This is a genomic window from Mesorhizobium comanense, from assembly GCF_005503535.1.
GTDB classification, from domain to species: domain Bacteria; phylum Pseudomonadota; class Alphaproteobacteria; order Rhizobiales; family Rhizobiaceae; genus Mesorhizobium; species Mesorhizobium comanense.
The window spans coordinates 1-56089 of record NZ_SCNN01000019.1; the positions used below are offsets into that span (position 1 = coordinate 1).

Below are 56089 nucleotides of genomic sequence, written 5' to 3' on the forward strand. Positions count from 1 at the left end.
TAAGAGACAGGTGGAGGCGACGCTGGAGGCGGCGCGACAGCGGCTGCGGCCGATCCTGATGACGTCGCTGGCCTTCATCCTGGGCGTCACGCCGCTGGCCATCGCCAGCGGGGCGGGCTCGGGCGCGCAGAACTCGGTCGGCATCGGCGTCATGGGCGGCATGATCGCGGCGACGGTGATCGGCGTGTTCCTGGTGCCGCTGCTGTTCGTCACGGTGCGCCGGATCTTCAAGGGCAGGGTGGCCAAACCGGATACGGGTCCAGACACAGGCGAGACGCCGGCGACCGTCAACCAGCAATAAGGAACTTCCCATGACAGGTTTTGAACGTGGCCCGTCGGCCGCGAGGCGGCTGCTTGCGCCTATCGTCAGCGCGACGCTGCTCGCTGGGTGCGTCGTCGGTCCGGACTACCGCACGCCCATATTGCCGATGCCGGCGAACTGGAGCGGCCAGAAACCGGCGCAATCGGCACAGCCGGCGCAGCTTTCGAAATGGTGGCAGCGCCTGCGCGACCCCGAGCTGAACTCGCTTGTCGAGGAGGCGGTTGCCGGAAATCTCGATGTCGCCACCGCAAGGGCCAAGATCCGCGAGGCGCGCGCCAGCTACCGGCAATCGGCCGGCACGCTGTTCCCGTCCGCCGACGGTTCGGCGTCGGCAACGCGCAACAAGACGGCCGCCGCCACTTCGGGCGGCACCGCCAGCGATGTCTACAGCCAGTACCAGTCCGGCTTCGACGCCAGCTGGGAACTCGACCTGTTCGGGGCCAACCGCAGGGGCGTCGAGGCGGCGCGCTACGGCGTGGATGCCTCGCAGGAGAACCTGCGCTCGACGCTGCTGACGCTGGTCGGCGATGTCGGTTCCTACTACGCCCAGGCGCGCGGCTATCAGGCCCGCATCGCGCTTGCCCGGCGCTCGGCCGCCTCGCAGCGGCAGACGGCCGAGCTTACCAGGACGATGGCGCAGGCGGGGACGGCGACTGCGGCCGACGTCGCCAAGGCGATGGGGCAGGCGGCCGGCACCGAGGCCGCCGTACCGACGCTGGAGGCGAGCTATGCCGAGGCGGTGCATCGCCTGTCGGTGCTCACCGGCAAGCCGCCGGCGGCGCTCAACGAGCGGCTGAAGCGCGGCGCGCCCATCCCGACGCCAAAGCTGCCGATCCCGACGGGAATTCCAGCCGACATCCTGCTGTCGCGCCCCGACGTGCGCATGGCCGAGCGCCAATACGCGCAATACACCGCCAAGGTCGGCCAGGCCGAGGCGGCCCGCTATCCCTCGGTCAGCCTCACCGGAAACATCAGCACCACCGCCTACCAGCTCGGCGACCTCGGCAAGAACTCCTCGATCGGCTGGTCGTTCGGACCGACGCTCAGCGTGCCGCTGTTCAATGCCGGGCAGCTGAAGGCGGCCGTCGAGGTCGCCCAGGCTCAGCGCGACCAGTATTTCATCGCCTACCGGGCCTCCGTGTTGACCGCGCTCGAGGATGTCGAGAACGCGCTGGTCTCACTGGCGCAGGAGCGCATCCGCATCGGCAAGCTCGCCTCGTCGGCGAAATCCTACGGCGAGGCGGCGCGTCTGGAAGGCACGCTCTACAAGGCCGGCGAAACCAGCCTGCTCGACGTCCTCGACGCGCAGCGTTCGCTCTATTCGGCCGAGGATTCGCTGCTGCAGAGCCGCGTGCTGCTGGCGACCAACTACATCGCCCTCAACAAGGCGCTTGGCGGCGGCTGGGATGGCGCGGTCGACAGTGCGAAGCCGGAGATCGTCGACGCCAGGACAGGGCCAAGACTGGCGGCGAAGCTCGCGAAGCCGTGAACAAGAAGTGCGATCCATACCGGCGAATGTCCAGCTATACTGTGCATGAGGGCATCAGATGTCGCAGCTCTACGACCTTGCATCCGGCGCGGTCCGGCGTGTCTATGAAAAGCGCATAGACGCGCCGCCGATCCTCGACTGCGCCACGGACTTCCCGAACGCGGCGAAGTTCATCGCCGCCTGGCAGGAGATACGCGACGAGGCGCTTGCCGCTAATCCGGGCAAGGCGCCGCGCTTCCACGACATCATGCCGGAGCAGGCCGAGATTTCGGCCAATGACGGGCTGGACTGGCGCATGCTGGTGCTCAAGGCCTATGACATCGGAGTTGCCGAGAACCTCGCGCGCATGCCGGTTCTCGCCCGGTTGCTCCGCGAGTGCCCCGAAGTCAAATCGGCTGCGGTTTCGTTCCTGGCGCCGCGCAAGCACATTCCCAGCCATCGCGGCCCGTTTCGCGGCATCATGCGCTTCCATCTCGGCCTGGTCATCCCGCGGCAGGCCGAAGGGCGCCCGGCGACCATCATGATGATCAATCACCAGGAAAAGCGGATCACGGACGGGGAGGGCATGCTGTGGGACGACACGTTTTTGCATGAGGTGATGAACAATTCCGACGAGGGCCGGGTGGCGCTGCTGCTCGACGTCTGGCGTCCGCATATGCCGCTGGACATGGAAATTCTGTCGCGGCTGATCGTGCGCGGCGTGCAGGCCGGGATGCGCCACAGGGGCGTGTCGTTTTCGGGCTGAAGGCGGCGGCGCCGGCTTGGGCGCCTGCGCACTGACCCTATCGGCCGCCTCCGCTGCCTCACGACAGCCGGGCCGGTTCGCCCTATCTCCCATGCCGCAAGCCTTTCGCGCATTGCGGCACGGAGCGAGAAACAAGTGACATCGACGACGGTTGTCCATCGCGAGGCGGCGCCCTTGCCGGTCGCGGCGCTGATGGGGGCCATGGTGTCGATCCAGATCGGCGCCACCTTCGCCAAGACGTTGTTCCCGGTGATCGGTGCGCAGGGGACGACGACGCTGAGGCTGGTGATCGGCGCGCTGATGCTGATCGCTGCCCTGCGGCCCTGGCAGATGCGGCCCTCGCGCGCGTCCTTGCCGTGGCTGGTCGCCTATGGCGTGACGCTCTGCGCGCTCAACCTGCTGTTCTACGCCGCCCTTGCCAGGATTCCGCTTGGCGTGGCGGTGGCGCTGGAGTTTTCCGGCCCGCTGCTGGTCGCGACCTTGACCTCGCGGCGGGCGAGCGACTTCGCCTGGATCGCGATCGCCGTCGCCGGCATCGTCTTGTTGTCGCCGTTCATCCATTCGCTGCAGCCGCTCGATCCGGTGGGCGTGATGCTGGCGCTGGCGGCGGGCGGCTTCTGGGCGCTCTACATCGTGCTCGCCCAGAAGGCGGGCGCCGAACTCGGCACGCGCACCACGGCCTACGGCATGGCGATCGCCGCCGTGCTGGTTCTACCCTTCGGCATAGCCCAGGCGGGAACCGGACTGCTCGCGCCATCGATCCTGGTCAGCGCGCTGCTGGTCGGCCTGTTCTCCAGCGCACTGCCGTTCTTCCTGGAGATGGTGGCGCTGACCCGCATGCCGGCCCGCATCTACGGCACGCTGACCTGCCTGGAACCGGGACTGGGCGCACTGGCCGGCTTCCTGTTCCTGCATGAAAAGCTGACCATGCCGCAACTGGCGGGCGTCGCGGCAGTGATTGTCGCCGCCGCCGGCACCGCGCTGACCTCGAAGCCGCCGGTGCCGTCGCCGGAGTAGGGTGGCCGATTTTTCCGATCGGCATGCTTCCCAGATATTCCGACATTGGTACTCGACCGACTCTGCGCCGCTGTCGAAGCTCCGTTGTTGGCCATTTGTGCCGGGCCTTGCTCGGGGAGTCACAACACAGTTTGGCAGCAGTGAGCAGAAGCGAAAGCAAACGTTTAGCTTGCATGAAATTAATTTGCTTTATATCTTATCTTTTGGGAGAGCAATTTCAATAAGATCAGTAATATCAAAACAGCTTTTGGGGGGGATTATGGGGAAAATTGCGTCTACACGTAGCGTATCGGCGGCGAAAACCGCGCTGGTGCGCCAGAAAAAAACAGATAGTGATAACGATTTATTACTTTTCAAGCTTGCTCATTACAAGACGCATTCTTTAAGGCTTGAAAGAATAATTCAGAAAACGATCACTGCTCGAGAAATTTATCGTAGATTGCTGTCTGTTTTGGGTGTTGATTTCATAGACCTTCAGGCTCCACCTTCACAGTATCTGAAGGGCGATGATCCGGTGAAGGTGCTGCGAGCCTTCGCGGGGCAACTCAACCATAGCTCGGAGTTTAAAAACGACCAGCTCGATCTTGCGCCGGGCGATCTTTCAGCGGCGACAAAGATGCAGGATATCGGAGGAGCGATCGTCCGGTGGTACCGAACACATGGCTGGGAGGTTCAGAAGGAGTGATCGCGATGCGGGCGCAGTTCATTCTTCTCGGCTGCACGGCATTGTTTTTCATCTCCATATCGGCCTCCGCGGCCACACGCGATGAATTGATCAACCGCTATCACGTTGATCCTAATGCCAAAAAAATTGGTGGCGAAGTGCTCAAAGTGATACGAGCGCACGACGCGGACCCTGTTCTCAAGAAATATGACTTAAACAACGACGCGATCCTTGAGCCGTCCGAATTGAAAAAAGCCGCGGCTGATTTGAATTCGAAATATTCTCAACCACCGTGGGTGAAAAAGCTCAAACCCGGCGAGGACACAGAGCTATTTGTCCAAGGTGCAGAGGCCGAGCAAGCCGATACCGGCATTCCGATCGAAGCGATTCTAGAGAAGGACAAGCCGAAACCCGTTACGATTTGTGGTGACGACAAACAGCTTTTCATTCGTCGTGACAAGCTTGACAATTACATGTTCGACCTTGCACCCGTTGCCAAAGCTCAAGGCGCATCAATAGGCTATCTGTCCGACGCGCAGAACGACCATTCAACGTTCTCCGTTGATGGGACAGTAAGCTACGCGTGGCGCAAACCATGCCTGTCGCGACCAACAGGCGAGACAGTAGGTCGGTCATACATCTCTGCATACGCCATCGCGCCTTGGATCAGCGCGCATGGCACACGCTCGTCAAACGGAGCGAAAGAGCAGAGCGATATGAGGTTCGGTACGGAGGTGCAAGTCGAGCTATTCGATGGCCCTTTGTTCAACACTCAATACTTCGACGTATCACCGTACTATCAGACGGATTTTCGAGGTGAGGCCAGGGCATATGGTGTCGAGGCCAGTTGGACGCCATATTGGCTTGAGGCCAATCTCGGCGGCAACTCGAAACGGTTCTCTGACATTTTCGATTGGTACTGGCAGTTTGCCGCCGAGGCGGACTATCTTAACGTCCAGGAAGTTGGTCGCACGGCTCTTGAGGCCGATGACTATGCATGGCTTGGATTTACCGCCAAGATTCAGGTTTTTCCGTTTTCGGACACCGATTGGGCGCCGGACTACATCCGTGATCGAATCCACGCAACGGGGACCGCAAAATATTATTGGGATGCTATCTCCGGTAGAGATATCCACGATCTGATAGCAGAAGTCGCTTACAACCTAGATGATACAGGCGCAACTTCATTGGCTGTGAACTACGAGAAGGGAACACGAAAAGAGACCCTTGAGGACATCGACCAGGTCGCACTGAAACTAAACTATAAGTATTAGCGCAACCAGGTGGCGACCCTGATCCCAGGAGCATCGGGTTGGTCTCAGAACAGCTCATCGTCTCGTCGAAACGGTGGGCCGTTCCGACTATTTATTAGCACAATTTTCCACAGCCTGCTAAATCAGCTTCTCCAGCGTGATCGGCAGATCCCGCACCCGCTTTCCCGTCGCATGGAACACCGCATTGGCGATCGCCGGCGCGATGCCGACGATGGCCAGCTCACCCACACCCTTGCCGCCAAGGGCCGAGGAGTGCAGGTCGGGTATCCCCACCGAGATCACCTCGATGTCCGGGATGTCGGCATTGGTCGGCACGAGATAGTCGGCGAGGTTGTCGTTGACGATGCGGCCGTGGCGGCGGTCGACGATGCCTTCTTCCAGCAGCGCCTGGCCGATGCCCATGATGATGCCGCCCTTCCACTGGCTCTCGGCGAGTTTCGGGTTGTAGAGCCGGCCCGAATCCAGCGCCGAGACCACGCGTGAGACGCGCACCGTGCCGAAATCCTCGTCGACGCGCACCTCGACGAAATGCGCGCACCAGGAGTGGCGGGAATAGTCGCCCTCGGTGTGGGGCAGTGACATGGCGATGGTGGTGTAGTTCTTGTAGCGGTCCTCGGCCGTCGAATTGGCCGGCATGGTGTCGCCCGTGGCCTCGATCTGGTCGCGGCCGACGCTCTTGAGCAGTTCGGCGATCGAGACATCGGGGCCTTCGCCGCGCGGCGAGGCGATGCGGCCATTTGCGACGACCAGCGTGTTGGCCTGCAGTGCGTGGAAGGGCGAGCGCGGATCGCTGATGGCCAGACCGACCAGCTGGTCGAGCGCGGAGGTCGCGGCCTTGTAGACGGCGCCCGTCATGACGCCGGCCAGCCGTGAGCCTCCGGTGACGCCGGCGCGGGGGAAGCGGGAATCGCCGAGCTTCACCACCACATCGTCGGCGCTGACGCCGACCGTCTCGGCCGCAGTCTGCGCCAGGATGGTGTAGGTGCCCTGGCCCATGTCGATCGAGGAGCTTTCGACCTCGACCGAGCCGTCGGCCAGGATACGCACCCTGGCCTCGCCATAGGCGCGGCGCACCGGATAGGTGCCGGCCGCCACACCCCAGCCGATGAGATGGTTGCCGTCGCGCATGGAGCGGGGCTGCGGCGTGCGCCTTGCCCAGCCGAAGCGCTCGGCTCCTGCCGCAAAGGCCTCGCGCAACTGCCTGGTCGACCAGGCTTTTTTGGCGTGCGGATCCTGCTCGGCATAGTTCCGGAGCCGGATCTCCAGCGGGTCGATGCCGACCTCGTAGGCGAGTTCGTCGATGGCGCTTTCGATGCCGAAGGCCGAGGGGTTTTCGCCCGGCGCGCGCATGGCGCCCGGCACCACCGAGTTGACGCGCACCACGTTCTGTTTCGAGGAGAAGTTGGGCGTCGCATACATGATCGAGGTGACAGAGCCCAGCGGCTCGACCCACATGCCGTCGATGGATGTTTCATTGACGCCGCGATGCACGATCGACTGGATGACGCCGTCATGGCCGGCGCCGATCGTCACCGTCTGGCGCGTCGCGGCGCGGCCGCCATAGCCGGTGAAGGTCTGCGGCCGGGTCATGACCAGCCGCACCGGCCGTCCCAGCATCCTTGCCGCGCCCGCGGCGACGGCGCCATGGCTGAGCGCCAGCGCCTTGGAGCCGAAGCCACCGCCAATATAGGGCGACACCAGCCGCACATTCTCGAACGGCACTTCGAACCATTCGGCATAGGTGCGCGCCATGCCGTCCAGCCACTGGCTCGGCTCCCACACGGTGAGGTGGTCGCCTTGCCAATGCGCGATCAGGCCATGCGGCTCCATAGGCGCCTGGTATTCGCGCGGCGTGTTGTAGGCGGCGCAGATGCGCACCGGAGCGGAGGCGAAGGCCGAAGCCGCGTCGCCCCATTCCTTGGTCATGGCGTCGATCGGGATGCCGTCGCCGGCCTTGCCATCACTCAGGTCCACGATCGCAGGGGTCTCGTCATAGCTGACCTTGACCAGCGCGGCGGCGGCCACCGCCTGCTCGAAGGTCCCGGCGATGACTGCCGCGACATGCTGGCCCGAGAAGGTGATGTCGCGCGCCAGCGGGCAATAGGGTTTGTCGGGCGGCGGCGTGCCGAACCAGTCGGAGGCGGTCCTCAGACTCATGATGGTATCGGGCGTCAGCACCTTGACCACGCCCGGCGCGGCCTCGGCTTGCGTGACGTCGATGGCACGCACCTTGCCGGCGGCGATGGTGCTTTCCACCAGCGCGCCGTACAGCAGGCCCTCGAGCTGTTGCTCGACGGCATATCTTGCGGCGCCGGTGATCTTGGCGGGGCCATCGACCCGCGACAGGCGGCCGCCGACGGCCTCCGCCAGCACGCCGTCGGAAGCGTCGCCATGTCTTGTGTGAACGGTCATGCCGCGTCTCCCAGTTTGAGGATTGCTCTAGCCACGACGCGCGGCGCGAGCTCGATCTTGTAGTGGTTGGCGCCATGGTCGACGGCGCCTTCGACGGCGAGCAGGCTGGCGGCGCGCACGGCATCCGGCTCCAGCACCTTGCCCTTCAGGGCGTCTTCGACGGCGCGCGCCCGCCATGGCTTGGTGGCGACGCCGCCGAGCGCCACGCGCAGGTCGCGGATGGTGCGGCCGTCGGCTTCTAGTTCGAGGCCGACGGCAGCGCTGGCGGCGGCGAATTCATAGGACTGCCGGTCGCGGACCTTGAGATAGGTCGAACGGCGGGCAGCGGCGGAAGAGGGGATCTCGATGGCGGTGACCATCTCGCCCGGCTCGATCGCATGTTCCCGGTCGGGCGTTTCGCCGGGCAGCAGGAAGAAGTCGTCGACCAGAAGCCTGCGTTCACCGAGATGGACAATAGCGTCGAAGGCGACCAGGGCGACAGCGAGATCGCCGGGATACATGGCGATGCAGGCCTCGCTGGCGCCGAGCACGGCGTGGCCCCTGGTGACGCCGCCGATCGCCGAGCAGCCGCTGCCGGGTTCTCGCTTGTTGCAGGCGGAGAAGTTCGAGGGATCGCGGAAGTAGGGGCAGCGCGTGCGCTGCATCAGATTGCCGCCGATGGTCGCCATGTTGCGGATCTGCGCCGAAGCCGCTTGCCAGAGCGCCTCCGAAACAGCGGGGAAGCGGCTCTTGATGTCGGCATGGTCGGCGACATGGCCCATCCTGGCCAGCGCGCCGATGGTTGCGCCACGCTCGCCAACCTCGATCCGGTCGAGCCCTTTGAGGTGAGAAATGTCGACCAGCGTGTCGGGCTGGGCGACGCCGCACTTGGCGAGGTCGATCAGCGTGGTGCCGCCGGCAAGCAACATGGCGCCGGGCAGGGCGGCCGCCTGGCGGGCGGCTTCGGCTGACGTGGCGCGAAGATAGGAAAAGTCCCTCATTGGGCTGCCTCCAGTGCCGCCTGGCGCACGGCGGCGACGATGTGGGGATAGGCGCCGCAACGGCAGAGATTGCCGGCCATGTATTCGCGGATCTCCTCGTCGGAGCCGGCATGACCCTCTCGGATGCAGGCCACCGCGGACATGATCTGGCCCGGCGTGCAATAGCCGCACTGGAAGGCATCCTGCTCGAGGAAGGCAGCCTGCACGGGATGCAGTTCGCCCTCCCGTGCAAGCCCCTCTATGGTGGTGATGGCGCGGCCTTCGGCCTGGGCTGCCAGCGTCAGGCAAGCCAGCACCCGCTCGCCGTCGACATGCACGGTGCAGGCGCCGCACTGGCCGTGGTCGCAGCCCTTCTTGGTGCCGGTCAGGCCGAGCCGGTCGCGCAACGCGTCGAGCAGCGTGACGCGAGGTTCGATCTGGAGGTCGTGATGGCGACCGTTGATTTCGAGATGGACGGGGATTTTGGTGTCGGTCATGGGCGTCTGGCTCCAGTTGCTTGACGCGGATGGGAATGAACTGGTGTCGGGGCGGGGTTGGGCAAGGGCGGCGGACGAAAGGTTAGGCGGAGGCGCTGGCTGCAGCCGATCTCCCCCCTTGTGGGGGAGATGCCCGGCAGGGCAGAGGGGGGCGCGAAGGATTGCGAGGTTTGTGGTTTGGTCTTTCAAATGAGAGGCGGTCGAAGGCAGTGACTGCTGTCGTTTGAGAGGTTGGCGGGACAGCGCCCCCCTCTGTCCTGCCGGACATCTCCCCCACGAGGGGGGAGATTGCCAGCTCGGCCGCCTTCGCCAATCTCCAGTGAGTATCTACTTGACCTTGCAAGCTCTCAGCACGTGACATCAGGGGTTCCCTGCCTATATGATGGAAGGACTCCACTTAAGCGGAGGCGCCTCCGTTTATTAGTTGGGGCTTGGCCTGGCCAGGTTCAAGTCCCATATTTGGTCCGTGGAGAAAAAATTGGCCGAAGCCGTCATCGCCGAACAGAAGGCCGCCGAGGCCAAGCCGCTGCGCGCGGACGCCCAGCGCAACCGCGACCGGCTGGTCGAGGTGGCGGCATCCGTCTTCGCCGAGCGAGGCATCGACGCCTCGCTTGAAGAGATCGCGCGCCGGGCAGGGGTCGGCATCGGCACGCTCTACCGGCATTTCCCGACCCGCGAACATCTGGTCGAGGTGGTCTACCGCCGCGAGGTCGAGGGGCTGTGCGCGGCCGCCGGCGAGCTTGCGCAAAAGCATCCGTCCGATGTGGCGCTGGAACAGTGGATGCAGCGCTTCGTCGATTACATCGCCACCAAGCGCGGCCTGGCGACCAGCCTGCGTATCCTGATCACCACCAACTCGACGCTGTTTTCCGACACGTCGGGCCGGGTGTCGCAGGCGATGCGGCAACTGGTGGAGGCGGCGGTGGCCGAGGGTACCATCCGCGCCGATGTCGACGCCTCCGACGTGTTGCACGCGCTCTCCGGCATCTACTCCGCTCCAGACACGCCGGAGTGGCGCGATCGCTCGCGCCGGCTCGTCAAGCTGTTGATGGACGGGTTGCGGTTCGGCGCGGCAAAGGCAACCACGCAAAGCAGCTGAACGCCAACGCGGTGACCGGCTTCCGGGTCATGACACCGCGTGCTCCGCGGCGAGGACGCGGCTGGGGTTGTGATCGCGCCGGCGCAGCCGGTCGAGGGTCAGGTAGATGACGGGCGTGGTGAAGAGTGTCAGGATCTGGCTGACGATCAGACCGCCGACGATGGCGTAGCCGAGCGGCTGGCGGATTTCGGCCCCCGACCCGTGCCCAAGCATGAGCGGGATGCCGCCCAGGATCGCCGCCATCGTGGTCATCAGGATCGGCCGGAAGCGCAGCAAGGCGGCCTCGCGGATGGCCTCCAGGCTGGTGGCGCCGTTCTGCTCGGCCGTTATGGCGAAGTCGACGAGCATGATGCCGTTCTTCTTGACGATGCCGATCAAGAGGATCACGCCGATCATCGCCACGAGGCTGAAATCGAGGCCGGCCAGCATCAGCGCCGCCAGGGCGCCGAGGGCCGCGGACGGCAAGGTCGACAGGATCGTCAGCGGGTGAATGAAGCTTTCGTAGAGCACACCCAGGATGAGGTAGACGACGACCAGGGACGCCGCGATCAGCAACGGAACCGTGGAGAGCGAATCCTGGAAGGCCTGCGCGCTGCCGGCGAAGGCGCCGGTCAAGGTGGTTGGCGGCTGGAGACCCTGAAACGCCTTGGTAACGGCCGCCGTTGCCGTGCCGAGCGAGGCGCCGGGCTTCAGGTTGAAAGAGACCGTCGTGGCTGGAAATTGCCCCTGGTGATTGATCGAGACCGGCGCCACGGTCTCCGTCGTCCAGTGGGCGATGTTGCCCAGCGGCACCAACGTGCCGTCGGCGGCTTTCACCGACAGCCGGTCCAGCGTGTGCAAATCGTGTTGCAGCCTGGGCAGCACTTCGAGCACGACATGAAACGTATCGGTCTGCGTGGTGAATTGCGCCACCTGGCGCTGGCCGAAGGCGTCGTAGAGCGTGTCGTCGATCGTCTGCGGCGCGACGCCGAACAGCGAGGCGGCGGCGCGGTCGATCTTCAGCGAAAGCGTCGGCGCGACCTTCTGCTGGTCGCTGGCGACATCGGTGATCTCGGGAACCTTCTTCAGCGCATCGACGACTTTCGGCGCCCAGGCACCGAGCTCGGCGACGTCGCTGTCCTCCAGCGTGAACTGGTACTGCGTGCGGGCCGGGCGAGCGCCGATGTTGATGTCCTGCGCGGCCTGCATGAAGAGCTGGATGCCCTCCACCTTGGCCAGTTCCGGCTTCAGCCGTGCAATAACCTGCTGGGCCGAAACATCGCGCTCGGCGAGCGGCTTGAGCGTGATGTTGACATGGCCCTGGTTGAGCGCGTTGCCGCCATTGCCGCCGCCAATATCCATGAACACGCTGTAGACGGCGGGATCCTTCATCACCACGGCGCTGATGCGCTCCTGCAACTCGACCATCTTGGGGTATGAGACTTCGGGTGCCGCCTGCGACTGGCCGCCGATGAAGCCGGTATCCTGGTCGGGGAAGAACCCCTTGGGGATTTCGACGAACAGCCAGGCGGTCGCGGCAAACGTCGCGACAAAGACGGCAAGCGTCAGGCCGCTGTGTTTCAAGGCGGCGTCGAGCCCCCTTCCATAGGCGTTCTGCAGGCCTTCGAAGGCGCGCTCGCTCCAGCGAAACAGACGGCTTTGCCTTGCCGGATCGGCCGGCTTGATCATGCGGGCCGCCATCATCGGCGTCAGCGTCAGCGACACGATCGTCGACAGGATGATGCTCAGCGTCAGCGTCATGGCGAATTCGCGGAACAGGCGGCCGACAATGCCGCCCATCAGCAGGATGGGAATGAGCACGGCGATCAGCGACAGGCTGATGGAGATGATGGTGAAGCCGATCTCGCGCGAGCCGCGAAAGGCGGCCGCCAGCGGTTCCTCGCCCGCCTCGATATGCCGGGTGATGTTCTCCAGCATGACGATGGCATCGTCGACGACGAAACCAACCGCCACCACCAGCGCCATCAGCGACAAATTGTCGATGCTGAAGCCGAGCAGATACATGGGGGCTGCCGCACCCAGCAGAGCCACCGGCAGCGTGATCGCCGGGATCAGCGTGGCCCTGAGATTGCGCAGGAAAATGAAGATCACCATGACCACCAGCGCGATGGTGATCATCAGCGTGAACTGCACATCGCGCACCGAGGCGCGGATGGTCGTGGTCCTGTCGGTGACCAGCGTCAGCTTGACCGAGGCCGGCAGGGTGGCCTGCAGATCGGGCAGGGCCTGCTTGACCCGGTTGACCACCTCGATGACGTTCGCGCCGGGTTGCCGGAACACGTCCACGGCGATGCCGCGCTCGCCATTGGTCCAGTGGGCCATCTTGGCGTCCTCGGGACCCATCACCGCCTGGCCGATGTCGCGGATGCGGATTGGACCGCCATCCCGATAGGCAACCACCGTGTCGCTCCACCCGGCGGCATCGGTTATCTGGTCGTTGTCGTAGATCGGAAAGGTGCGGGTGGCGTCGTCTATGTTGCCCTTCGGGCTGCTGACGCTCAGGCCTGAAATAGCCGAGCGGACGTCCTCAAGCGTGACGCCGGCGGCACCGATGCGGCCGGGATCGACGGAGATGCGGATGGCGGGCTTCTGCCGTCCGCCGATGTTGACCTGCGCCACGCCCTGCATCTGGCTGATCTTCTGGGCGACGCGGGTCTCGATCAGCTCATCGACGTCGATCAGCGACAAGGTATCGGAGGTGGCGGAGAGCTGCAGCACGGGCGCATCGGCCGGATTGACCTTGCGAAAGGTGGGCGGCGCCGGCAGGTCCTTGGGAAGCTGGCCGCTGGCGGCGGTGATCGCGGCCTGCACATCGCTGGCCGCCTGGTCGATGTCGCGGTCGAGATTGAACTGGACGGTGATCTCGGTCGAGCCGAGCGAACTCGACGACGTCATCTCGGTGACGCCGCTGACCTTGGCCAACTGTGTTTCGAGCGGCTGCGCCACCGAGGACGCCATGGTGTCGGGCGCCGCGCCGGGAAGGTTGGCGGCGACCTGGATGGTCGGAAAGGCGATTTCGGGCAGGGCCGAGACGGGGAGCAGCGGATAGGCCACCGCGCCCAGGAACAGGATGCCCACCATCAACAGCGTCGTGGCGACGGGATGGGCGATGAAATAGGCCGATACGCCGGAAAGGCGCTCCTGCGTGCCGAGTTTCACGGCCGACGGCTTGCGCGGGGCGGAGGCTGCTTCGGTTTGCGTGCTCATCGAGCGGCCGCCGATCCGGAAGCGGCCACGGCCTGGTCGGCGGGAGGCTGCGTGTTGCCCGGTCCCAATATGTGGACGGTCGACCCGTCGGCGATCTGGCCGAGCCCGTCGAACACGATGGTCTGTCCGTCGGAAAGGCCGGCCGTGACCAGCGCCATGCCGTCGGTCGTGACGGACACCGTGACCTTGTGCCTTGTCGCCTTGTTGTCGGGGCCGATGACATAGGCGGCAAGGCCGTCGACGCCGCGTGCCAGCGCCTTGTCCGGCACCACAACGCCCTTCTCGTTGGCGACGGTGAGACGCGTCGCCACCGGCAGACCGGGCCACAGCGTGCCGGCGCCATTGTCGAAGTTGGCGCGCAACCGGATCGAGCCGTTCGACGCGTTGACGAGATTGTCCATCAGGGTCAGCTTGCCGCGCGCCAGCACGTGGCTGCCATCGGTCGCGATGGCCTCGACATCGGCGATGCCATCCTTGAGCGCGCCGCGTATTTCGCGAAAACGGTCGCCGGGCGCGACGAACACGACGCCGACCGGATCGAGCTGGGTGATGGTCAGCAGCCCATCGGTCGATCCCTGGGAGACGATGCTGCCCACGCTTGCCGTCTTGAAGCCGGTCAGGCCCCCGATCGGCGCCCTTATGGTGGCATAGCTGAGCTGGGTCTCGGCGCTGCTGATCGAGGCCTCGTCGGCGGCGACCGTCGCCTCCAGCTGCCTGACGGCCGACGTCTTCTCATCGAGATCCTGGGACGAGACGACCTTCTTGTCGGCGAGCGCCGCGTAGCGGTTCAGATCGGCGCGGGCATTGCCCAGCAACGCCTCGTCCTGGGCTTTCTTGGCCCGCGTCCCGTCGAGCGTTGCCTGCAGCGAGCGCGGATCGAGGCGGATCAGGACATCGCCCGCCTTGACGATGTCGCCCTCGGCGAAGTTGATTTCCTCGACCTGACCGTCGATGCGCGGCCTGACCGTCACCGACTGAAGCGGCGTGACGACGCCGATGCCGGCGATGATGCGCGGGATGGACCCGGTCTTGGCGATCACTGTCGTGACAGGCACTGCCTCGGCGGCTTGGGTATTCTTCGCCGCCGTCCCGCCATCGCTGCCTGATGCAGCGTGGCCGTTCTCGAACCAGAACCCAGCCAGGGCCGCAACCATAATGATGAGGGCCGTCCACAAGAGCGCAGGCGATCGAAGCGACATTTCAGGAACCCCTCAAGTACCCCTGAAACGGGCTCATGGTCGAAATGTTCCAGGCGAGGATCGCGAGTCGATAGGCGCCTGTTGCAGGCGGATAGCCGGGCTATCGGGCCGGCCGGCCTGAGATCACCCTCAGCCAGGGGGCGAGATGGAAGGCGCTCATCAGGAGATACATGGCGGCCATGCCGGTGAGCGGCGAGGCACCCATGCACATCATGGAGGCATCACTGGCCTGAAGACAGGAAAGCAGCGCCATCAGGGCGAAGGTTGGCGCCGCCGCGAGACAGAGCCAGTCGGCGATGCCGAGGGTCGCGGGGTTTTCCGGGGTCGCGTCACCGGTTCCAGACTGGATATCACTCATGATCTTATCCCTTGATGGTTGCGGCGCGTCAGAATCTGGGTTCCTCGCCCCCGCCAAAGGCGGGGGAGAGGTGTCCGCGAAGCGGACGGAGAGGGGGCCTTCGTAGGGCGCAGCCCCCTCTCCGTCTCGGCTTCGCCGAGCCACCTCTCCCCCACTTTCGTGGGGGCGAGGAACCCAAGCTTGGCGAGGGCCTTCGCCCGCCAGTCCCCGCTATTCGCCCTTGTCGCGGAAGGCGGCTTCGCCGGCGGCCGAAACCTCGGCCCATTTCTTGTCGTGGCCGGCATCGTAATTGTCGTGCCAGTTCCACCAGCTGTAGAGCGGGGTCTGCGGATAGCCTTCGGGCGAATCCTCCCAGATCTCCTGGCGGCCGAGCGGGGTGGCGTCGAGATAGCTCCAGACCGTGCCCATCGCCTCGTCGCCGCGGCTGTTGATGAAATAGGTGCGGAAGACGCGGTCGCCGTCACGGAAGAACACATTGTGGCCGTGCCATTCGTCGACGCCGAAGTCTTTGTCGAAGCTGTCGGTGATGGTGTACCAGGGCATCTCCCAGCCCATGCGCTGCTTCAGCCCGGCGATATCGGGCTGCGGCGCGCGCGAGGCGTAAACCAGCGTGGTGTTGCGGGCGTTGAGGTGGGCGAGGTGGCCGACCTGGTCGGCGCCGAGCGAGCAGCCGCGGCAGGCGTGCTCCGGCCAGCCATAGACGCCGGGCTCGAAGAAGGCGCGGTAGACGATCAACTGGGGGCGGCCTTCGAACAGGTCGAGCAGGCTGGCCTTGCCGTTCGGCCCGTCGAACACATAGGCCTTGTCCACTTCCATCCAGGGCATGCGGCGGCGTTCGGCGGCGAGCGCGTCCTTGGCCCGCAAGGTAGCCTTTTCCTTGACCAGCATCGCTTCGCGCGCGGCTTCCCAATCCTGTCGCGAAACGACCGGCGGTGTCTTCATCTTGGTGTGCGTGTTCACTTGCCTTCTCCTTTACCGGGATTTGTCGCTGCGTGGTGGTCATCCATCGCCATGCCGGGGCGATGGGCCGGCGCCGCGTGCGTTACGAATGCGATGGGGTTTGAATCCTCCGGCCCGGCGCAGCAGGGGTGGCGGGGCGGCGAAGCAGGCTTGAAGTCGTCACTTGCAGACATTTCAATTGTCCCTAACTAGATGCCTGGTTCCTGCATCCGAGGTGTTGCGATTGCCGTTTGCGCGGCAGCCAGGCCGTCGGTGGCGTCAGCCGCATGCCCCCGTATTCTCGAGGCGATGCGGCTTGCTGGCCGGCGGTGGTGGCTTAAAGTTAGGGCGATGAAGTGCGGGGGTGGGAGTTACAAGTGTGACGGGATTTGAATGGACTCGCTGATCACCGCGGCAGGGCTGGCGCTGGCCGCCGGCGATCCGCTCGGCGCGCTCGACCGCGTCGCGCTGCGCGAGGATGCGCCGGCGCTGGCGCTGCGCGGCATCGCCATGGCGCAGCTCGGCGACCTCGAACGCGCCAAGCTGCTGCTGCGCCGCGCGGCGCGCGCCTTCGGCCCGAAGGAGGCTGTGGCGCGCGCCAGATGCGTCGTCGCCGAGGCCGAGATCGCCCTGGTGTCTCGTGACCTCGGCTGGCCGGTCAAGGCGCTCGACGCGGCGCGCGCGACGCTGGAAAAGCATGGCGACAGGCTCAACGCCGCCCATGCCGGCCACCTCAAGGTGCGGCGCCTGCTTTTGATCGGCCGCCTCGACGAGGCCGAGCAGGTGCTGGCCGGGCTCGATCCGGCGCCGCTGCCGCCCGCGGCCAGGGCCGCGCATGAACTCGCCGTCGCCGGCATCGCCATGCGGCGCCTCAGGACACGGCCCGCGCGCGCGGCGCTGGAATGGGCGCGCCATGCTGCCCGCAAGGCCGGCATTCCCGGGCTCATCGCGGAGGTCGAAAGCGCCAGCCGGGCGCTGGTGACGCCGGCGGCGCGGCTGATCGCGCAAGGCACGGAGCGGCCGCTGCTCATCGAGGAGGTCGAGGCGCTGCAGGGGTCGCCTGATCTGGTCGTCGATGCCTTTCGTTATGCAGTACGCCTTCAGGGAAAGGCGGTGTCGCTGGCCAGCCGGCCGGTGCTGTTTTCGCTGGCGCGCGCGCTTGGCGAGGCCTGGCCTGCGGATGTATCGCGCGAGGAGCTCGTGGCGCGGGCCTTCGGCGGCAAGCATGCCGATGAATCGCACCGCGCGCGGCTGCGCGTCGAGATCGGGCGGCTGCGCGCCGAGCTTGGCGGGCTGGCCGACATCAGCGCCACCAGGCGTGGTTTCATGCTGGCGCCGCCCAGGGATCGCGCGGTGATTGTGCTGGCGCGGCCGATCGAGGAACGCCACGCGGCGGTGCTTGCGCTGCTGGCCGATGGTGAGGCCTGGTCGAGCTCGGCGCTTGCGCTTGCGCTCGGCACCGGCCAGCGCAGCGTGCAGAGGGCGCTGGAACCGCTTGCCGAGGCCGGCAAGGTGCAGGCTTTCGGCCATGGCCGGGCGCGCCGCTGGATGACGCCGCCGGTGGCGGGATTCACGACCACCTTGTTACTCCCGGCGCCGCTGCCGAACGGTTAGGAATGGATCATTCCATCATCATTCGAGGAGAGAGACATGAAACATTCCACCGCCGAGGTCCTGCGCGAATACGGCCCCTTCCCAGGCGTGGAGCGCGTGCATGGCGTGAGCTTCGACGGCGAGAACGTCTGGTTCGCCTCGGGCGACAGGCTGAACGCCTTCGATCCCGAGAGCGGAAAGCCGCTGCGTACCATCGATGTCGCCGCGCATGCCGGCACCGCCTTTGACGGGCAGCATTTCTTCCAGCTCGCCGGCGACCGCATCCAGAAGATCGATCCCGATACCGGCAAGGTCCTGTCCACCATTCCGGCTCCCGGAGGCGGCCGCGATTCCGGCCTGACCTGGGCCGAGGGAACGCTCTGGGTCGGGCAGTACCGGGAGCGCAAGATCCACCAGATCGACCCGGAGACCGGCACGATCTTGCGCAGCGTCGAATCCAGCCGTTTCGTCACCGGCGTCACCTGGGTGGACGGAGAGTTGTGGCACGCCACCTGGGAAGGCGACGAGAGCGATCTGCGCCGCGTCGACCCCAAGACCGGCAAGGTGCTGGAGAGGCTCGACATGCCCGAGGGCATGAGCATATCGGGTCTGGAATCGGATGGCGGCGACCGCCTCTTCTGCGGCAGCACGTCCAGTCCGGTGGTGCGGGCGGTGCGCCGGCCGAAGTGACCATATACGAAGTGCGCGTCGTCATGGCGGGCGGACAAATATCGGCCGCCGACTGGTCGTTGCGCGATGGCGAGCCTAGATAGGCTGGACCATCACCGCAAAGGACCAGATATGACCGACCAGATCAGCTTGAACGACGGCACCGCAATTCCCCAGCTCGGTCTTGGCGTGTGGCAGGTCGACCAGGACATCGCCGCCAAGGTCGTCGGCTGGGGGATCGAGGCCGGCTACCGGCTGATCGACACCGCCGAGGGCTACAACAACGAAGAGGGCGTCGGCGAGGCCATCCGCACCGCCGGCGTGCCGAGGCAAGAGCTCTACATCACCTCCAAGCTGCGCAACGGCGCGCATCAGCGTGATGCGGCCCTTCGCGCCTTCGACGACACGATGAAGAAGCTCGGCATCGAGCAACTCGACCTGTTCCTGATCCACTGGCCGGTGCCCAGCCAGGACAAGTATGTCGAGGCGTGGAAGACGCTGGTGGAGCTGCGCAAGGCGGGCCGCATCAAGTCCATCGGCGTGTCGAACTTCAATCCCGATCATCTCGAGCGCATCATCGGCGAGACCGGCGTGGTTCCCGTCGTGAACCAGGTCGAGCTTCATCCTCGCTTCCAGCAGCGCGCGCTCAGGGAATTCCATGCCAGCCACAAGATCGAAACCGAAAGCTGGAGCCCGCTCGGCAGCGGCAAGCTGCTCAGCGATCCGACCATCGCGGGCATCGCCAGGAAGCATGGAAAATCAGCCGCGCAGACGATGATCCGCTGGCATCTCCAGGAAGGGCTGATCGTCATTCCGAAATCGATCCATCAGGACCGCATCGCGGCCAATTTTGATGTCTTCGATTTCGAACTGGACGCGCAGGACCTCGCGACGATTCGCGGCATGGATTCGGCCAGCGGGAGAGGTGGCCCGAACCCGGCCACGGCCTCGTTTTTGTTTTAAGGTTAGATCCTGAAAGAGCCGGCGGCGAAGCTGCCAATCTCCCCCCTGGTGGGGGAGATGCCCGGCAGGGCAGAGGGGGGCGCCAAGGAACGCGAACCATCGAATTCGTCATCCTAGTGCGAAGCAAGGAGCGAAGCGACGCGGCGCAGACCCTAGGATCCATGCCGTGACGCGAAGGTGTTGCAACAGTTGAGAATTCTGCTCCGCTGCACCCTTCGGCAAAGGTCACGGCATGGATCCTCGGGTCAAGCCCGAGGATGACGAAGCGCTGGCACGGCCGACCCAAGCACCGACACGTCGGCGGGACAGCGCCCCCTCTGTCCTGCCGGACATCTCCCCCACCAGGGGGGAGATTGGCCGTTTCGCCTGCCGCGCTAATGTTATGCAGGCAGTTCCACCATCACCGCGCCGCCCTCCAGACGCGCCGGATAGCTCTTGAGGTTGGTGCAGGGCGGCAGGCGCTTGGCGGCGCCGGTGCGGTAGTCGAAGGACCCGGCATGCTTGGGGCATTCGACCTCGTAGTCCATGACCAGGCCGTCGGCGAGGTGGACGGCCTCGTGGGTGCAGAGCCCGTCGGTGCAGAACACCTCATCGTCGGGCGAGCGGAAGATGGCGTAGGTGCGGCCGCCATGGTCGAAGCGGCGGGCGCCTTCCTGTTCGATGTCGTCGAGGCCGCAGGCCTTGATCCAGCTGGTCATTCTTCCTCGCAAGCTCTCGTGCGGTTTCCGGGACGGCTGGCTTGCCGTCCCGGAGGCTTCAGTCCCGGGATCAATTCTTGCTGAGATACTCGGCCGCGTTGGCCGGCGTCACCAGTTCGAACGGCACGTAGACGACACGGTCGACCTTCTCGCCCTTCGCCAGCGCGAGCGCTGCGTCCACGCCGCCGCCGCCCTGGCCCTTGGCGTTCTGGAACACGGTGACGGCGAGGTCGCCCGCTTTCATCGCCTGCAGGCCGTCCTGCGTGGCGTCGATGCCGCCAACGACGACGTTCTTCATATCGACGCCATTGGCCTTCAGCGCCAGGATGGCGCCGATGGCGGATTCGTCGTTGTTGGCGATCACCGCGTCCGGCGCCGGTCCGGCGGTCAGCCAGTTGGTCATCAGGTTCTGCGCGTTGTCGCGTGCCCATTCCGACGACTGCTTGTCGGTGATCTTGATGAAGTTGCACATGTCGGTGGCGAAGACCTGCTCGACATCCCTGGTGCGCTGGAGTGCCGCCTGATGCACGAGGCTGCCCATGACGATATAGGCGGTGGCGCCGGCCGATTTGCCCTTGGCGCGCAGGAGCTTGCAGACCTCGAACGCCTGGAGCGTTCCGGACTCCGTCTCGTTTGATCCGACATAGACCTGCTTTTCCGGCAGGCTCTTCAAGTCGGACGGTTCGAGGTTGACGAAGACCAGCGGAATGCCGGCCTTGGCGGCTTCCTCGCTGATCGTCTTCGACGCATTGGTGTCGACCAGCGTGACGATGATGGCGTCGACTCCGCTGGCGATGAAATTCTTCACCTGGTCGAGCTGCTTGGCGACATCGTTCTGCGCGTCCTCGACCTGGATGCCGGCGCCCTTTTCCTTGGCGCGGTCCTGCATGCCGTGCATCAGCAGCGTCTGGAAATTGTTGTCGAAGTTGACGATCGAGACGCCGATCTTGGCGGCGAAGGCGTTGCCGGTCATCAAAGCCGCCAATGCCGTCGAAATGAGAAGCTTCTTCACGGTTTTCCTCCCTTGCGGATGGAGTGCCGGCTCACCCCTCTTTGCGTTCCGGCCCTTGCGGGATGGCTGGACGGACGGCTGGCGCTATCCATGTGGCTGTCTTGGTCGGGCTGAGGTCAGCGCGCAGCGTTGGCGCGCGCCTTCTTCTTCTCGTAGCGGGCCTCCATGCGGGCCTCGCCTTCCTTGCTGCCGTCGTGGAACGTGCCGAACCACCGGTCGAACGGGATGAGGCCGTCGCCGTAGTTCACCTCGAAATATTTGTGGTGGAGGTAGTGGATGTAGGCGTGGCTATCGACAGCCTTGTCCTTGCCGATCTCGACCTTGTCGAAGCCGACATGGCCGGGGATGGCGCCGAAGCCGGCGATATGCAGCTGGTAGAGCGCCAGGACCGGATTGGACGGGATGATCAGGTGCCAGAACGCCACGCCGAGATAGCCGAACTGCTCGACGGGGTGCATCGCCAGCGACGACCAGGGCGATGGGTTGACCGAATTGTGGTGCACCGAATGCACCCATTTGTAGAGCGGCGCCCAATGGATCGCCCGGTGCAGCAGGAAGAAATGCGTCTCGTGGATGACCGGCGCGGCGAGCGCCAGCAGGAAGAGGTAGACCGGATGTTCGGCGAAGGTGAGCCACGGCACGTAGCCATTGGCATAGGCATAAAGGATCGCCACCTCGATCGCCGTCCAGATTGGCATGCCGGTGCCGAAGGTGCGCAGCATGTTGTCGATGTTCTGGTTCTCGAACAGGAACGCCTTGTTCTTCTGCTCCGAGGGCCACTTGCCGTTGTATTTGAATCGGTTGCCCTGGGCTTTTAACGTATAGAGCCGGATTTCGAAGGCGCCGAAGAAGACGAGCAGCGCCACGCAGTTGACGAGAAAGAGCCTGGCGATCCAGCCGAAGGAAAGCGTCTTCATCACCTCGACATCGGGCAGCACGAAGCGCCACCAGACGACGGCCAGCACCGCAAACAGCAGGTTGTAGGGCAGGAAATAGTGAGGCAGCCATTTGAGCAGCGCCAGCGGGCGCGGCGGGAAGACAAACAGCGGCGCGGTGCCCGCCGGCTCGCTCGGAGCCCAGTCGCCGCGCTTGTTGCGGGTGCCGTATTTCAGATCGTCCATGGCGGCCTCACAATGTCTGGGTTCGCAAGGACTGGGAGAGGGTGAGGAAGCGGTCGTAGGCGGCATCATCCATGTCCACCTCGTGCCGCGCTTCGGGGTAGAGGCCTTCGGCCACGTCGCGGCCAAAGGTGCGGAAGGCGGCGACGCGCTTTTCCTGCAGTTCGGCTTCCAGCGTGACGAAGTCGGCGTAGCGCCTGGCATGGCGCGGGTAGTGGCCGGTGTGCGTGCCCAGCACATCGCTGGAGAACAGGTATTGCGTGTCGCAGGCGGAGCCGCAGCCCATGCCCATGGTGATCAGCGGCGTCGAGCGGGTGATGTGGTCGGCGAGCCTGACCGGAACCACCTCGACCTCGATGCAGGCCGCCCCGGCATTTTCCAGATCCCTGGCCGCGCGCAGCACCTTGAGCGCCTCGTCGGCCGTCTTGCCGATGGCGCGGAAATTGGTCCAGGTGGCGCGATTGGGCACCAGGCCGACATGGCCGGTGACCGGAATGCCTTCCGCCGCCATGGCCTCGATGAAGCGCGGCGAATGCGATGAATAGACCGCGTCGGCGCCGCGCTTCATCATCGCGAAGCCCAGACGCACAGCCTCGTCGGGCGATGCGACCGCGCCATGCGGCATGCCGACGGAGAGGAAGGCGAGGGGCGCCGCCTTGCGGATCGCTTCCAGATTGTGGTCGGGTTCGCAGGAGAGAATGACGATATCGCTGGCGACGGCGGCGGCGGCCTCGGCCGGCGTGTCGACATGCAGCTGCAGCCATTTCCTGCTGCCCTTGGCGCTTTGCAGGTCGTGTACCGTCAGCCGTCTTGTCACCTGTCGTCCTCCCGTTTGCGAGAGGCGTATCATCCGGACCGGCGCAAGGCCGCTTGTTCCTTGATCAAATCAGATCAAAGGTTCTCGGCGGTGAAGGTGATGAAGCGGATCGGCGGGTTTTCGATCGGCAGATCGTGCAGGCCAAGCCGCGCCAGGATGAGGTCGATGGCGCGGCGCGCCTGTGCTTCCGGCGCCTGGTCGAGCACGACATCCATGGTGCCCTGGCGGAGCGCCGCACCGCTGCGCTCGGTCAGTTCGTGGCCGACGAAGAACACCTCGTGGCGGCGCGGATGCCGGGCCAGCACTTCGTTCAGCGAGCCATTGCCGCCGCCGGCGTTGTAGAAGCCGGCGAGATCGGGTCGCTGCCGCAGCGCATCGACCAAAAGGTCGGCGCTTCTTGGTCCTTCGTCGTGGCCGAACAACACCTCGGCGAAGGCAAGGTCGTCGCGAGGATGCTCGGCCAGATAGTCGGAAAAGCCCCGAATGCGGTCGCGGTGTACCTGGTAGATCTGGCTGTGGCAGAGTGCCACGATGCTGCCGCCACGCGGCTGCATGCGGCTCATCAATTGCGCCGCCATGCGGCCGGCGGCGTAGTTGTCGATGCCGACATAATCGGCCTTCGAGCCGGCGATGCGGGTCACCACCTGCGCGGTCGGCACGCCTTGCGCCTCGACCTCGGCCAGGGCGGCACGGATCAGCGGATCGTCCGGCACCGCCAGGATCAGGCCGCCACGGCGCATGCCGGGCTCACGGATGCGCCGGGCGACGGCCGAAGCGTCGCCTTCGTCGAGGAAGGTGCGGTGCACGGCGACGGTGCGGTCGAGGGTGGCCGCTATGCGTTCGAAGGCGCGCGAGAGCCGCGAGAAGAAAGTCGAATCCGGCCGCACCAGGATGACCTCGATGCGGATAATGCCGCGATGGGCCTCGGGCAGCCGGCGCGGATAGTCGAGCGAGCGCGCCGCGGCGACGACCTTTTCCACGGTTTCCGGGCGCACGCCGCCCCGGCCGTTCAACACACGTTCGACCGTCGCGGTGCCGACGCCGGCGCGGCGGGCAATGGCGGCGAAGGTGGGTTTGGGAATGGCACCCTCCCTGATGCGATTTGATCAGGGAAATAGCATGTTTTCACGGCCGGTGAAGCTGCCGATCTCCCCCCTCGTGGGGGAGATGCCCGGCAGGGCAGAGGGGGGCGCTGTCCCGCGACTTCTCAATCCATACCGTCCAAGCCTGCCACGATGACAATGTGCTGGCAGACGTTGTCGATGTCGCGAATGACGTCGTTGTTCCAGAACCTCAGCACGGTCCAGCCGTCCTGTTCCAGGCGTTTGGTTCTTAACGCGTCGGCGGTTGCAAGATCCTCATCGGCATGCTGCGACCCATCGAGTTCCACGACGAGCTTCTTCTGCGGACAGGCGAAGTCGACGATGTAGCCGGCGATCGGAAGTTGCCGGCGAAAGCCAAGCCCCATCAAGCGATGTGCGCGAAGCTCGTTCCAAAGCTTCAGCTCAGCGTCAGTCATTGTCCGGCGCATGGATTTTGCGCTTGCGCGGTTTTGTGGGGGGAGTGGGGTATGAGGCATGGCTGCCTTCTTTGGTTGAGGCGAGCGCTCTACGGCGCCCCCCTCTGTCCTGCCGGACATCTCCCCCACGAGGGGGGAGATTGGCAGCTTCGTCCCTTCGCTAAATCCCCGACCCGTCCAGCTGCTGGGCGTCATCGCCTTCCCACGGCGCCGGCATCGAGGCGCGGGCGAGGTTGGCCGAGGGCAGGGGCATCCAGCATTTCAGCTCCGGCTCGGCATATTCGATGACGCGGCCGGGCGAGGAATCGGAGGCCCGCCAGCCCTCCTCGGCGAATTGATCGGCACGCGACCAGTAGGCGAGGTCGACTTCCGCCGGCCCTTGTTCGGAGGGGCGCACCGTGACCAGGATCCGGCTGCCGTCCTTCGGCGCCGTCGACATTTGGCGCCACCGTTCGGGCTCGTCCATCGCATTTCCTCCTGGCTTGGTGCGATTTGAAGTGTCGCCTCGCCGTCGAGGGTGGTCAACTCAAACTTTGCACGCTTCCCCCTGTTTCGGCGGGCAGGCAAATCGTCGATCCAGCCGCATCGATTGCATGCTGCAAATCCAAGCGAAAAATGTCGGATCGCGCCGGCTGGCTCCGTCCTAGGCATGGCGATGTACAATTCGTCGGGACAAAGGAGAGCCATTCATGAATGAAAAGGTCGGGCCGGTGCCGGCAGTGGGCGCAATGAAACTCTACTTCAGCCGCAACCCCAATCCGCGCCTGGCGGTCGCGGTGGCGCGTCACCTCGGCGCGGATGTGGCCTTCGAATTCGCTTCGCCCTTCGCGCCCGGGCAGGCGGAACGGTTCCGGCCGCTCAATCCCAATCTCTATCTGCCCATATTGGCATGGCCTGATGGCAGCCTGTGGGAGACCGACGCCATCGCCTGCCGGCTGTCGCGCGATGCCGGCTCGAATTTCTGGCGCACCGGCGACGACCAGCCCGAAATGATCCGATGGATCAGCTGGGGCAAGGACAATTTCGCCCGCTCCTGCGACATGGTGCATTTCGAGCGTGGCACCAAGCAGCGCTATCATATGGGCCCGATCGACCATCAACTGGTCGAGGAGGGGCTGAAACTGTTCCACACCTACGCGGCGATCCTCGACGCGGTGCTGACGGGCCGGCAATGGCTCGTCGGGCACGACGTTTCCTATGCCGATTTCCGCATGGCAACCTTCCTGGCCTTCAACGATGTCGGCGGCCTGCCGCTCGAAGATTATCCCGCGCTCGCGCGCTGGTATGGCCGACTGGAAGCCATCGATGCCTGGCGTGATCCTTTCAGCGGGCTCGACGCGCCCGGCCTGCCGCCGGTGCCGAAGCAAGATGCCGGGACCTGAAATCGACGGCGCGAGGGGCTTTGTTCGCCTGGGCGAACGCGAACGCCAAATGCAAGGGATCAAACTGACGACCGGCGCATACACGAAGAAACTTGAAGACGCCGGCCGCCATTTGGGGCGTTGGGGTGCATCACGTTGGGGCGCGACGCAGGGTCAAGCTAAGCATCCGACCGGCGTCTTCAATTCGAATGGCGGCCGATGGTGAACGAACGGTTACTATCCACAGGCGCATGCCCGGCCGGCATGGCTCGCCCGCAAGAGAGGCGACATGCCCGGGCGTCGCCTCCCGGGCAATAGGCTCCGCCATGAGCCGTCATCGGTGGCGGCGTCGTGGCGGAGAGGGTGGGCGCCATGACGCCCGCTCCTGGAGACTGTCTGGAAATTCTACCCTGGCGGCCATCTGAACTCGCCAGGGCGAATTTCGAAACCCTCAGACAAAGAAGTCGAACTGGGCCGCGGTCAGGTCGGTGGCAGTGATCCCGGTCAGGGTAAGCGTGTCGCCGCCGCCGAAATCGATGACCGTGTCGGCGCCGGCCTGCGACATCAGCCCGGCCAGATCGGAGAAATCGTCGATGCCGGCGAAGGAGCCGACGCTGATGTGCTCGCCGGCCGTGCCCAATGACAGGTCGGTGATGACGTCCGCGCCGTCGCCGAGCTTGAAGATGAAGGTGTCCGCGCCGGCGCCTCCGGTAAGAATGTCGTTGTCGGTGCCGCCGGCGAGCGTGTCGTTGCCGTTTCCGCCATTGAGCGTGTCGTTGCCGTAGCCGCCATAGACGATATCGTCACCGTCGCCGGCGTTCACGAGATCGGCGCGGCCAAGGGCGAGCGCGTCGCCGGCGTTCTTTCCCGCCAGGTAGATGACGTTGGCGTCACTGCCGAAACCACGGATCTCGGCGATGCCGTTCAACGCGGTTTGGGTGAAATCCAGGGGCGCGGTTCCGGCATAGGCGGAGATCTTCACGCCGGTGAACGTACCGAACTCGACACTGGTGTTGGTGATCTCCTCGACGCCGGTGATGGATTTGATGCCGATAAGGATGTTGTCCTGGGTGGCGACGATCCTGTCCGTTTCGGTCCCGCCGTCATACTTCGTGCCGCCGGAGCCGGTTTGCCCGACGAAGAACACGTCGTTGCCCTGGCCGCCGATGGCGGTCAGGTTGCCGGCATAGCTGATATACAGCTGGTCATTGTCATAGCCGCCATCGATGACCTGCGCGACCGTGGAACTGCCGATGCCCATCTTGATGATGTCGTTTCCGGTGCCGCCATAGAGGTTGTCGACGCCGCCGCCGCCTTCGATGTAGTCTTCGCCGCTGCCGCCATCGATGTAGTCGTCGGCGCCGAGCCCCCTGATCTCGTCGTTGCCCTGTTCGCCATAGGCGTAATTGCCGGTGCTGGAGTACTGCAGATAAATCTTGTCGTTGCCATCGCCGCCCCAGATGCGGGCGTTGCCGTTGTAGAAGGATGTGTAACCGACGCTGCGGGCATAGATGATGTCGTCGCCGCCATAGCCGTAGATGATGTCGTTTCCGCCCATGCCGGAGATCGTGTCCGCCGAGGACGTGCCGGTCAGCGTCTGACCCAAGCTCGTGCCGTTGATGACTGCCATTTGGTTGCCTCCTCCATGAAATGTCGCCGCCGACATTTGTCGAGGCTATAGAAGTGTATCAGCGTTTTATTTGGTTGCGAGTCGGTAATTATGAATTTTTGACGACCCGGAAGCCTTTTCAGGATTTTATATTGCTTTTTAATTTAGCGGTTCCTGATTTGTTGCTTCGCCCATGCCGGCCCTCCGGGCGCGCGCCAGCCGCTCGATCTGTGCGCAACCCGGCGCGGCCGGCCATCGGTGCTCGACGGGCCGGGGTTCGGTTGATAAGCCCGTCTGCGGAAGGAGCTGATGAGTCTGACATGACCGTTGCGATCGAGATGGGCCACACCTCGGCGGGCGCTCCGGCGAACCTCGATCTCGAGGAATTGCTGGCGACCCGCCTTCTGGTGCAGGGCAATTCGGGCTCGGGCAAGTCGCACCTGCTGCGGCGGCTTCTGGAGCAGAGCGCGCCCTGGGTGCAGCAGACCATCGTCGACCCCGAAGGCGACTTCGTGTCGCTCGGCGAGCGCTACGGCCATCTGGTGATCGATGCCGAGGAGCACACCGAGCGCGGCCTGCAGGCGGCCGGCGAGCGGGCGCGCATCCATCGCGTCTCCACCGTGCTCAACCTCGAAGGCCTCGACGCCGAGAACCAGATGCGGCGCGCCGCCGCCTTCCTCGGCGGCCTGTTCGAGGTCGCGCGCGACCATTGGTATCCGATGCTGGTGGTGGTGGACGAGGCGCAGCTTTTCGCGCCCGCCGTGGCCGGCGAGGTTTCCGACGAAGCGCGCAAGCTTTCGCTGGGCGCCATGACCAATCTGATGTGCCGCGGCCGCAAGCGCGGGCTTGCCGGCATCATCGCCACCCAGCGCCTCGCCAAGCTCGCCAAGAATGTCGCGGCGGAAGCCTCGAATTTCCTCATGGGCCGCACCTTCCTCGACATCGACATGGCGCGCGCCGCCGATCTGCTCGGCATGGAGCGTCGCCAGGCGGAAGCCTTTCGCGACCTGGAGCGCGGTCAGTTCATGGCGCTCGGGCCGGCGCTGTCGCGGCGGCCGCTGGGCCTGCGCATCGGGCCGACCGACACCAGCCCGCGCAACGGCACGCCCAGGCTGATGCCGCTGCCCGAAGCGGTCCTGGAGGATGCCCGCGCCATCATCCTGGCCGCGCCGCCGCCCGATACCATGCGCGCGCCGCGCCGCGTTGCGTCTCCGGACTTGCTGGAACAACTGATGGCGGCGAAGTCGTCGCCCATGGAAATCCGCCGGGAACCGGCCGAGCCGGCGCCCAGCGCCGAGGACCTGGCCGAGCGGCGCGAGCGCATGGACCGCATCCTGCGCGCCATCCTGGCCGAACCCGATGCCGGGTTCCGCGTCATCGGTGTGCTCTACCAGGAATTCGTCGTGCGCTGCCGCATCGAAGGGCTGGCCTCGGTGGTACCCGACCTGCAGGAGTTCCGCCGCATGCTGACGCGCGCCCGCGCCGGGGTCGGCTCCGACATGGCCGAGGACGATGCATGGCGCGATGTCTCGGTGCGCGCCTCGCTGCTGCCCGAGGACATGCAGGGCGTGTTCATGATGATCGCGCGTGCCGCGAAGGAAGGCTGGGCGTGCCCGAGCGACGCGGCGATCGCGCGTGCCTATGGCTCGCACTCCATGCGCCGCGCGCGCCGGCTGCTCACCTATATCGAGGAGCAGGGCCTGATCGTGTGCCAGCTCGACGGCACGGGAAAGCGCACCGTGACGCTGGTCGAGCTCGCCTGGGCGACCGCACCCGGCGATCCCAATGCCGAGGAGGCGGAGCAGGGGAGCCTGGCGCTGTGAGTACCATGTCTCGGTCAGGGCAGGGCGGACCGGGCGGCAAGGCGGCCCGGGTCCGCATCATGGGGACGCCGAGATCCGGCACCAATCTCGCCAAGCACCTTGTCGAAGCCTATCTCCGGGTTCCAGTCGTCTTCGACCAGGGCTTCTGGAAGCATGGGGTCTTTCCGGCGCTGATGAATGGGCGCGTGCTGCAATATGGTGGCTTGCCCATCATCGTCATGAGCAAGGATCCCATCAGCCAGCTTCTGTCCTGGTTCCGGTTCACCAGGACAGACAGTGTTTTCAGGCCGAACAAGTACCTCGGCTCGTTCCTGCGCGGACCTTTCGAGATCAGGCAGGATTTCACGCAGCCGAACCAGATGGAGTACAGGTTCCGCACGCCCGCCGACTACTGGAACCAGTTTTACTTCGCCATGAACGCCCTTCGCCGGACCGGCGCACCGGTGCATTTCGTGCGCTATGAGGAACTTGTTTCGAATCCGGCCCAGTGCCTGAATTCGATTTCCCGCCTGCTCGATCCCGCAAGGCCCTTCGACGCGGGCACCGCCGTGGCGATTCCGCGATACGCGATCGGGGCAAGCAACGACATCGACCGGCCCGCGGATCCAGCAGCCAATCAGGGTCCTTTCGATCCTTCGCGCGCGAATCTGTCATCGGCCCTTGCCAGGGTCGGCTGGCGCAATGCGCGCCGCATCCTGCGCGACATCGACGATGACGTGCTCGATGCGACGGGCCGGCCGGGCTTTCCAGAAACCTGCAGGCGGTCAATCGGCCTGGCGGCAATAGCTCGGTCGTTTATCGGCTATTGGTGAGCTGCGCCTATTTCGCCTTCCGGCCGAGCCCCATGGATTTGGCGAGCTTCGAACGCGTGGCCGAATAATTCGGCGCCACCATCGGGTAGCTGGGCGGCAGGTTCCATTTCTTGCGGTACTGGTCCGGCGTCAGGCCGTAATTCGTCTCGATATGGCGTTTCAGCGATTTGAAGCGCCTGCCGTCCTCCAGGCAGATGATGAAATCGGGCATGACGGATTTCTTGACCGGCACGGCGAACCTGATCTCGTCGGACCCGGCGCTGACGCCGCCATCGGAAATGGCCTTGATCGAGGCGTGTATCCTGCCGATGAAGTCGGGGAGCTCGGCGGCCGGAACGGGGTTGTTCGAGACATAGGAGGAGACGATGTCGGCGGTGACGGAAATGATGGGGTCGAGATGCCTGTCATTCCTGGGGCCGGAGGTATCGGCGAGGTCAATCGGCCTTTCCTCCTGCGCGCCGCCGGCCCGGACAATGGTTGGTCTCGCATAAGGCTTCTTCAAGCGATCTCTCCTTTGGCGCGCGGTCTCGGCGCGCAGACTGAGGTGTAATCCGGGGACTCTGGTGATTGCAGCGGATGGGAGTACAAATTGTGGGAAAATTTCACACGTGTCAACCGGAGCGCAGGCCCTGGAAAGCAGGGTTGGTGCTGTTCCTTCGGTCAACGCTATTGTGGAAACATTTCCCACGCGCTATTTTCAGCAGGAATTTCCGAGGGATGGATGGCCGGTCACGTGACTGGCAAGTGAAGGACGACCGATGATGAAATCGGGGGGACAATATCTGGATGGGGCCGGGGTCCAGAACGCGCTCAACCGGGTGTTGCGCCCGCTGGTGCGGCTGGCCATCCGATGCGGGGTGACGTTCCCGGCTTTCGTTGACCTGCTTCGCCAGCTCTATGTCAATGTGGCCGAGCATGAATTCGCCTTGCCGGACAAGCAGCAGACCGACAGCCGGGTGAGCCTGCTGACCGGCGTGCACCGCAAGGAGGTCAGCCGGCTGAGAGGGGCGGGCGCTCCGGTGCGGGTGGTGCCCGATTCGGTGTCCAGGACCAGCGCCATCGTCGCGCGCTGGCTGGCCGATCCGGCCTTCGTGGACGCCAGGGGCATGCCGCTGCCGCTGGCGCGGACGGGCGAGGCGGGAGAACCGTCCTTTGCCGGCCTCGTCGAATCGGTGACGCGCGACCTCAGGCCGAGGGCCGTGCTCGACGACTGGCTCGACCGCAAGCTGGTGGAGATCGATGGCGAGGACCGGATCGTCCTGATGGAGGGGGCCATGGTGCCGCGCGGCGACGGCGAGGTCCGGCTCTACTATTTTGCCCGCAATCTGAGCGACCATGCCGCCGCCGCCGTCGACAACGTGCTGGCCGACGCGCCGCCCTTCCTCGAGCGGGCCGTTCACTATGACGGGCTGTCGGAAGAGCTGGCCAGGTCGCTGGAGGCCTACAGCCGCGAGATCGCGGTGGAAACGCTGCTGCGCCTCAACAAATATGCCAACCAGGCCATCCAAAGCGATCCGGGCGGGACCAGCCGCTGGAACTGGGGTGTCTACATATTGACCTCGGACGGCTCGTCGCCGGTCGGCGGGGAAAAGCCCGAGGCGGAGAATGCCGGCGGAGAGACGGCATGAGCTGGAAGCCGACGAGGCGGGAGTTCCTGACGCTCGGCGCCGCCCTGCCGGCCGCGATTTGCGCCGTTTCCGCGAAAGCGGGTGACGCGTCGAAGGACCAGGGCATCGGCGGCACTGGCTGGACGGCCGGGACCGACGGCGACCAAGGCATCGGCGGCACTGGCATCGTCGGCACGATCCAGCGTTTCGGCAGCATTTTCGTCAATGGCGTGCGTGTTGCCTATGATCGGGACGTGCCGGTCTGGGTGGATGGCGTCCGCGTCGCCGCGGACAGGCTGAAGGTGGGGCAAGTGGTGCGGGTGGCCGTGCTCGGCAGGGATGGCCGCGTCACGACCGCCGCGATCCATGTCACGAGCGAAGTGGTCGGGCCTGTCGAACGCAAGACCGGCAACTCGATCCGGGTCGTGGGTCAGCATGTCGACATCGGCGGCATTGCCGGAACGAAAATCGCGGTGGGCGATATCGTGGCGGTTCACGGCATCCGGCGGCCCGACGGAACGGTCGTCGCCAGCCTGGTCGAGGCCAGGCCGGGGGACGCCCCCTATCTGGTTCGCGGGCTTGCCAGCGTGAAGGCCGGGGCCTTGCTGGTCGGGCGGCTCAGGATCGGGGCAGGATCGTCGCCGCTGGCGAACCGGCGCGTCCAGCTTACGCTTGCCAGGGCCGCGGGCGGATACAGGATACTGCATGTGGAGGCGGAGGCGCCGGTGCCGCAGGCCGAGGTCGCAAGCGTGCTCTACGAAACGTTCCTGCAACGCCGGGGAGCGCGCCTGGCGTCAGGCCTCGGCGTCAGTGTCGACAGCCAGAACGGCGATCCGAAAGCGGGCGGATTTGTCCGCGCCTTCCTCGATGTCGGCTTTGACCGGTCGGGAAATGTCGTGTCGGCATCGCGCGATCCGGGGTCGGGTGGGCCTTCGCCAAACCAGTCCGGCACGCCGGGCCAGCCTCCTGGCGGACCAAATGGACCAAATGGACCGAACGGGCCAGGCGCGCCGGGTGGTCCCGGCGGGCCGGGTGGCGGTCCCGGCGGTCCGGGCGGCGGCCCGGGAGGGCCCGGCGGACCGTAAGCTCCAGGCATCTTCAGGGATTGGCCGGCTCATGCCGGCGTGAACGGCGATGATCCGGCCGGCCCCGTCCCTTGCGATGGACGGAACCGGCCGGCACAGCCGTACGTGCTCGTTGTAGGGGCTCGAGCTTTCCAGGGGTACGGCTGCTCTTCCGCGGACCATGCGGGGGGCGGATGGTCCATGGAAATCCGCGGGCGAAATCGTGTCAGGCATTGCGGTGAAACGGGAGCGCCGCCTCGCCCGGTCTCATCTGTTTCATGCAATTGCGAAGGCAGAACCGCAGCGCGCTTTTGCCGGAATTGCTCGATTCCTTTCCGCTGGTGTCGTCGATGAAATCAATTTGTGGGAAAAATACCCACAAGTCAAGCAGCGCACTCTCTTGACGTGGGTAAATTTCCCACGTATTTGAAATGGACACCGGGAACGATCATTTCGCAGAGTCCCGGCCCCCTCGACCGGGACAGGGCGCTTGCCGCGGCTTCGACCGCCACGGATATCCGTTGCCTCCGATCGAGCCGATGCCCTGAAGCAACGTCGGAAGGTAAGCCGTTGAAGACATTGTATTTCGATGCCACCTTGCCTTTGCGCTGGGGGCCGCATCCGCCCGTCGGCATCCCGCGCGTCGAAACGGCCCTCATCCGGCAGGCGCTGCGCTGGAAGGGCTCGCCGCTCGGCTTCTTCATGGTCGACAAATGGGGGCAGGGCCACACGCTCGATGAGGCGGAGCTTGGCTATCTGCGGCGGCTTGTCGAAGGCGAGCTGGCACAGCCGATCGGCGGCGAGGCAAGCTCATATGCGGCGCGGCTGTGGAAGGTGCTGTCGATGGTGCGGGCGGCGCCGATCGCCTGCGGACGCGAGTTCGACCGCGTCGCGGCGATCTACCTGTCCGGCTCCGAGAAAAGGCGCGGCATCAAATTCCAGTTGTCCAAGACGGCCATCCGGCTTTTCAAGGCCGTCAAATCGGCGCTGCGTCCAAGTCGCCTCGATACCGGTGATCCGCTGAAGGACGAAAACGCCATATGCTTCCTGTCGAGCACGAGCGTGCACGAACTTGCCTCGGGCAGGCTTGCCGCCAGGAAGGCCAAATGCGGCATCTTCACCCTGATGCACGACCTCATCCCGATCGACTACCCGCAATTCATCGGTCCGCATCATGCCCGTGGCTTCGTGCGCAACACGGCATGGCAGCTGGAGAATGCCCGGCTGTTGCTCTGCGTCTCGAAATACACCGCCGACCGGGTGCGGTGCCATGCCAAGGCCACCAGTCCCGCTCGCATGCCGCAAGTCGCGGTTGCATCGCCCGGCGCTTTCCTGAAGGAAGGCGTCGCGGACCGGGGCATGTGTCCGGAAAAGCAGCGGCGGGACCGCAAATTCGTCCTCTACTGCTCGACCATAGAGATCCGCAAGAACCACATCCTGCTGCTCAAGGTGTGGCACCGGCTTCTTCCCCTGCTGGGGGAAAGGCTGCCGAGGCTGGTCCTGTGCGGCCGGTGGGGCTGGATGTACGAAGAACTCACCGCCTTCATGGCGCAGCATCCGGAGCTCGGCGAGCATGTGCAGTTCCGCTCCGGCATAGGCGATCGCGAGCTTGCGGAGCTCTATCGGGACGCTGAGTTCAGCGTCTATCCCTCGGCGGTCGAAGGCTGGGGCCTGGGCGCGGCCGAGTGCCTGGATTTCGGCCTGCCGGTGCTGATCTCGGACGCGCCGTCGCTGGCCGAAGCCACGCAGGGGCTGATGCCGACGATCCCGGCGCGCGATGTCGAGGCCTGGTGCGCCGCGGTCGCCAAGGCCTGCACCGACCCTGCCTGGCTCGCCGAACTGCGCCACACGATCGCGTCGCGGTACCGCCCGATCAAGGAGCGGGAGTTCTTCGCGACCATCGTGAAGCATGCCGCGGCGCTCGGGCCCGGCCCGGTGCGCGAAGCCATGGCGGTCGAACCCACGCCGGAGCGGGTCCATGGGTGAGCGGCCAGTGTTTCCGGTTGATGCAAAGGTGGCGATCGCGGGGAATCCCGCGCCTGGCGCCGCATCGCCGCGGCCTGGTATCGCCGGCGTGCGGGTGATGGGCACGCCGCGTTCGGGCACCAACCTTGCCCGGCATCTCATCGAACGCCATCTCGGCGTCCCGGTCGTCTTCGACCAGGGGTTCTGGAAACACGGTGTCTTCCCCGCCCTGATGAACGGGCGCGAGATCGAGCATGGCGGCCTGCCCATCGTCGTCATGAGCAAGGATCCGGTCACGCAGATCCTGTCCTGGTTCCGCCTGGCGAGGAACGGCACGATCTTCAGGCCGAACGGCAACCTCGCCGCTTTCCTGCGCGGTCCGTTCGAGGTCAGGCAGGATTTCACCGAGCCGAAGCGGATGGAGTACAGGTTCCGCTCGCCGGCCGACTACTGGAACCAGTTCTATTTCGCCATGGACGCACTGCGCCGCGCCGGCGCCCCGGTGCATTTCGTGTGCTATGAGCGGCTGGTTTCAGAACCGGCCCTTTCGCTGCATATGCTGTCGCATTTCCTTGGCCGCGCGGCGCCGTTCAACGTGCGCTGCCCGGTGGAGATTCCGCACCATACGCTCGACGCCAACAATGACATCGGCGATGCCGACACGCATGGGCGAACCCCGTTCGACCCCGCCCGCGCCGAGCTCGCCTCGGCCCTGGCCAGGATCGGCTCGCGCAATGCCGGCATCATCCTGCGCGGCATCGACGAGGATGTGCTTGCCGCGACGGGCAGGGCGGATTTTCGCGCGGCGTGCCGGCAGGCCGCCGGCGCCAGGGCGATGCTGAAGTCGCTTGTGGCGTTCTGGTGACGCTCCCGAAGTCGACCCCGGCATCCTTCCCAGGTCAGGGATTTCAGGCGGCGTAGGCCACCCAGCCCCTGAAGCTGAGGCCGGCATAGAACAGGCCGACATCGGCGAAGCCGGCCTCGGCCAACATTGCCTCCTCCTCGCGCGGATCAAGGATCGTCAGGCGCGTGGCGATGGCCTGGCGCGCGCTTTCCAGCTGCGCCTCGTCGGCGTCGCGCCGGGCGCCGAAGGCGACATGCCTGGCGATCCACCGGGACCGTTCGGGCTCGGCCTGGGGAAAGCTGATATGGGCGAGCACCAAAGGCGCGCCGGGCCGCAGGCGGCGCCGGATCTGGCGCAGCGTCGCCAGACGGTCCTCCCGTGCGATGAAATGGAAAGTCAGCAGCGCGCAGGCGCCGTCGAAAGGCCCGTCCGGCGCGGCATCGACGAAGCCGTGGTGGAGGCGCATGCGCGGGGCGTGATCGGCCACCATGCGCCCGGCCAGGGCCAGCATGTCGGCCGAGGGGTCAACCCCATCGAAAGACCAGCGCGGCTCGGCCTCGGCGAATGCCCTGAGTTCCAGCCCGCCGCCGGCGCCCAGCACCAGCAGGCGGCCATCCCCGGGCATGCGCTCGGCAAGCAGCAGCGTGGCCATGCGGTGCAGGCCGGCGAAGCCGGGCACCTGCCGTGGCGGCCCTTCCGCGTAGCTGGTGGCCGCATGGCCCTCGAAAGCGGTCCGGCTCATGCGCCACCATGGACGGTTTCGAGATCGGTCAGCCGGCGGCTCGCGCCGCGCGCCTGGATGTCGGCGTCGAGCATGGCGAGCGTCACCGTGCCAAGATGGTCGAGCAGACGCTGCTCGGCCTCGTCCAGGGCCTGGTCCAGACTGGCGTTGACGGCCTGCTCCACCAGGCATTGCGGGTTGCCCGTGCGGTTGCCGAGCGCGAACAAGGCCGGGCTGCCAAGTGCCGCATAGATGTCGCGCAGCGTGACATCGGCGAGATCGCGGCTGAGCACCCAGCCGCCGCCATGGCCCTTGCCGGAGCTGACATAGCCGGCATCGCGCAGGCCGCCCATGATACGGCGCAGCACGACGGGGTTTGTCCGCATCGCCTTGGCCAGCGTCTCGGAAGTGACCGGGGCGCTGTGATGCGCCATGTGGAGGAGGACGTGGAGCACGCCCGACAATCGACTGTCCCTGTTCATGCAACTTCATATGTTGCGTGATAAGCGTCATGTCAAGGCACGGACGCGAGCCTCCGCGCGACCTCGACAGCGTGATGCGCGTCTGCCACGTTCATCCGATGAGCGAACTCGGACCCACCGAATTGCGGCTGATGCAGGGAATGGCGCAAAAGGTGACCGCCGCGCGGCCGGAGCTGCTGAACGGCGACGCCACGATTGGCGAGCTTGCCTGGGTGTGGGGCAAGGATGCCGACAGGCTGCACGGCTTCTGGCGGCACCGATTCTGGTTCGCCGATGGCGAGCTGGCCGGTTGGGGCTGGGCCTGCCTGCCGCATCATATCGAGGTCGGTGGCGGAGCGGCGATCGAGGCGCAAGCGGCAAGCCTGATCTGGCAGACGCTTCCGGACCGGCCGGAGCTCTTGGCGGGCATACTCGACTGGTACGACGATGTGGCCGATGGCGCCGACAGGCTCATGACGGTGCAGTCCGCCGATGTCCGGGCGCAGGCGATCGTCGCCGCGCATGGCTATGTCTTCGACGACGAGGCCGGCTCTGAGGACGGCTCCTGGGTGCAGTTCAACAGCCGGGACCTGACCGACGTGCCCGAGCCGGTACTACCGCGTGGCTTCCGCTTCCTGACGGCCGGGGATGTCCCGGCCGCCGAGGCGGTCCAGGCGCATCGCGACGCCTGGCCGGGCTCGCGCTTCAACGAGACGGCGTTCGACCGGGTGCGGCGGACATGGCCCTACCGCGCCGACCTGCACGTGCTGGTGCGGGCGGAGGAGGGCACGCTGGCCGCCACCGCCATCATCTGGCTGGACGAGGCAACGCGCACCGCCGAGTTCGAGCCCGTCGGCACCCACCGGGATTTCCGGCGGCGCGGTCTCGGCACGGCGCTGCAACTGCATGGCTTGCGTGTCGCCCGGGCGGCCGGCGCGACCCGCATGTTTGTCGCCTGCCGGGGCGCGGCGTCGCAGCCGGCGGCCCGCGACATGTATCTTGGCGTCGGGTTCCGCCAGTTGGGCCGCGACCTGCCGCAGATCAAGACGTCGAGGTAGCGGGTCGGACGGGTTCTTCCTGTGAACGCGGGCGCCCGTGACGCCGAAACCGGCATTGTCAGCGCCGGGCTTGCGCGAGCCGTCTTGCCGACCAAGGTCAGTTGCACGACCGCGCGGTCTTGAGCGCCTCGAAGCGGAAGGGCTGGGGCAAGGCGCCGATGCGGCGGACGGCGGCGTAAAAACGGGGATAGTCGCCGCCGCACAGGTCGTGCAGGCGCAGGAATGCCGGCACCTGTTCGCCATAGACCGAGGTCGCGGCGAGCTTGGCATTGTTGATCGGGCTGTCGAACCAGCCGTCATAGCCGCGATATCCGCCCCATCGGCTGTCGCGCATCTTGTGGTAGCGCGCCCGCAGCCTTTCGATCGCGGCGTCCTTGGCGGCCGCCATCTTCTCCGGCGTGCGGGGGCTGCCATAGACCTGCCGCAACTCCTCGCGCGTCTGCCCGACCAGTCGCAGGAAATCGGCGCTGCGATTGCGGTTGGTCTCGTAGCGGCGCAAGCCGGCGCTGTTGCCCGTGGCGCGCAGCCATTTGCGCGTGCCGCTGGTCTCGACCGAAACCGCGAAGGCCTCGTTGAACGCGGAATCGCCGTTCACATAGAGCTTCTGATGCGCCAGCTCATGGAAGATGAGGGTGGCGAGATAGGTGTCGTCCTCGCGCATCATTGTGCTGAGCAGCGGGTCGCTGAACCAGCCCAGCGTCGAATAGGCGGTGACGCCAGAGACATAGACGTCGAGGCCCTTGCGCTGCAACTCGGCGGCGCTTTCGATCGCGTCCTTGCGCGAAAAGTACCCCTTGTAGGGAACGCAGCCGAACACCGGAAAGCACCAGGTGACCGGCGCCAGCGAGAAGCGCGGCGCGGCGAACACGGCAAGCGTCACATCGTCCCGGCCGATGTCGACATAGGAGCGGTAACTCGAATTGTCGGGCAGCGCCAGCTTCTCCGACGCAAAGCGCCTGATGGCGGCGGCGGTCTCCAGCTTGGCGCGCAAAGGCGCCGGCGTCGCGGGATCGCGGATCAGTCGCCCGACATTCTTGCGCGCCGCCATGATCTGGACATGGCCCTCGATCGACTGCGCATAATAGGAAATGGTGGTGCATCCAGCCACGGCGGACGCCATGACCACGGCGGCGAGCAATCGGAAAAAGCGCTTCACGGATTGCCCATCGCTGATCGTCTCCCAGGGAGCAAATATCGCCATTGTAGCCAGCGGCTCAGAACAGCCGTACTGGTTTTTCGGCGGATGGTCGAGGTTGCCCACAACAACTCGGGTCAGCTCCGCCGCTCGCGCTTGCGAGCGGCTTGGCATGTTGCCGGAGCCGCCGATAGAGTGTCGCCAAGCCGATTCACAGGAGCATGCCGTGCAGCCAACCTTGATCCGCATCGAAGGCGAGGGCGCGTTTGGCGAGCCGGTCGCCGTCGCCCGGCCGACCAGTGAGCAGGTGGCGCGGGTCAGGGTGGCAGGCGATCAGCCTATACCGGTCGGCACGACCGGCTTCTGGGAATGCACGCCGGGCCGGTTCCGGCGCCAGGTGGCGGAGGCGGAGTACAGCTATTTCATCGCCGGCCGGGGCAGCTTCACGCCTGACGGCGGCGAGCGGATCCAGTTCCGCGCCGGAGACGCGATCTACTTTGCCGCCAATTCGCAAGGCGAATGGGATATCGTCGAGACCGTTCGCAAGACCTATGTGATTTTCGGCTGAGCGCGGCTGCCAGCGGCCCGCCAGGGCGCGGCGTGGTCCATCACGCCTTCCGCCTTGCCAGCCGCTCCACCGAATCGACGATCAGATCGCAGAACTTCTTGTGGTCCAGCTTCATCGCCACGGTGTGGCGGAAATTCACCTGCTCGCTCGCCGTGCCGCCGAAATGGCGCATGCCGCCCATTTTCTCGAAATTGCAGACCGTCATGCCCTTGGTCCAGCGGCCGGCGATCTCGACGCGGATGTCGGCTTTTTCGGTGGTGAAGACGCTCGGGTCGATCAGGGCGGCGACGCAGCAGGCGTCGTGGATTGCGGGGTACTCGATCTGCAGCAGGCCGCCATGGGTGGTGGCGATGAACGCCCAGATGTCGAGGATGAATTTGGCGATCGGGCCGCCAATGGCGCGCACCCTGTCCTGAAGGTCGGGCGTGGCAAGCGCCTGGTGGGTGAGGTCGAGCCCCACCATCGTCACGTCCCAGGCGGAGCGGAACACGACATCGGCGGCTTCCGGGTCGCCATAGATGTTGAACTCGGCGGCGGGCGTGATGTTGCCCCTGTTATAGGCGCCGCCCATGGCGACGACGCGCTTGACGCGCTCGACGATGCGCGGCTCCTTGCGCACGGCGAGCGCGATGTTGGTGTAGGGGCCGACCGGCACCAGCGTCACCGTCTTCGGCTCGTGCGCCATCACAGTCTCGATGATAAAGTCGACGGCATGGCGCCTGTCGAGGTCGAACGAGGCGGGCGGCAGTTCGGGGCCGTCGAGCCCGGTCTCGCCGTGGATTTCGACGGCCAGCACCTGGTCGATCAGAAGCGGGCCGGGTGAGCCCTTCGCCACCGGCACCTTGATGCCATAGGCGGTGCAGACCGACAGCGCGTTGCGCGTGGTGTTGTCGACATTGTGGTTGCCCGAAACCGTCGTGATGCCAAGGAGATCGATCTTCGGGTTGGCGGCGGCAAGCAGGATGGCGATGGCGTCGTCGTGTCCGGGATCGCAGTCCAGGATGATCTTTTCCATGATGTCTTCTCCCTTGGCCGCCGCTGGCTATCTGTCCTCGACAATGCGCAGATAAGCCGCCGTCACGAACAGCACGATCAGCCCGAACAATATCCTTCGCGCGCCCTCCGGCATCTGCAGGATGGTCAGCAGCGTCGTCAGCACGGTCAGGATCAGCGCGCCGACGATGGTGCCGGTATAGCCGCCGCGGCCGCCGAAGATGGAGGTGCCGCCGATCACGGCGGCGGCGACCGAAGGCAGCACCAGCGGTTCGGCGAGCGAGAGCGACGGGGCCTTGATCAGGCCGATATAGAGCAGGCCGGTTATGCCGGCGAGCAGGCTGGAGACGATGTAGAGCGCCGTGATGACCTGCCAGTAGCGCACGCCCGACAGACGCGTGGCGCGCTCATTGTCGCCGACGGCGTAGAGCAGGCGGCCGAAGCCGGTCCGGGCAAGCGTGAAGACGATCAACGCCGCCAGCGGCACGAACAGGAGCAGGGCGTTGGGAAAGCCCCATGTCACGCCGGTGCCGAGCCAGGCGAGAAAATCGGGGATCTTGGCGCCCGAGGCGATCACCGTGCGCTGGTAGACCTGCAGGCAGCCGGTGCCGATCAGGCTGGTGCCCAGCGTCATGATCAGCGGGTGGACGCGGAAGACGCCGACACCGATGCCGTTGACGAGGCCGATCAGCACCGCCGGCGTCATGGCGAGCAGGAAGGCGACGGCCGGGTCCTGGTTGACGATCTGGGTCGCCATGATGAAGGCGCTCATCGTCGCCACCGTGCCCACCGACAGGTCGATGCCGCCGGTCAGCATGGTCATGGTCTGGCAGCCGGCCAGGATCGCCAGCGGAATGGCGAACTTGATGGTGTTGGCGATCCAGCGCTCGTTGACGATGCCCGGGCGCAGGATCTGCAGGATCACCACGAGGATGACCAGCAGGATGACCAGCGGGACCAAGGGGCGATCGGCCATGAAGCGCTTTATGCGGCGGCCGAGCGGGATGGATTGGGGGGTGATCGCTGATGTGCTCATGGGACGGCTCGCGATAGGGTTGGCGCGACGCATCTTTCCCTTCTCCCCTTGTGGGAGAAGGTGGATCGGCGCGATAGCGCCGAGACGGATGAGGGGTGTTCCAGTGGAGTGAGACGTTGGTGTTGTCTGGAACACCCCTCATCCGTCTTGCCGCTGCGCGGCAATCCACCTTCCCCCACAAGGGGGGAAGGAAGAAGCGCGCGCCGATGCTCTTCCATCATTGCTGCCGCCCCCGCATCGTGATGAACGCGCCGAACATCACCACCGCCACCATGATCAGCCCCTCGATGATGGCGGTGACGTTGGGGTCGATGGCAAGCAGCGTCAGATCCGTGCGCACCAGGCGCAGCACGAAGACGGCGATGATGGGGCCGAGCAGGCCGCCCTTGCCGCCGCCCAGCGCCACGCCGCCCAGCACCACGGCGGCGACGCTGGCGAGCAAATAGGGGCCCGGGATGGGCGCGCCGATGCCGGTGCTCATGGTCAGCGCCAGGCCGCCGAAGGCGGCGAACAGGCCCGACAGCGCGTAGGCGAGGATGCGGGTGCGCTTGACCGGCACGCCCGAGCGGAATGCCGCCAGCTCGCTGGAGCCGATGGCGTAGATGGAGAGGCCGAGGCGGGAGCGGCGCAGCGGTATCCAGATCACGCAGAGGCAGAAGATCAACACCAGCAGTGCCTTGGGCAGCCAGGCGTCGACGGCGTCGGGCAGGCCCGGGATCGGCACGGTGCCGGAGATCAGCGCTTTCAGCCATTCGGCCGCACCGCCGCCGGGCGCGCCGAGCACCAGAAGGGCGGCGCCCTGCAGCACGAACAGCATGGCCAGCGTGACGACGATGTCGGGCACGCGGGTGACGACGATGAGCAGGCCGTTGAGCGCGCCGAGCACGAAGCCCATGGCGAGCACGAAGGGCACCACGAACAACGCGTATTCCTCGGAAGCGCCGGCCATCATGGAGGCGGCGGTGACGCTGGTCAGCGCCATCATGGCGGCGACGGAGAGGTCGATACCGCCGGCGATGACCACCACCGTCTGCGCGGCGACGGCGAAGGCGTAGGGCAGGACCGCGCGGGCGAGCGAGCCGAAATCGCCGCTGCCATAGCCGGGCTGGATCAGCTTGGTGAGGATGAACAGCGCGACGAGAAGGGCGAACAGGCCGATGACCCAGCCCTGGCGGCGCAGGAAATGGTTCATGGGCTTGCCTCCGGAGCATCGGAAGCATTGGGCGACGGCGAGTCCGATGAAGTCGCGGAGGGGTCGGCCAGTATGCCGACATCGGCCTTGGCGCCGCGCGGCAGCCCGTAGGCGGCGCGCATCAGCGCCGGCTCGTCGGCCTCCTCGACAGGAAAGATATCGACGAGGCGGCCGTTGAATATGACGATGACGCGGTCGCATACGCGCTGCACCTCTTCGAGTTCGGAGGTGTAGAACAGCACCGACTTGCCGTGGCCGGCGAGCTCGCGCAGCAATTTATAGATCTCCTGCTTGGTGCCGACATCGATGCCGCGCGTCGGGTCGAAGCACAGGATGGTGCGGGCATCCGCCGCGATCCAGCGGGCGATGGTCACCTTCTGCTGGTTGCCGCCCGACAGGCGCTGCACCTCGCCCTGCGCACGGGTGTCGATCTGCAGGCGCTGGATGGCGCCGAGCACCGTGTCGCGCTCCTTGCGCATGGGAATGGGTCCCCAGTTGCGCAAAGCGGCGCTGAAGGGGAGCGCGATGTTTTCGCGCACCGACCTCTGCATGGCGAGCGCCTCGGAGCGGTCGCCCGGCACATAGGCGATGCCCGAGCGGATGGCGTCGATAGGGTGGGTGAATTTCACCTGGCTGCCGTCGACCTCGATCGTGCCGCCGTTTGGCTTGATCGAGCCGGCAAGGGCGGCGAACAATTCGTCCTGGCCCTGGCCTTCGAGCGCCACCACGCCGGCCACTTCGCCGTCGGCGAGATCGAAGGAGACGTCGCTGAGCTTGCTGCCGACGCGCAGATTGCGCACCGCGATGCGCGGGCGGGCAGGGGCAGGCGCCGCGTTCTGGCCGGCGGCGCGCGGCTGGACCTTGGTCTTGACGATGCGCGCGCCCAGCATCAACTCGACGATCCTTTCCTCCACGCCCGGCTCGATGTCGACGACGCCGACGGTTTCGCCGTCGCGCAGCACGGTGGCGCGGTCGCAAAGTGCCGCGATCTCGACGAAGCGGTGCGAGATGAAGATGACGGCGCGGCCGGCGTCGCCCTGGCGGCGCACCACTTCCAGCACCTTTTCGGCCAGGTTGGCCGGCAAGGCCGCCGTCATCTCGTCGAGCAGCAGCACGTCGGGCTCGACGGCGAGCGCGCGGGCGAGATCGAGCACGCGCAATATGGCCAGCGGGATGTCGCGTGCGGTCTCGCGCAGGTCGAGATCGGGAATGCCGAGTTCGCGCACCCAGGCGCGGAACGGCTCGACCGGCGTGCCGGTCAGCCGCAGGTTGGAAAGCACGTCGAGATCGGGGATCAGCGACGGCTCCTGGTAGACGGGCAGCAGGCCGGCGCGGCGCGCGGCCGCGGGCGAGCGAATGTCGCGGGCCTCGCCACGGATCAGGATGCGGCCGGCATTGGCTGAAATGGCCCCGGTCAGGATCTTCACCAGCGTCGACTTGCCGGCGCCATTGGCGCCCATCAGCGCATGCACTTCGCCCGGCAGCACCGAGAGCGAAGCGTTGCGAAGTGCTGCAACCGCACCGTAATTCTTGGCGACGCCCGAGGCGTCGAGGAGGGGGCTGGTGGTCAAATCGGGTTGTTCTCGATTTTATGGGTCTGTTTAATGCACCAGTACGCCATGCTTGTGCGCGGCGTACTGCTGAAAAGCTCCCCCCTTCTCCCCTTGTGGGAGAAGGTGTCGCCGAAGGCGACGGATGAGGGGTGTTCCAGCGGAGTGAGGCGTCGGCGTTCCCTGGAACACCCCTCATCCGTCTCGGCGCTGACGCGCCGATCCACCTTCTCCCACAAGGGGAGAAGGCAGAGGCGCAGCCCTTACTCCCCCGGGCCCTTGCAGGCCACGATCTGCTCCTTGGTGTAGGTCGTCCAGTCCGGGATCATGATCGACACCGGCCATTCGGGGCTCAGCGACGGGTCGGCGGCGGCTTTCAGCTTGGCCTTGCCTTCCTCGGTGGCGTTTTCCCACAGCTGCGGCTGCACGAGCACGGTCTGCTGCGGCGGCTTCTTGCCGTCGAGGATCTGCAGGGCGAGCGTCACGCCGGCGCCGCCGATCGAGCCGGGATTGGTGACGGCGGCGCCGACCAGGCCCTTGACCGAGCTCAACTGGCCGACGAAGCCGGCATTGTCGGCGCCGACCACCGGCACAAGCGGGGCCTGCGATTCAACCAGCGCGTCGACGATGACGTTGTCGATGCCCGAAGTCCACACGCCGTTGAACGGCGTGCCGGTGGCCAGGAAGGACAGCATCTGCTGCTTGGCCTGGTCCTGCTGCCAGCCGGTGAAGACTTCCTGCGCGACCTTCACGTCGGGGAATTCGGCGAGCGCCTTCTTGAAGCCTTTGTCGCGATCGCTGTCTGCCGAAGCGCCGGCGGCGCCGCGCATGTAGAACACCTCGCCCTTGCCGCCCATCTGCTGGAACAGCCATTTGGCGCCGAGATAGGCGTATTCCTCCTGGTTGTTGGAGATGATGTAGGCCGACGGCTCGGTGACCGCCTGGTCGACGGCGACGACGACGATGCCGGCCTTGGTGGCTTCCTCGAGGCCCGCCTTGATGCCAGCCGGATCGGCGGGGTTGACGACGATGGCGTCGACCTTGGCGCTGATCAGGTTGCGGATGTCTTCCAGCTGGCCGGCGGCGTCCGTGTTGCGGTGCGCGATGTTGAGCTTGGTGACTTCGCCGGAAGCGAGCGCCTGTGCCTTCATGGCGCAGACCATCTCCTCGCGCCAGCCATTGCCCTGCACGGTGTTGGAGATGCCGATCGTGTATTTGCCGGCGGCCGCCGAGACGCCTACCGAGGCCAGCAGGGCAGCGCCCGCGAGCAGCGGAACCATGGTCAGTATTTTCTTCATTTCAGTCTTCCTCCACATTGTTTTTCAGTTTCAGTTCAACTCGTTGGGCCGCGCCGCCGACAAAGTGATTCAACGACGCGCCCCACTTCACTTCACGAAGGGGCGCAGCACGTCGCGGGCTAGCAGGAAGCCCCGCTTGACACTGTCGTCGTTGCCCTCGAACCGCCTGTCCTCGTGTTCGATGATGACGGATCCGTCATAGCCGGCGCGGTAGAGGCCGGAGAAGAAGCCGCTCCAGTCGACATCGCCCAGCCCCGGCATGCGCGGCACCTGCCAGCCTATCCCGGCCGAGAGGATTCCGCGCTCGTACAAACCATCATGATCAATCATCAGGTCCTTGGCGTGGACGTGCAGCATATAGGGGCCGAATTCGCGGATGAACCGCCCCTGGTCGATCATCTGCCAGACCAGGTGCGAGGGGTCGAAGTTCATGCCGACATCGCCGCCCCAGGCTTCGAGGATGCGGCGCCAGACCAGCGGCGAGTAGGCGATGTTGTGCCCGCCCGGCCATTCGTCGTAGCTGAAGATCATCGGGCAGTTCTCGAAAGCGAGCTTGACGCCGTGATCGCGCGCATGGGCAACGATTTCGGGCCACACCTTCAGCGCGTCCTGCCAGTTGACGTCGACGGTCTTGGAGGCATCGCCGCCGCAGAAGGTGTTGACGACGGGAACGCCCATATTGGCCGCCAGCACGATCACCTTCTTCAGGTGGCCGATGACCGCCTCGCGGTGGGCGGCGTCCGGGTGCAGCGGATTGGGGTAATAGCCGAGGCCGGAGACCGAGATGTTCTTTTCCGCCAGCGAGGTGGCAATCTCCCTGGCCTGCGCGGCGGAAGTGGCGGCGGCGTCGATATGGCTGGTGCCGGCATAGCGCCGCGTCGCGCCGGAGGTTTTCGGCCAGCAGGCGATTTCCAGTGCCTCGAAGCCGGCCTCATGCGCCCAGCCGGCGACGTCGCCAAGCGGCGTCTCCGCGAACGGAGCGGTGAGCAGTCCAAGTTTCATCATGCCTCCCTTGACCGTGATTGCACGGCCACTGCCTATAATGCCTATTGTTTGGATCGCTTCAACCGTTCGGTCTCATTCTGTTCCAGACTGCGACGGACGGCCGCCATCGGATCGTTTGAAAGCAACGCCTCAAGCGCCGATGTGACGGTTCGTCGAAACGTGCCGTTCGCGGCGAGGCCGGGGTCGAAAATCGTCTCTATGCCAAGGATGGCCGAAACCAGTGCCTGCGCATCATTGCCGGTCGCGTCGGCGATCGCGGCGACTTTTGCGGCATAGGGATCGGATACCGGCCAACGGCTGCCGAAGCGGGCCGAAGCCAGGATGAGATAGGCCATCCAACCGGCGACCGGCACCGGCAGCAGCGCAATGTCCCGGCCCTTCGCCAACCGGTCGCGGATCGGGTTGAGCAGGCGCTGGACGATCTTCTGCGAGCCGTCGGTGGCGATCTGGTGGTTTCGGTGGCGGATGGCGGTGTTCCTCAGCCGGCCGAGGCTCTGCTCGACATAGGCCGATGGATCCATGCCGGGCACCGGTTCCAGCGTCGCCAGCGTCTCCTCGACCAGCATGCGGCGCACGAAGACCGAAAGCAGCGGGTCGGCAATGGCATCGAACGTATGTTCGAGCCCGGCCAGCACGCCGAGTGTGGCGAGCGTCGTCTGGGCGCCGTTCAGCACCCGCATCTTCAAGTGTTCGAACGGCGTGACGTCGTCGACCAGCGTTGCGCCAACCAGATCCCAGCGCGGCATGCGACCGGCGAATTTCTTCTCGATAACCCACTGGCGGAACGGCTCGCCGATGGCGACGGCGCCATCGCGGTAGCCGTAGCGCTGTTCGACGCTGTCGATGTCGGCCTGCGTCACCGCCGGAGCGATGCGGTCGACCATGGCGGAAGGGAAGGTGGCGTTGGCCGCGATCCAGTCCACGAGCCCGGCGCCGCGCCGTTCGGCAAGGGTGCGCACGACATTGCCCAGGATGACGCCGTTGGCCGGGATGTTGTCGCACGAAAGCAGCGTCAGCGGCCGCCCATGCGTGGCCCGGCGCAGGTCCAGCGCCCGCGTCAGCATGCCGGGCACGCTGCGCGGTGTTTCGGGGTGCGCGAGATCGTGGACGATATCGGGATGGGCAAGGTCGAGCTCGCCGGTCGAGGGGATATGGCAATAGCCTTTTTCCGTCACCGTCAGCGTCACCAGTTCGATGTCCTGGGAGGCCAGCACTTCCAGGGCGGGCGCGGCACTCGCCTGGCTGTCGACCACCCTGACGATGCTGCCGATGACGCGCGCCTCGACCCTGTCGTTCTCGCGGATCAGCCTCGTGTAGAGGCCGCCCTGCCGGCCGAGCGTATCGGCGAGGTGGGGAGGGCGGATGTTGATGCCGACAATGCCCCAGCGGCCAAAATCGCGCGACAGGAGGTCGTCGGTGTATTCGGCCTGGTGGCAGCGATGGAAGGCGCCGACGCCGAGATGCGCCATGCCTGCCCCAAGGCGGGCACGGTCATAGGCAGGCTTCGCGACAGAGGCGGGGAGCCTGTCCAGCAGGTCAGGGCCAAGTGTCTCGATGGCGCTCACTTGTTCGCCCCGATCACCGCCTGTTCCTGGTCGATCACGGCGCCGGTCATCGGGCCGGCCGCGTCGGAGAGCAGGAACACGGCAAGATTGGCGATATCGTTGGGGGCGAGCAGCCGGCCGAAGGGCTGTGCGGCGTTGGCGGCGTCGAGCCAGCCCGGGCCGTGGCCCAGCGTTTCTGCCTGCATGGCGCGCTCGGCCGGCGTGTCGGTCCAGCCGACATTGATGCCGTTGACGCGGATGCGGTCGAAGCGGTGCGCGTTGGCGGCGTTCTTGGTCAGTGTCGCCAGCGCGCCCTTGGTGGCGGAATAGACGGCGAGCTCCGGCGAGCCGCAATGGGCGTTGATCGACAGGATGTTGAGGATGGCGCCGGCTGCCCCGCGCTTGCGCATGTCGGCGATTGCCGCCTGCATGAGGAAGAACGGCGCGCGCGCATTGACGGCGAACAGCGAGGCCCAGTCGTCGAGGCTGGCGTCGAGGAAGGAAGCGCGATCGGTGAGGCCGGCGGCGTTGACCAGGCCATCGATGCGGCCGAAGCGCTCGATGCAGGCCCGCGCCAGAAGAGCGGGCGTTGCTTCGTCGGCGAGGTCGGCGGCCACGAAGAGCGTTGGCGTGCCGAGCGCCGACAGATCCGCCGCCACGGCGTCGCCGCGCGGCCTGTCGCGTCCGGTGATCACCAGTCCCTCGGCGCCGGAGCGCGCCAGCGTCTCGGCAATGGCGCGGCCGATGCCTTGCGTCGACCCGGTGACCAGCATCACCTTGCCGTCAAGCCTCGTTTCCATTCCTCCTCCCGGAACAAAATTTCTATTTTTCTAAATATGGAACGATAATTCCCATTCGTCAATTGTGCCAGTGTCGGTTCATCAAACGACAACCGCTAAAGTCAGCGCTGCCCCTCACCTGCCTGCCGGCATCCTCTCCCCGTATAGTGACGGGGAGAGGGGGCTGTCGTTGCCGGTTTCGCCAATCACCGTTGTTGCAAGACAGGCGCGAGGTTGCGGCCAGCGTCCTTCTCCCCGTCACTATACGGGGAGAAGTGCCCGGCAGGGCGATGAGGGGCTGCGCGGGCGTCGACAATTGATGGTCGTCGCCACAAATTGAAACTCTCGATCGAAAACTTCAACATCTCACGTGCCCCGTCGCGCCGCGACGCCTTGGACCAGCGCCATGCCGACGGCGAGCGAGGCGGCGAGCGAACGGAAGCCGGCGAAGTCGGATTCCACCACTTCCAGCCAGCTTTCCGACAAGGGGATGAGCGGGCTGAACGTACTGTCGGTGATGGTGAGGATGCGCGCCTTGCGCTCGTGCGCCACGGCGACGAGGTCGGGCGTGATCGAATTGTAGGGGCTGAAGGAAACCGCCAGCACCGCGTCGCGGCTGCCGATGCAGCCGACCTGGTCGAGCGCGGTCGAGCCGACATTGTCGACCAGCACGTTGCGCACGCCTTGCTGGGAAAGCGTCAGCGACAGGTAGGCGGTGACGGGGAAGGCGCGTTTGGAGCCGATGACGTAGATCAGGTCGGCGCCCGCCAGCGTCGCCACCATCTTCTCGAAGCTTTCGATGTCGAAGCCGGCCTCGATGCGGCCGAGCGAAGCCTGCGAGGCGCCGACCATGCCGTGCAGGAAATGCATGGCGGCATGCGGCTCGGCCTCGGCGCGCGGCTCGCCGCGGCCTTCCGGCCAGGATCCCTTGACGTGGTCCTTGAACAGGCCCTGGAAATCGGAAAAGCCGGAGTAACCGAAGATCTGGGCGAAGCGCACCAGCGTCGAGGGCTGCACCCCGGCTTGCGCGGCCACCTGCGCGATGGTGCCGAGCGCGACCTCGCTCGGATGCTGCCACAGGAAGATCGCCACCTGCCGCAGCCGCTTGGGAAAATGCACCGTGCCGGAGGACAGCACCGCGCGCAGTTCTTCATAAGTTTGCGGCTGGATATAGCCCAGCGCGGCCAGCGAACGCCCGCGCTTGCGCGTGGCAGCCTCGTCGGCACTGGATCGTCCGGATGGTTTTCTCGCCCCGCTCATGATTTCAGGCTAGCGCGGCACGATCGTTTTACAATATGGAAATTGGAAATCCTGTTCGAAAGTGGTAGGCGTGGCCCTGCACGAACGGTTCGAAGTAGCGCTCTACGGCGCCCCCCTCTGTCCTGCCGGACATCTCCCCCACTTGGGGGGAGATCGGATGTCGCCTCTGCTTTCGCCAATTGTCAGCGTGGATCAAAGGCGCCGCGGTTGACACCGCTGATCTCCCCCCAAGTGGGGGAGATGTCCGGCAGGACAGAGGGGGGCGCCACAGAACTCGATAATGATAGTGACACAGCACGACATAGCCTGGAGGAGAAAACATGGTCTACGCAACATCGGACGGGGTGGCGGGCAGTCGCCTGAGGGTCGGCATGGTCGGTGGCGGCCGCAATGCCTTCATCGGCGCCGTGCACCGGCTGGCGATGCGGCTCGACGACCAGATTTCGCTGGTGGCCGGCGCGCTGTCGTCCGATCCGGAGAATGCCGCGGCTTCCGCCGCCGAGATCGGCATCGCGCCGGAGCGCAGCTACGCCGACTACCATGCCATGGCGAAGGCCGAAGCCGCGCGGCCGGACGGCATCGAGGCGGTGGTCATCGTCACGCCCAACCATCTGCACGCGCCGATCGCCACAGCTTTTCTCGAAGCCGGTATCGACGTGATCTGCGACAAGCCGCTGTCGACGACGCTGGCCGATGCGCAGGCTTTGGTGACGCTCGCGAAGGCGAAAAAACGCCGCTTCGTCGTCACGCTGAACAACACAGGCTACGCCATGGTGCGGCAGGCACGCGAAATGGTGATGGCGGGCGAACTCGGCCGCCTCGTGTCGGTGCACGGCTCCTATATCCAGGACTGGCTGACGAAGCCGATCGACGCCGACGGCCAGAAGCAGGCGGAATGGCGCACCGATCCGGCGCGCGCTGGGCAGTCGGCTGTGCTGGCCGATATCGGCGTGCATGCCTTCAACCTGGCGAGCTTCATCTCCGGCCGCGAGGCCGAAGCGGTTTCGGCCGACCTGTTCACCGCCGTGCCCGGCAGGCGGCTCGACGACAACGCGCATGTGCTGGTGCGCTGGACCGACGGCGCGCGCGGCACCATCCTGGCCAGCCAGACTTCGCCCGGCCATTACAATGATCTGTCCGTGCGCGTCTATGGCGACAAGGCCGGGCTCGAATGGTCGGGCTCCCGCCCGGAGGAACTGCGCTTTTCGGTCTACGGCGAGGAAACCCGCACGCTGGTGCGCGGCGGCCATGGCTCGACGGCGGAAGCCCGGCGCGTCTCGCGCATGCCGGCGGCGCATCCGGAAGGCTATATCGAGGCCTTCGCCAATTTCTACCGCGACGCCGCCGACATCATCCGCGCCCATCGCTCGGGCGCTGTGGTCGATGCCGCGCGAGCGGCCCAGGTACCCGACGTGGTGGACGGCGCGCGCGGCGTGAAATTCGTCGCGGCGGCAGTGGAATCGAACGCGGCCGGCGGGGCGTGGACGGGCGCGCGGTTCGGGTGAGGGACAGCCGATCTCCCCCACGAGGGAGGAGATCGGCAGCTTTGGTCGCCGGCAGCTATTCCAGGCCCAGTTGCCCGGCCAAATCCGCCAGCATCGGCCGCTGGCCGGCGAGGATCTTGACGCCGGCCTCGGCCAGGGTGAACCAGCCGGCCCGGTCGACCTCCGGAAATTCCCGCATCGTTCCGGAGCGCGGCGGCCACTCCATCGTAAAATTGTTGCTCCTGATCGTGGCGACGTCGATCTCTACTCCCGTCTCCACAGACCATGCGATGACGGTTTTGCCACCCGTCTGCCTGTATTCGCCGAGCTTGGCGAAAATGCCGTCGACCTCGACACTGAGTTCTTCCGCGGTCTCGCGTCGTGCCGCAGCGAACTCATCCTCGCCGTCCTCGACCATGCCCTTGGGTATCGACCAGGCGCCTTCGTCCTTCCTGGCCCAGAACGGTCCGCCGGGATGCACCAGAAGCACGCGCGGACCCTCATCGCTCCGGTGATAGATCAGCAGGCCCGCACTGCGTTTTGCCATTTTTCTATGTCCGCTTGCGTCATGGGTGCAAAATCGGTGCCGCGCTGATTCTCCGTCGCAAGCGTGAGTGCCGATCTTGTGCCGGGAAAATACGACGCTATTTCAGATACATCCGCATTGCACCTCACCAGCGAGTTCGGCAATCTGATAGCATCGTTTTGGGTGGCGTCGAAAGTCAGGTTGGGGGCATCCGAATGCAACTGGGTCTGATCGGCTATTACAGCGACTTCGTGGTCTATCCCCTGGTGATTGCCCTATTGGGGGTGGCGGGGCTGATCGAGGCCGGCGAGGAAAGCGCGCCGGACTGGATCGGCACGGCGCTGGTCTGTCTCGGCCTGTGGACGTTGATCGAATATGTGCTCCACCGCTTCGTGCTCCATCACATCCCCTGGATCAAGGATTTGCACGACCGCCACCATGTCGAGGAGCGCAGTCCGGTGGGCACGCCGACCTGGCTCAGCCTCGGCGTCCACGCGCTGGTGGCCCTACCGGTCTGGCTCATGTCGGGCTTCGCGGCCGCGAGCGCGGTCGCCTGCGGGCTGATGCTGGGCTATCTCTGGTACATCAGCGTGCACCACATGATCCATCACTGGCATCCCTCGCATCCGAGCTATCTCTACACGCTCAAGCGCCGGCACGCGGTGCACCACCATGTCGACGACACCGCCAATTTCGGCGTGACGTCGATATTCTGGGACCGGGTTTTCGGCACAGCGCGGCTCTGAAGGCGATTTGCCAGGCGAGGCCGGCCAGCGCCGCGGCCTGGGGATAAGGCTAGCGATCTCCCTATGGCGGACGCGCCCGGCTTGTGCTCAGGGCCGCATTGCAATAGGCAGGCAGAGAGCCGCAGGTGCAGATAAGATTTTTCTAATATAAATAAGGTGTTGCCCAGGCAACGCCGCAAAACCCTTCTTGCCTCAAAAGGATTGTTGCGTGCTGAAGTCCAGGTCTATTTATCGTCTTGTCATTCTCTGCGGCGCCGTTGCCGCGACGAGCGTCGCCGGCAATGCCGTGGCGGCCGCTGCCGACGCGCTTTTCTTCGATGCCGCGCTCTGCAAGCCGCCTTATTCGGTGGCATCCGCGACCGAAATCTATGACGCGGCAGAGAAGCTGGCCAAGCCCGACATGTCGTCGCTGGGCGCCGCGATCTACAAGATCCCGCAACAGATCGGGCGCGACGGTTTCGAATCCGACGAGGTGTTTTTCGCCAACAGCGCGGTCGGCGTGCTGATCAAGGGTGAGCGCGCCGACGATCTTGCCAGGGCCTATGGGTTGAAGCCGGAGACCTCGGACCTGATGGGCGCCTCCAGCAAGGGCTATGCGCTGGAACTGCCGGCCGAGCAGCAGCCGCCGGAGGGACTGGCCGGGCCGGGCAAAGTGTCGATCGTGGCGCGAGAGGGCAGCGCGCTGCAGGGCAAGACGCTGCTCGCCTGCGAGTTCATCCCGGACGGTTTCTGAGCCGCTGTTTCGCACGGCCGGCGAACCGTTCCGACGGCTTCTGTTTTCACCTCTTTTCACCAGAGCCGGATGATTTCAGGTCCTTCGACCTGAAATCATCCGGCTCTCAATCAAAAAGATAGAGCATGATGTCGTCCGAAAACCGCTTCACACTTTTCGGCATCATGCTCTTGGAGATTCGTAGAGAAATGATGGGTAAATCCAGAAATCTGGCGGCGGTTCTCGTATGCGGCGCGGCGATGTTGGCCGGCGCGGCCGAGGCGCGGGCGGCCGCCAAGTGCACGGCCTATGAGCAGCGGGTCGCAAGGCAGATCAAGGAGGGCAAGGCCTTGCTGAAGCAGGAGAGCTTCAGGAAGTGGATCGATGCCGGTCTGCAGACCAAGGCGCCCTACAACAAGAAGCCGTATACCGGCTATATCAAGTGGTACGGCCAGTTCGACAAGCTCAGCAATGCCAAGGCGGGTGCGGAGCAGGTGAAGTTCCTCGAGAAATATGGCTTTACCGCATCCGCCGCCTATTCGGTGATCCAGGGCTACGCGCTCAATGGAAAACTGACCTCGCCGGTCGACATGGACTTCGAGAAGAAGATGAACGCTTTCCCCTGCCTGTGAGGGGGAGCGTGAAAATGCGCCGCCCTGTGCTGATGCTGTCGGTCGGTTTCCTCGTACAGATCCATGGCGCGCCGGCGCGGGCCGAGGAATTCCCCATCTACAACATGGACACATATTGCCGGGATCTCTCCGGCGGCGATTTCGCCGGGAACATGGAATGCGGAGAGAAGGAAGCAGCCGCCTATTCGAAGCTCCAGAACGATTGGGCGTCTTTTCCCGAAAAGCGCAAGATCGAGTGCCGCAATGTCGCCTATGACGCGGATACGGGGAAGGGGTCTTACGCGCTCCATCTCCAGTGCATCGAAAAGGGACGCAAGCAGGTTCGGCCGGCTATAAATCCTTCTGCGCCAGTTCCCTGAATTCGTCGGGCACGGATCGGGCGGCGTCCAGCGCCACCGCGCCATAGCCCACGGCCTGCTTGCCGAAGCGCTCGCGGATCTTGTCGATGGCGCGGTCGGCGCCGAAGCGGGCCAGGCCTTTCTTGCTGCCGGGGCGCTGCTTTTCGTCGGCGAGGCCGAGTGGCAGGTCGAGTTGCAGTTCAGCGCTCTCCTCCAGATGCGAGACCGAGATCGCCAGCAGCGAAATCGTCAGCTCATGCGGATGGTCGGCAAGCACGCCGCGCACCAGGTCCTGCGCGATTTCCGCCAGCATGGCGGTCGCCGAGATCGGCTGCTCCAGCGTGATCGAGCGGGTGACGGCGCTGAGATCGGCGAAGCGCACGCGCACGGTCACCGTGCGGCCGGGACGCGCCTTGGCGCGCAGCCGGCTGGCGACGCGGTCGGCCAGATGCAGCAAGGTGGGCACGATGACATCGGCCACGGCGGGCTTCCTGCCGAGCGCCGACTGCGCGCCGGCCGAATGCGCCCGGTGCTTCGTCTCCAGCTTGCGCGGGTCGCGGTTCCACGACAGCGCCGCCAGTTTCTCGCCGGCCGCCGGGCCGAGCAGGCGGGTCAGCGCCCCGCTATGCGTGCGGGCGAGTTCGCCGATGGTCTCGACGCCGATTTCGGCCAGCCGCGCCCTGGTCGCGGGGCCGACACCCCACATCAGGCCAACGGGCAAATCATGCAGGAAAGCGAGCTCGCTGCCGGGATCGACCACAACCAGCCCGTCGGGCTTGGCGACCTGCGAGGCGATCTTGGCCAGATGCTTGGTACGGGCGACGCCGATCGAGATCGGCAGGCCGAGCTCGGCCCGCACGCGGCGGCGGATCGCCGTGGCGATTTCCTTTGGCGAGCCGAACAGATGCGTGCAGCCGGCGACATCGGCGAAGGCCTCGTCGATGGAGATGCGCTCGACCACCGGGGTGAAATCGTCGAGCACCCTGATCGCCGCGTCGCCCAGCCGCTGGTAGTCGGCGAAATTGCCGCCGACGAAGATCAGTTGCGGGCAAAGCTCGCGCGCCTTGCGCCCCGGCATGCCGCCGCGCACGCCGAAAGCGCGCGCCTCATAGGAGGCCGCCAGCACGACGCCGCCGCCGACCGCGATCGGCTTGCCGCGCAGCGAGGGGTCGAGCAACTGTTCGACCGAAGCATAGAAGGCGTCGAGATCGGCATGCAGGATGGTGGCTGTCGTTTCCATCCCGTTCCGCTCATCCGCGATTGCTGATAAATGTGAACAAATAGAGAACATACGGCGATGGCTGTCAAGCGGGGGCGTGGAAGCTCTCCCTTCTCCCCTTGTGGGAGAAGGTGTCGCCGAAGGCGACGGATGAGGGGTGTTCCAGGGAACGCCGAC

56 protein-coding genes are annotated in these 56089 nt (G+C 65.6%); 26 read left to right on the forward strand and 30 right to left on the reverse strand.

Features of this window, described 5'->3' with window-relative positions; all coding sequences use genetic code 11:
* The 6 genes from FFS37_RS26085 to FFS37_RS26110 all read left to right on the forward strand — a co-directional run.
* The coding region (locus FFS37_RS26085) for an efflux RND transporter permease subunit (protein ID WP_137933853.1) at window positions 1-301 on the forward strand (301 nt) is incomplete at its 5' end.
* A 10-nt stretch (window positions 302-311) separates the two neighbouring features.
* The gene (locus FFS37_RS26090) at window positions 312-1811 is read left to right on the forward strand and encodes an efflux transporter outer membrane subunit (protein ID WP_137933854.1); all 1500 of its coding nucleotides are present in this window, start codon (window positions 312-314) and stop codon (window positions 1809-1811) included.
* A 58-nt stretch (window positions 1812-1869) separates the two neighbouring features.
* Window positions 1870-2556 carry an aspartyl/asparaginyl beta-hydroxylase domain-containing protein gene (locus tag FFS37_RS26095; protein WP_137933855.1) on the forward strand — a complete coding sequence of 229 codons (687 nt, stop codon included), beginning with the start codon at window positions 1870-1872 and terminating at the stop codon, window positions 2554-2556.
* A 135-nt stretch (window positions 2557-2691) separates the two neighbouring features.
* On the forward strand, window positions 2692-3573 hold the full coding sequence (locus tag FFS37_RS26100; protein ID WP_137933856.1) for an EamA family transporter: 882 nt from the start codon (window positions 2692-2694) through the stop codon (window positions 3571-3573).
* Between the two features lies 1 nt (window position 3574).
* Complete coding sequence (locus FFS37_RS26105) at window positions 3575-4258, forward strand: hypothetical protein (protein WP_137933857.1); 684 nt, start codon at window positions 3575-3577, stop codon at window positions 4256-4258.
* A 5-nt stretch (window positions 4259-4263) separates the two neighbouring features.
* Entirely contained in the window at window positions 4264-5511 is a 1248-nt protein-coding gene (locus tag FFS37_RS26110; protein WP_137933858.1) for a hypothetical protein, read from the forward strand.
* Window positions 5512-5628: 117 nt separating this feature from the next.
* Here FFS37_RS26110 and FFS37_RS26115 read toward each other — a convergent pair whose 3' ends face one another.
* The 3 genes from FFS37_RS26115 to FFS37_RS26125 are packed head-to-tail and all read right to left on the reverse strand — an operon-like array spanning window position 5629 to window position 9379.
* Window positions 5629-7923: a xanthine dehydrogenase family protein molybdopterin-binding subunit gene (locus FFS37_RS26115; RefSeq protein ID WP_137933859.1), complete on the reverse strand. Its 2295-nt coding sequence runs from the start codon at window positions 7921-7923 to the stop codon at window positions 5629-5631.
* Window positions 7920-8903 (reverse strand): FAD binding domain-containing protein, encoded by a 984-nt coding sequence (locus FFS37_RS26120; protein WP_137933860.1) that lies wholly within the window; start codon window positions 8901-8903, stop codon window positions 7920-7922. The genes FFS37_RS26115 and FFS37_RS26120 overlap by 4 nt, the downstream gene beginning before the upstream one ends.
* On the reverse strand, window positions 8900-9379 hold the full coding sequence (locus FFS37_RS26125; protein WP_137933861.1) for a (2Fe-2S)-binding protein: 480 nt from the start codon (window positions 9377-9379) through the stop codon (window positions 8900-8902). The genes FFS37_RS26120 and FFS37_RS26125 overlap by 4 nt, the downstream gene beginning before the upstream one ends.
* Window positions 9380-9845: 466 nt before the next feature.
* Here FFS37_RS26125 and FFS37_RS26135 point away from each other — a divergent pair, with 466 nt between their 5' ends.
* Entirely contained in the window at window positions 9846-10478 is a 633-nt protein-coding gene (locus FFS37_RS26135) for a TetR/AcrR family transcriptional regulator (RefSeq protein ID WP_171026426.1), read from the forward strand.
* A gap of 27 nt (window positions 10479-10505) precedes the next feature.
* On the opposite strand, the gene FFS37_RS26140 is transcribed toward FFS37_RS26135, so the two are convergent.
* The 4 genes from FFS37_RS26140 to FFS37_RS26155 all read right to left on the reverse strand — a co-directional run bounded on the left by FFS37_RS26140 (window position 10506) and on the right by FFS37_RS26155 (window position 16184).
* The gene (locus tag FFS37_RS26140; RefSeq protein ID WP_232375779.1) at window positions 10506-13559 is read right to left on the reverse strand and encodes an efflux RND transporter permease subunit; all 3054 of its coding nucleotides are present in this window, start codon (window positions 13557-13559) and stop codon (window positions 10506-10508) included.
* A gap of 122 nt (window positions 13560-13681) precedes the next feature.
* Entirely contained in the window at window positions 13682-14884 is a 1203-nt protein-coding gene (locus FFS37_RS26145; RefSeq protein WP_137933864.1) for an efflux RND transporter periplasmic adaptor subunit, read from the reverse strand.
* A gap of 100 nt (window positions 14885-14984) precedes the next feature.
* Entirely contained in the window at window positions 14985-15242 is a 258-nt protein-coding gene (locus FFS37_RS26150) for a hypothetical protein (protein WP_137933865.1), read from the reverse strand.
* A 210-nt stretch (window positions 15243-15452) separates the two neighbouring features.
* Window positions 15453-16184, reverse strand: coding sequence for a DUF899 domain-containing protein (locus tag FFS37_RS26155; protein ID WP_137933966.1), 732 nt, complete (start codon window positions 16182-16184; stop codon window positions 15453-15455).
* A gap of 390 nt (window positions 16185-16574) precedes the next feature.
* On the opposite strand from FFS37_RS26155, the gene FFS37_RS26160 reads away from it, so the two are divergent.
* The 3 genes from FFS37_RS26160 to FFS37_RS26170 all read left to right on the forward strand — a co-directional run bounded on the left by FFS37_RS26160 (window position 16575) and on the right by FFS37_RS26170 (window position 19406).
* Window positions 16575-17795 (forward strand): helix-turn-helix domain-containing protein, encoded by a 1221-nt coding sequence (locus tag FFS37_RS26160; protein WP_137933866.1) that lies wholly within the window; start codon window positions 16575-16577, stop codon window positions 17793-17795.
* Window positions 17796-17831: 36 nt separating this feature from the next.
* On the forward strand, window positions 17832-18464 hold the full coding sequence (locus FFS37_RS26165; protein WP_137933867.1) for a Vgb family protein: 633 nt from the start codon (window positions 17832-17834) through the stop codon (window positions 18462-18464).
* A 111-nt stretch (window positions 18465-18575) separates the two neighbouring features.
* The gene (locus FFS37_RS26170; protein ID WP_137933868.1) at window positions 18576-19406 is read left to right on the forward strand and encodes an aldo/keto reductase; all 831 of its coding nucleotides are present in this window, start codon (window positions 18576-18578) and stop codon (window positions 19404-19406) included.
* A gap of 380 nt (window positions 19407-19786) precedes the next feature.
* On the opposite strand, the gene FFS37_RS26175 is transcribed toward FFS37_RS26170, so the two are convergent.
* The 7 genes from FFS37_RS26175 to FFS37_RS26205 all read right to left on the reverse strand — a co-directional run bounded on the left by FFS37_RS26175 (window position 19787) and on the right by FFS37_RS26205 (window position 25036).
* Window positions 19787-20104 carry a MocE family 2Fe-2S type ferredoxin gene (locus FFS37_RS26175; RefSeq protein ID WP_137933869.1) on the reverse strand — a complete coding sequence of 106 codons (318 nt, stop codon included), beginning with the start codon at window positions 20102-20104 and terminating at the stop codon, window positions 19787-19789.
* A 70-nt stretch (window positions 20105-20174) separates the two neighbouring features.
* Entirely contained in the window at window positions 20175-21116 is a 942-nt protein-coding gene (locus tag FFS37_RS26180) for a substrate-binding domain-containing protein (RefSeq protein ID WP_137933870.1), read from the reverse strand.
* 116 nt (window positions 21117-21232) lie between these two features.
* Window positions 21233-22237 (reverse strand): sterol desaturase family protein, encoded by a 1005-nt coding sequence (locus tag FFS37_RS26185; RefSeq protein WP_137933871.1) that lies wholly within the window; start codon window positions 22235-22237, stop codon window positions 21233-21235.
* A gap of 7 nt (window positions 22238-22244) precedes the next feature.
* Entirely contained in the window at window positions 22245-23051 is an 807-nt protein-coding gene (locus tag FFS37_RS26190; protein WP_137933872.1) for a 3-methyl-2-oxobutanoate hydroxymethyltransferase, read from the reverse strand.
* A 74-nt stretch (window positions 23052-23125) separates the two neighbouring features.
* A complete protein-coding gene (locus tag FFS37_RS26195; RefSeq protein WP_137933873.1) occupies window positions 23126-24133 on the reverse strand; it encodes a LacI family DNA-binding transcriptional regulator in 1008 nt (335 codons plus the stop codon).
* A 125-nt stretch (window positions 24134-24258) separates the two neighbouring features.
* Entirely contained in the window at window positions 24259-24630 is a 372-nt protein-coding gene (locus FFS37_RS26200; RefSeq protein WP_137933874.1) for an endonuclease domain-containing protein, read from the reverse strand.
* Between the two features lie 100 nt (window positions 24631-24730).
* Complete coding sequence (locus tag FFS37_RS26205) at window positions 24731-25036, reverse strand: hypothetical protein (protein ID WP_137933875.1); 306 nt, start codon at window positions 25034-25036, stop codon at window positions 24731-24733.
* A 262-nt stretch (window positions 25037-25298) separates the two neighbouring features.
* Here FFS37_RS26205 and FFS37_RS26210 point away from each other — a divergent pair, with 262 nt between their 5' ends.
* Window positions 25299-25952 (forward strand): glutathione S-transferase family protein, encoded by a 654-nt coding sequence (locus FFS37_RS26210; protein ID WP_137933967.1) that lies wholly within the window; start codon window positions 25299-25301, stop codon window positions 25950-25952.
* Between the two features lie 430 nt (window positions 25953-26382).
* On the opposite strand, the gene FFS37_RS26215 is transcribed toward FFS37_RS26210, so the two are convergent.
* Window positions 26383-27561, reverse strand: coding sequence for a calcium-binding protein (locus FFS37_RS26215; RefSeq protein ID WP_171026427.1), 1179 nt, complete (start codon window positions 27559-27561; stop codon window positions 26383-26385).
* A 299-nt stretch (window positions 27562-27860) separates the two neighbouring features.
* Between FFS37_RS26215 and FFS37_RS26220 the strand changes: the two genes are divergently transcribed.
* The gene (locus FFS37_RS26220) at window positions 27861-29363 is read left to right on the forward strand and encodes an ATP-binding protein (protein WP_137933877.1); all 1503 of its coding nucleotides are present in this window, start codon (window positions 27861-27863) and stop codon (window positions 29361-29363) included.
* Complete coding sequence (locus FFS37_RS26225; protein WP_137933878.1) at window positions 29360-30175, forward strand: hypothetical protein; 816 nt, start codon at window positions 29360-29362, stop codon at window positions 30173-30175. The genes FFS37_RS26220 and FFS37_RS26225 overlap by 4 nt, the downstream gene beginning before the upstream one ends.
* Window positions 30176-30182: 7 nt before the next feature.
* On the opposite strand, the gene FFS37_RS26230 is transcribed toward FFS37_RS26225, so the two are convergent.
* Entirely contained in the window at window positions 30183-30614 is a 432-nt protein-coding gene (locus FFS37_RS26230; protein WP_137933968.1) for a MucR family transcriptional regulator, read from the reverse strand.
* Between the two features lie 319 nt (window positions 30615-30933).
* Between FFS37_RS26230 and FFS37_RS26235 the strand changes: the two genes are divergently transcribed.
* The 5 genes from FFS37_RS26235 to FFS37_RS26260 all read left to right on the forward strand — a co-directional run bounded on the left by FFS37_RS26235 (window position 30934) and on the right by FFS37_RS26260 (window position 35676).
* Window positions 30934-31803 carry a DUF6502 family protein gene (locus FFS37_RS26235; RefSeq protein WP_137933879.1) on the forward strand — a complete coding sequence of 290 codons (870 nt, stop codon included), beginning with the start codon at window positions 30934-30936 and terminating at the stop codon, window positions 31801-31803.
* Entirely contained in the window at window positions 31800-32867 is a 1068-nt protein-coding gene (locus tag FFS37_RS35855; protein ID WP_171026428.1) for a DUF5666 domain-containing protein, read from the forward strand. The genes FFS37_RS26235 and FFS37_RS35855 overlap by 4 nt, the downstream gene beginning before the upstream one ends.
* A 202-nt stretch (window positions 32868-33069) precedes the next feature.
* The gene (locus FFS37_RS26250) at window positions 33070-33276 is read left to right on the forward strand and encodes a hypothetical protein (RefSeq protein WP_137933882.1); all 207 of its coding nucleotides are present in this window, start codon (window positions 33070-33072) and stop codon (window positions 33274-33276) included.
* 140 nt (window positions 33277-33416) lie between these two features.
* Window positions 33417-34832 carry a glycosyltransferase family 4 protein gene (locus FFS37_RS26255; RefSeq protein ID WP_137933883.1) on the forward strand — a complete coding sequence of 472 codons (1416 nt, stop codon included), beginning with the start codon at window positions 33417-33419 and terminating at the stop codon, window positions 34830-34832.
* Window positions 34825-35676 (forward strand): hypothetical protein, encoded by an 852-nt coding sequence (locus FFS37_RS26260; RefSeq protein WP_137933884.1) that lies wholly within the window; start codon window positions 34825-34827, stop codon window positions 35674-35676. The genes FFS37_RS26255 and FFS37_RS26260 overlap by 8 nt, the downstream gene beginning before the upstream one ends.
* Before the next feature lie 43 nt (window positions 35677-35719).
* Here FFS37_RS26260 and FFS37_RS26265 read toward each other — a convergent pair whose 3' ends face one another.
* On the reverse strand, window positions 35720-36397 hold the full coding sequence (locus FFS37_RS26265; protein WP_137933885.1) for a class I SAM-dependent methyltransferase: 678 nt from the start codon (window positions 36395-36397) through the stop codon (window positions 35720-35722).
* Window positions 36394-36858: an Rrf2 family transcriptional regulator gene (locus FFS37_RS26270; protein WP_137933886.1), complete on the reverse strand. Its 465-nt coding sequence runs from the start codon at window positions 36856-36858 to the stop codon at window positions 36394-36396. Before FFS37_RS26270 ends, FFS37_RS26265 begins: the two co-directional genes overlap by 4 nt.
* A 29-nt stretch (window positions 36859-36887) precedes the next feature.
* Between FFS37_RS26270 and FFS37_RS26275 the strand changes: the two genes are divergently transcribed.
* A complete protein-coding gene (locus tag FFS37_RS26275) occupies window positions 36888-37895 on the forward strand; it encodes a GNAT family N-acetyltransferase (protein WP_210240478.1) in 1008 nt (335 codons plus the stop codon).
* Between the two features lie 97 nt (window positions 37896-37992).
* Here the strand turns inward: FFS37_RS26275 and FFS37_RS26280 are convergent, their stop codons facing one another.
* A complete protein-coding gene (locus FFS37_RS26280) occupies window positions 37993-39003 on the reverse strand; it encodes an aminopeptidase (protein ID WP_332312221.1) in 1011 nt (336 codons plus the stop codon).
* A 10-nt stretch (window positions 39004-39013) separates the two neighbouring features.
* On the opposite strand from FFS37_RS26280, the gene FFS37_RS26285 reads away from it, so the two are divergent.
* Window positions 39014-39598: a cupin domain-containing protein gene (locus tag FFS37_RS26285; RefSeq protein ID WP_210240479.1), complete on the forward strand. Its 585-nt coding sequence runs from the start codon at window positions 39014-39016 to the stop codon at window positions 39596-39598.
* A 40-nt stretch (window positions 39599-39638) separates the two neighbouring features.
* Here FFS37_RS26285 and FFS37_RS26290 read toward each other — a convergent pair whose 3' ends face one another.
* Both FFS37_RS26290 and FFS37_RS26295 read right to left on the reverse strand, forming a co-directional pair.
* Window positions 39639-40613 (reverse strand): nucleoside hydrolase, encoded by a 975-nt coding sequence (locus tag FFS37_RS26290; RefSeq protein ID WP_137933887.1) that lies wholly within the window; start codon window positions 40611-40613, stop codon window positions 39639-39641.
* 27 nt (window positions 40614-40640) lie between these two features.
* Window positions 40641-41519, reverse strand: coding sequence for an ABC transporter permease (locus tag FFS37_RS26295; RefSeq protein ID WP_408631452.1), 879 nt, complete (start codon window positions 41517-41519; stop codon window positions 40641-40643).
* Here FFS37_RS26295 and FFS37_RS36640 point away from each other — a divergent pair.
* On the forward strand, window positions 41407-41739 hold the full coding sequence (locus FFS37_RS36640; RefSeq protein WP_408631453.1) for a hypothetical protein: 333 nt from the start codon (window positions 41407-41409) through the stop codon (window positions 41737-41739). The genes FFS37_RS26295 and FFS37_RS36640 overlap by 113 nt on opposite strands.
* A gap of 105 nt (window positions 41740-41844) precedes the next feature.
* Here the strand turns inward: FFS37_RS36640 and FFS37_RS26300 are convergent, their stop codons facing one another.
* The 7 genes from FFS37_RS26300 to FFS37_RS26335 form a co-directional block, all read right to left on the reverse strand.
* A complete protein-coding gene (locus FFS37_RS26300; RefSeq protein ID WP_137933889.1) occupies window positions 41845-42819 on the reverse strand; it encodes an ABC transporter permease in 975 nt (324 codons plus the stop codon).
* Entirely contained in the window at window positions 42816-44390 is a 1575-nt protein-coding gene (locus tag FFS37_RS26305) for a sugar ABC transporter ATP-binding protein (protein ID WP_137933890.1), read from the reverse strand. Before FFS37_RS26305 ends, FFS37_RS26300 begins: the two co-directional genes overlap by 4 nt.
* A gap of 242 nt (window positions 44391-44632) precedes the next feature.
* Entirely contained in the window at window positions 44633-45667 is a 1035-nt protein-coding gene (locus FFS37_RS26310) for an ABC transporter substrate-binding protein (protein ID WP_137933891.1), read from the reverse strand.
* Between the two features lie 87 nt (window positions 45668-45754).
* Complete coding sequence (locus tag FFS37_RS26315) at window positions 45755-46669, reverse strand: sugar phosphate isomerase/epimerase family protein (RefSeq protein ID WP_137933892.1); 915 nt, start codon at window positions 46667-46669, stop codon at window positions 45755-45757.
* A gap of 44 nt (window positions 46670-46713) precedes the next feature.
* Window positions 46714-48237: a mannitol dehydrogenase family protein gene (locus tag FFS37_RS26320; protein ID WP_137933893.1), complete on the reverse strand. Its 1524-nt coding sequence runs from the start codon at window positions 48235-48237 to the stop codon at window positions 46714-46716.
* Entirely contained in the window at window positions 48234-49016 is a 783-nt protein-coding gene (locus FFS37_RS26325) for an SDR family oxidoreductase (RefSeq protein WP_137933894.1), read from the reverse strand. Before FFS37_RS26325 ends, FFS37_RS26320 begins: the two co-directional genes overlap by 4 nt.
* Before the next feature lie 345 nt (window positions 49017-49361).
* Entirely contained in the window at window positions 49362-50255 is an 894-nt protein-coding gene (locus FFS37_RS26335) for a MurR/RpiR family transcriptional regulator (protein ID WP_137933895.1), read from the reverse strand.
* A 320-nt stretch (window positions 50256-50575) separates the two neighbouring features.
* Here FFS37_RS26335 and FFS37_RS26345 point away from each other — a divergent pair, with 320 nt between their 5' ends.
* Window positions 50576-51760 (forward strand): Gfo/Idh/MocA family protein, encoded by a 1185-nt coding sequence (locus tag FFS37_RS26345; RefSeq protein WP_137933896.1) that lies wholly within the window; start codon window positions 50576-50578, stop codon window positions 51758-51760.
* A 55-nt stretch (window positions 51761-51815) separates the two neighbouring features.
* Here FFS37_RS26345 and FFS37_RS26350 read toward each other — a convergent pair whose 3' ends face one another.
* Window positions 51816-52286, reverse strand: a complete 471-nt coding sequence (locus FFS37_RS26350; protein ID WP_137933897.1) for an NUDIX domain-containing protein — start codon at window positions 52284-52286, stop codon at window positions 51816-51818.
* Window positions 52287-52480: 194 nt separating this feature from the next.
* Here FFS37_RS26350 and FFS37_RS26355 point away from each other — a divergent pair, with 194 nt between their 5' ends.
* From FFS37_RS26355 to FFS37_RS26370, 4 genes are all read left to right on the forward strand, one after another.
* Entirely contained in the window at window positions 52481-53011 is a 531-nt protein-coding gene (locus FFS37_RS26355; RefSeq protein ID WP_137933898.1) for a sterol desaturase family protein, read from the forward strand.
* A 211-nt stretch (window positions 53012-53222) separates the two neighbouring features.
* A complete protein-coding gene (locus FFS37_RS26360; RefSeq protein WP_137933972.1) occupies window positions 53223-53744 on the forward strand; it encodes a hypothetical protein in 522 nt (173 codons plus the stop codon).
* 191 nt (window positions 53745-53935) lie between these two features.
* Window positions 53936-54355, forward strand: coding sequence for a hypothetical protein (locus FFS37_RS26365; protein WP_171026429.1), 420 nt, complete (start codon window positions 53936-53938; stop codon window positions 54353-54355).
* 14 nt (window positions 54356-54369) lie between these two features.
* Window positions 54370-54714 carry a hypothetical protein gene (locus FFS37_RS26370; RefSeq protein ID WP_137933900.1) on the forward strand — a complete coding sequence of 115 codons (345 nt, stop codon included), beginning with the start codon at window positions 54370-54372 and terminating at the stop codon, window positions 54712-54714.
* On the opposite strand, the gene dinB is transcribed toward FFS37_RS26370, so the two are convergent.
* Complete coding sequence (gene dinB, locus FFS37_RS26375; protein WP_137933901.1) at window positions 54686-55933, reverse strand: DNA polymerase IV; 1248 nt, start codon at window positions 55931-55933, stop codon at window positions 54686-54688. The two genes, FFS37_RS26370 and dinB, sit on opposite strands and share 29 nt — an antisense overlap.
* Window positions 55934-56089: the final 156 nt, after the last annotated feature.

Coding starts and splice junctions, on each gene's coding strand:
- FFS37_RS26140 (WP_232375779.1), bottom strand. CDS start 13,559: ATGGTGGGCATCCTGTTCCTGGGCGCGGTGGCCTATCCGCTGCTCCCC.
- FFS37_RS26125 (WP_137933861.1), bottom strand. CDS start 9,379: ATGACCGACACCAAAATCCCCGTCCATCTCGAAATCAACGGTCGCCAT.
- FFS37_RS26235 (WP_137933879.1), top strand. CDS start 30,934: ATGATGAAATCGGGGGGACAATATCTGGATGGGGCCGGGGTCCAGAAC.
- FFS37_RS26150 (WP_137933865.1), bottom strand. CDS start 15,242: ATGAGTGATATCCAGTCTGGAACCGGTGACGCGACCCCGGAAAACCCC.
- FFS37_RS26155 (WP_137933966.1), bottom strand. CDS start 16,184: ATGAAGACACCGCCGGTCGTTTCGCGACAGGATTGGGAAGCCGCGCGC.
- FFS37_RS26350 (WP_137933897.1), bottom strand. CDS start 52,286: ATGGCAAAACGCAGTGCGGGCCTGCTGATCTATCACCGGAGCGATGAG.
- FFS37_RS26120 (WP_137933860.1), bottom strand. CDS start 8,903: ATGAGGGACTTTTCCTATCTTCGCGCCACGTCAGCCGAAGCCGCCCGC.
- FFS37_RS26355 (WP_137933898.1), top strand. CDS start 52,481: ATGCAACTGGGTCTGATCGGCTATTACAGCGACTTCGTGGTCTATCCC.
- FFS37_RS26110 (WP_137933858.1), top strand. CDS start 4,264: ATGCGGGCGCAGTTCATTCTTCTCGGCTGCACGGCATTGTTTTTCATC.
- FFS37_RS26095 (WP_137933855.1), top strand. CDS start 1,870: ATGTCGCAGCTCTACGACCTTGCATCCGGCGCGGTCCGGCGTGTCTAT.
- FFS37_RS26165 (WP_137933867.1), top strand. CDS start 17,832: ATGAAACATTCCACCGCCGAGGTCCTGCGCGAATACGGCCCCTTCCCA.
- FFS37_RS26220 (WP_137933877.1), top strand. CDS start 27,861: ATGACCGTTGCGATCGAGATGGGCCACACCTCGGCGGGCGCTCCGGCG.
- FFS37_RS26370 (WP_137933900.1), top strand. CDS start 54,370: ATGCGCCGCCCTGTGCTGATGCTGTCGGTCGGTTTCCTCGTACAGATC.
- FFS37_RS26315 (WP_137933892.1), bottom strand. CDS start 46,669: ATGAAACTTGGACTGCTCACCGCTCCGTTCGCGGAGACGCCGCTTGGC.
- FFS37_RS26215 (WP_171026427.1), bottom strand. CDS start 27,561: ATGGCAGTCATCAACGGCACGAGCTTGGGTCAGACGCTGACCGGCACG.
- FFS37_RS26300 (WP_137933889.1), bottom strand. CDS start 42,819: ATGAACCATTTCCTGCGCCGCCAGGGCTGGGTCATCGGCCTGTTCGCC.
- FFS37_RS26325 (WP_137933894.1), bottom strand. CDS start 49,016: ATGGAAACGAGGCTTGACGGCAAGGTGATGCTGGTCACCGGGTCGACG.
- FFS37_RS26210 (WP_137933967.1), top strand. CDS start 25,299: ATGAAACTCTACTTCAGCCGCAACCCCAATCCGCGCCTGGCGGTCGCG.
- FFS37_RS26170 (WP_137933868.1), top strand. CDS start 18,576: ATGACCGACCAGATCAGCTTGAACGACGGCACCGCAATTCCCCAGCTC.
- FFS37_RS26285 (WP_210240479.1), top strand. CDS start 39,014: ATGACCACGGCGGCGAGCAATCGGAAAAAGCGCTTCACGGATTGCCCA.
- FFS37_RS26145 (WP_137933864.1), bottom strand. CDS start 14,884: ATGTCGCTTCGATCGCCTGCGCTCTTGTGGACGGCCCTCATCATTATG.
- FFS37_RS26335 (WP_137933895.1), bottom strand. CDS start 50,255: ATGAGCGGGGCGAGAAAACCATCCGGACGATCCAGTGCCGACGAGGCT.
- FFS37_RS36640 (WP_408631453.1), top strand. CDS start 41,407: ATGGTCATGGTCTGGCAGCCGGCCAGGATCGCCAGCGGAATGGCGAAC.
- FFS37_RS26260 (WP_137933884.1), top strand. CDS start 34,825: ATGGGTGAGCGGCCAGTGTTTCCGGTTGATGCAAAGGTGGCGATCGCG.
- FFS37_RS26160 (WP_137933866.1), top strand. CDS start 16,575: ATGGACTCGCTGATCACCGCGGCAGGGCTGGCGCTGGCCGCCGGCGAT.
- FFS37_RS26290 (WP_137933887.1), bottom strand. CDS start 40,613: ATGGAAAAGATCATCCTGGACTGCGATCCCGGACACGACGACGCCATC.
- FFS37_RS26270 (WP_137933886.1), bottom strand. CDS start 36,858: ATGAACAGGGACAGTCGATTGTCGGGCGTGCTCCACGTCCTCCTCCAC.
- FFS37_RS26115 (WP_137933859.1), bottom strand. CDS start 7,923: ATGACCGTTCACACAAGACATGGCGACGCTTCCGACGGCGTGCTGGCG.
- dinB (WP_137933901.1), bottom strand. CDS start 55,933: ATGGAAACGACAGCCACCATCCTGCATGCCGATCTCGACGCCTTCTAT.
- FFS37_RS26205 (WP_137933875.1), bottom strand. CDS start 25,036: ATGGACGAGCCCGAACGGTGGCGCCAAATGTCGACGGCGCCGAAGGAC.
- FFS37_RS26185 (WP_137933871.1), bottom strand. CDS start 22,237: ATGGACGATCTGAAATACGGCACCCGCAACAAGCGCGGCGACTGGGCT.
- FFS37_RS26200 (WP_137933874.1), bottom strand. CDS start 24,630: ATGCCTCATACCCCACTCCCCCCACAAAACCGCGCAAGCGCAAAATCC.
- FFS37_RS26275 (WP_210240478.1), top strand. CDS start 36,888: ATGTCAAGGCACGGACGCGAGCCTCCGCGCGACCTCGACAGCGTGATG.
- FFS37_RS26090 (WP_137933854.1), top strand. CDS start 312: ATGACAGGTTTTGAACGTGGCCCGTCGGCCGCGAGGCGGCTGCTTGCG.
- FFS37_RS26365 (WP_171026429.1), top strand. CDS start 53,936: ATGGGTAAATCCAGAAATCTGGCGGCGGTTCTCGTATGCGGCGCGGCG.
- FFS37_RS35855 (WP_171026428.1), top strand. CDS start 31,800: ATGAGCTGGAAGCCGACGAGGCGGGAGTTCCTGACGCTCGGCGCCGCC.
- FFS37_RS26265 (WP_137933885.1), bottom strand. CDS start 36,397: ATGAGCCGGACCGCTTTCGAGGGCCATGCGGCCACCAGCTACGCGGAA.
- FFS37_RS26175 (WP_137933869.1), bottom strand. CDS start 20,104: ATGACCAGCTGGATCAAGGCCTGCGGCCTCGACGACATCGAACAGGAA.
- FFS37_RS26345 (WP_137933896.1), top strand. CDS start 50,576: ATGGTCTACGCAACATCGGACGGGGTGGCGGGCAGTCGCCTGAGGGTC.
- FFS37_RS26310 (WP_137933891.1), bottom strand. CDS start 45,667: ATGAAGAAAATACTGACCATGGTTCCGCTGCTCGCGGGCGCTGCCCTG.